This is a genomic window from Bradyrhizobium sp. SZCCHNR1043 (genome assembly GCF_032489675.1).
In the GTDB taxonomy this organism is placed as follows: Bacteria; Pseudomonadota; Alphaproteobacteria; order Rhizobiales; family Xanthobacteraceae; genus Bradyrhizobium.
The window spans coordinates 227,062-282,574 of the sequence record NZ_JAUEYN010000014.1; the positions used below are offsets into that span (position 1 = coordinate 227,062).

50 protein-coding genes and 1 pseudogene (1 of these 51 cut by a window edge) are annotated in these 55,513 nt (G+C 66.0%); 35 read left to right on the plus strand and 16 right to left on the minus strand.

What is annotated here, in order from left to right; all coding sequences use genetic code 11:
- From cysG to QX039_RS24840, 14 genes are all read left to right on the plus strand, one after another.
- A protein-coding gene (gene cysG, locus QX039_RS24775; protein WP_315772597.1) for a siroheme synthase CysG crosses the window boundary here: on the plus strand, window positions 1-982 show its 3' portion. The gene continues 449 nt to the left of window position 1, outside the view; the window shows 982 of its 1,431 coding nt (coding positions 450-1,431); the start codon falls outside the window, past its left edge; it ends in the stop codon at window positions 980-982.
- Entirely contained in the window at window positions 983-1,297 is a 315-nt protein-coding gene (locus QX039_RS24780; protein ID WP_315734528.1) for a DUF2849 domain-containing protein, read from the plus strand.
- Between the two features lie 10 nt (window positions 1,298-1,307).
- Window positions 1,308-2,963 (plus strand): nitrite/sulfite reductase, encoded by a 1,656-nt coding sequence (locus QX039_RS24785; RefSeq protein WP_315772595.1) that lies wholly within the window; start codon window positions 1,308-1,310, stop codon window positions 2,961-2,963.
- Complete coding sequence (locus tag QX039_RS24790; RefSeq protein ID WP_315772593.1) at window positions 2,950-3,468, plus strand: DUF934 domain-containing protein; 519 nt, start codon at window positions 2,950-2,952, stop codon at window positions 3,466-3,468. The genes QX039_RS24785 and QX039_RS24790 overlap by 14 nt, the downstream gene beginning before the upstream one ends.
- Window positions 3,465-4,190: a phosphoadenylyl-sulfate reductase gene (locus tag QX039_RS24795; RefSeq protein ID WP_315772592.1), complete on the plus strand. Its 726-nt coding sequence runs from the start codon at window positions 3,465-3,467 to the stop codon at window positions 4,188-4,190. Before QX039_RS24790 ends, QX039_RS24795 begins: the two co-directional genes overlap by 4 nt.
- A gap of 488 nt (window positions 4,191-4,678) precedes the next feature.
- Window positions 4,679-5,668, plus strand: coding sequence for a sulfate ABC transporter substrate-binding protein (locus QX039_RS24800; RefSeq protein ID WP_315772591.1), 990 nt, complete (start codon window positions 4,679-4,681; stop codon window positions 5,666-5,668).
- 208 nt (window positions 5,669-5,876) lie between these two features.
- Entirely contained in the window at window positions 5,877-6,713 is an 837-nt protein-coding gene (gene cysT, locus QX039_RS24805; protein ID WP_315734516.1) for a sulfate ABC transporter permease subunit CysT, read from the plus strand.
- Window positions 6,714-6,721: 8 nt separating this feature from the next.
- Window positions 6,722-7,630 (plus strand): sulfate ABC transporter permease subunit CysW, encoded by a 909-nt coding sequence (gene cysW / locus QX039_RS24810; RefSeq protein ID WP_315772589.1) that lies wholly within the window; start codon window positions 6,722-6,724, stop codon window positions 7,628-7,630.
- A complete protein-coding gene (locus QX039_RS24815) occupies window positions 7,620-8,660 on the plus strand; it encodes a sulfate ABC transporter ATP-binding protein (RefSeq protein ID WP_315753357.1) in 1,041 nt (346 codons plus the stop codon). The genes cysW and QX039_RS24815 overlap by 11 nt, the downstream gene beginning before the upstream one ends.
- Before the next feature lie 449 nt (window positions 8,661-9,109).
- A complete protein-coding gene (locus tag QX039_RS24820; RefSeq protein ID WP_315772587.1) occupies window positions 9,110-9,625 on the plus strand; it encodes a CAP domain-containing protein in 516 nt (171 codons plus the stop codon).
- A 139-nt stretch (window positions 9,626-9,764) separates the two neighbouring features.
- Window positions 9,765-10,940: a patatin-like phospholipase family protein gene (locus tag QX039_RS24825; protein ID WP_315772585.1), complete on the plus strand. Its 1,176-nt coding sequence runs from the start codon at window positions 9,765-9,767 to the stop codon at window positions 10,938-10,940.
- Window positions 10,941-10,944: 4 nt separating this feature from the next.
- Window positions 10,945-11,736 (plus strand): 3-hydroxybutyrate dehydrogenase, encoded by a 792-nt coding sequence (locus QX039_RS24830; protein WP_315772584.1) that lies wholly within the window; start codon window positions 10,945-10,947, stop codon window positions 11,734-11,736.
- Between the two features lie 113 nt (window positions 11,737-11,849).
- Complete coding sequence (locus QX039_RS24835) at window positions 11,850-12,101, plus strand: SemiSWEET transporter (RefSeq protein ID WP_315713865.1); 252 nt, start codon at window positions 11,850-11,852, stop codon at window positions 12,099-12,101.
- A 10-nt stretch (window positions 12,102-12,111) separates the two neighbouring features.
- On the plus strand, window positions 12,112-12,663 hold the full coding sequence (locus QX039_RS24840) for an RNA 2'-phosphotransferase (RefSeq protein ID WP_315772582.1): 552 nt from the start codon (window positions 12,112-12,114) through the stop codon (window positions 12,661-12,663).
- Between the two features lie 30 nt (window positions 12,664-12,693).
- Here the strand turns inward: QX039_RS24840 and QX039_RS24845 are convergent, their stop codons facing one another.
- From QX039_RS24845 to QX039_RS24855, 3 genes are all read right to left on the minus strand, one after another.
- Window positions 12,694-13,353, minus strand: coding sequence for a L,D-transpeptidase (locus QX039_RS24845; RefSeq protein WP_315734502.1), 660 nt, complete (start codon window positions 13,351-13,353; stop codon window positions 12,694-12,696).
- Between the two features lie 175 nt (window positions 13,354-13,528).
- A complete protein-coding gene (locus QX039_RS24850; protein WP_315772580.1) occupies window positions 13,529-14,905 on the minus strand; it encodes a lipopolysaccharide biosynthesis protein in 1,377 nt (458 codons plus the stop codon).
- 112 nt (window positions 14,906-15,017) lie between these two features.
- A complete protein-coding gene (locus QX039_RS24855) occupies window positions 15,018-15,857 on the minus strand; it encodes a protein-disulfide reductase DsbD domain-containing protein (protein ID WP_315772579.1) in 840 nt (279 codons plus the stop codon).
- 136 nt (window positions 15,858-15,993) lie between these two features.
- Here QX039_RS24855 and QX039_RS24860 point away from each other — a divergent pair, with 136 nt between their 5' ends.
- Entirely contained in the window at window positions 15,994-16,644 is a 651-nt protein-coding gene (locus QX039_RS24860; protein ID WP_315713870.1) for a YqgE/AlgH family protein, read from the plus strand.
- Between the two features lie 204 nt (window positions 16,645-16,848).
- Here QX039_RS24860 and QX039_RS24865 read toward each other — a convergent pair whose 3' ends face one another.
- Window positions 16,849-17,736 (minus strand): TauD/TfdA family dioxygenase, encoded by an 888-nt coding sequence (locus tag QX039_RS24865; protein ID WP_315734496.1) that lies wholly within the window; start codon window positions 17,734-17,736, stop codon window positions 16,849-16,851.
- Between the two features lie 136 nt (window positions 17,737-17,872).
- The gene (locus tag QX039_RS24870; RefSeq protein ID WP_315734495.1) at window positions 17,873-18,652 is read right to left on the minus strand and encodes an SDR family NAD(P)-dependent oxidoreductase; all 780 of its coding nucleotides are present in this window, start codon (window positions 18,650-18,652) and stop codon (window positions 17,873-17,875) included.
- Between the two features lie 136 nt (window positions 18,653-18,788).
- Between QX039_RS24870 and QX039_RS24875 the strand changes: the two genes are divergently transcribed.
- The 3 genes from QX039_RS24875 to QX039_RS24885 all read left to right on the plus strand — a co-directional run bounded on the left by QX039_RS24875 (window position 18,789) and on the right by QX039_RS24885 (window position 21,232).
- On the plus strand, window positions 18,789-19,931 hold the full coding sequence (locus tag QX039_RS24875) for a PQQ-dependent sugar dehydrogenase (protein ID WP_315734493.1): 1,143 nt from the start codon (window positions 18,789-18,791) through the stop codon (window positions 19,929-19,931).
- Between the two features lie 120 nt (window positions 19,932-20,051).
- The gene (locus QX039_RS24880; RefSeq protein WP_315734491.1) at window positions 20,052-20,786 is read left to right on the plus strand and encodes an SDR family oxidoreductase; all 735 of its coding nucleotides are present in this window, start codon (window positions 20,052-20,054) and stop codon (window positions 20,784-20,786) included.
- A gap of 74 nt (window positions 20,787-20,860) precedes the next feature.
- Window positions 20,861-21,232 carry a CsbD family protein gene (locus tag QX039_RS24885; RefSeq protein ID WP_315734489.1) on the plus strand — a complete coding sequence of 124 codons (372 nt, stop codon included), beginning with the start codon at window positions 20,861-20,863 and terminating at the stop codon, window positions 21,230-21,232.
- A gap of 138 nt (window positions 21,233-21,370) precedes the next feature.
- Here QX039_RS24885 and QX039_RS24890 read toward each other — a convergent pair whose 3' ends face one another.
- Window positions 21,371-23,119 (minus strand): DUF459 domain-containing protein, encoded by a 1,749-nt coding sequence (locus QX039_RS24890; protein ID WP_315734486.1) that lies wholly within the window; start codon window positions 23,117-23,119, stop codon window positions 21,371-21,373.
- Window positions 23,120-23,258: 139 nt separating this feature from the next.
- A complete protein-coding gene (locus QX039_RS24895) occupies window positions 23,259-24,653 on the minus strand; it encodes a lytic murein transglycosylase (protein WP_315734484.1) in 1,395 nt (464 codons plus the stop codon).
- A 219-nt stretch (window positions 24,654-24,872) separates the two neighbouring features.
- On the opposite strand from QX039_RS24895, the gene QX039_RS24900 reads away from it, so the two are divergent.
- Window positions 24,873-25,754: a UTP--glucose-1-phosphate uridylyltransferase gene (locus tag QX039_RS24900; protein ID WP_315734482.1), complete on the plus strand. Its 882-nt coding sequence runs from the start codon at window positions 24,873-24,875 to the stop codon at window positions 25,752-25,754.
- A gap of 46 nt (window positions 25,755-25,800) precedes the next feature.
- On the opposite strand, the gene QX039_RS24905 is transcribed toward QX039_RS24900, so the two are convergent.
- Window positions 25,801-27,309: a diguanylate cyclase gene (locus QX039_RS24905; protein WP_315772577.1), complete on the minus strand. Its 1,509-nt coding sequence runs from the start codon at window positions 27,307-27,309 to the stop codon at window positions 25,801-25,803.
- Window positions 27,310-27,451: 142 nt separating this feature from the next.
- On the opposite strand from QX039_RS24905, the gene QX039_RS24910 reads away from it, so the two are divergent.
- The 7 genes and pseudogenes from QX039_RS24910 to QX039_RS24940 all read left to right on the plus strand — a co-directional run bounded on the left by QX039_RS24910 (window position 27,452) and on the right by QX039_RS24940 (window position 34,134).
- The gene (locus tag QX039_RS24910; protein WP_315734477.1) at window positions 27,452-27,709 is read left to right on the plus strand and encodes a hypothetical protein; all 258 of its coding nucleotides are present in this window, start codon (window positions 27,452-27,454) and stop codon (window positions 27,707-27,709) included.
- A gap of 54 nt (window positions 27,710-27,763) precedes the next feature.
- Window positions 27,764-28,164 (plus strand): annotated as a pseudogene (locus QX039_RS24915) (peptide ABC transporter substrate-binding protein); the annotation flags it as partial.
- Window positions 28,165-28,434: 270 nt separating this feature from the next.
- The gene (locus QX039_RS24920; protein WP_315772575.1) at window positions 28,435-30,228 is read left to right on the plus strand and encodes a peptide ABC transporter substrate-binding protein; all 1,794 of its coding nucleotides are present in this window, start codon (window positions 28,435-28,437) and stop codon (window positions 30,226-30,228) included.
- 43 nt (window positions 30,229-30,271) lie between these two features.
- A complete protein-coding gene (locus QX039_RS24925; protein ID WP_315734473.1) occupies window positions 30,272-31,231 on the plus strand; it encodes an ABC transporter permease in 960 nt (319 codons plus the stop codon).
- Window positions 31,197-32,138, plus strand: coding sequence for an ABC transporter permease (locus QX039_RS24930; RefSeq protein ID WP_315734470.1), 942 nt, complete (start codon window positions 31,197-31,199; stop codon window positions 32,136-32,138). Before QX039_RS24925 ends, QX039_RS24930 begins: the two co-directional genes overlap by 35 nt.
- The gene (locus tag QX039_RS24935; RefSeq protein ID WP_315734467.1) at window positions 32,138-33,136 is read left to right on the plus strand and encodes an ABC transporter ATP-binding protein; all 999 of its coding nucleotides are present in this window, start codon (window positions 32,138-32,140) and stop codon (window positions 33,134-33,136) included. The genes QX039_RS24930 and QX039_RS24935 overlap by 1 nt, the downstream gene beginning before the upstream one ends.
- Window positions 33,136-34,134, plus strand: a complete 999-nt coding sequence (locus QX039_RS24940) for a dipeptide ABC transporter ATP-binding protein (protein WP_315734464.1) — start codon at window positions 33,136-33,138, stop codon at window positions 34,132-34,134. Before QX039_RS24935 ends, QX039_RS24940 begins: the two co-directional genes overlap by 1 nt.
- A gap of 16 nt (window positions 34,135-34,150) precedes the next feature.
- Here QX039_RS24940 and QX039_RS24945 read toward each other — a convergent pair whose 3' ends face one another.
- Together QX039_RS24945 and QX039_RS24950 are read right to left on the minus strand one after the other, a co-directional pair.
- Window positions 34,151-34,606: a PilZ domain-containing protein gene (locus QX039_RS24945; protein WP_315734462.1), complete on the minus strand. Its 456-nt coding sequence runs from the start codon at window positions 34,604-34,606 to the stop codon at window positions 34,151-34,153.
- A gap of 148 nt (window positions 34,607-34,754) precedes the next feature.
- Window positions 34,755-36,611 carry a feruloyl-CoA synthase gene (locus QX039_RS24950; protein WP_315734460.1) on the minus strand — a complete coding sequence of 619 codons (1,857 nt, stop codon included), beginning with the start codon at window positions 36,609-36,611 and terminating at the stop codon, window positions 34,755-34,757.
- 300 nt (window positions 36,612-36,911) lie between these two features.
- On the opposite strand from QX039_RS24950, the gene QX039_RS24955 reads away from it, so the two are divergent.
- Window positions 36,912-37,391 (plus strand): MarR family winged helix-turn-helix transcriptional regulator, encoded by a 480-nt coding sequence (locus tag QX039_RS24955; RefSeq protein ID WP_315734458.1) that lies wholly within the window; start codon window positions 36,912-36,914, stop codon window positions 37,389-37,391.
- A gap of 164 nt (window positions 37,392-37,555) precedes the next feature.
- On the opposite strand, the gene QX039_RS24960 is transcribed toward QX039_RS24955, so the two are convergent.
- Both QX039_RS24960 and QX039_RS24965 read right to left on the minus strand, forming a co-directional pair.
- Entirely contained in the window at window positions 37,556-40,435 is a 2,880-nt protein-coding gene (locus QX039_RS24960; protein WP_315734456.1) for an EAL domain-containing protein, read from the minus strand.
- 169 nt (window positions 40,436-40,604) lie between these two features.
- Window positions 40,605-41,603, minus strand: coding sequence for an NAD(P)H-quinone oxidoreductase (locus QX039_RS24965; protein WP_315772573.1), 999 nt, complete (start codon window positions 41,601-41,603; stop codon window positions 40,605-40,607).
- Between the two features lie 87 nt (window positions 41,604-41,690).
- Between QX039_RS24965 and QX039_RS24970 the strand changes: the two genes are divergently transcribed.
- Complete coding sequence (locus tag QX039_RS24970; RefSeq protein WP_315713892.1) at window positions 41,691-41,882, plus strand: DUF1192 domain-containing protein; 192 nt, start codon at window positions 41,691-41,693, stop codon at window positions 41,880-41,882.
- Between the two features lie 613 nt (window positions 41,883-42,495).
- On the plus strand, window positions 42,496-43,008 hold the full coding sequence (locus QX039_RS24975; RefSeq protein WP_315713893.1) for a DUF1465 family protein: 513 nt from the start codon (window positions 42,496-42,498) through the stop codon (window positions 43,006-43,008).
- Window positions 43,009-43,164: 156 nt separating this feature from the next.
- On the opposite strand, the gene rpmE is transcribed toward QX039_RS24975, so the two are convergent.
- Window positions 43,165-43,392, minus strand: coding sequence for a 50S ribosomal protein L31 (gene rpmE, locus QX039_RS24980; RefSeq protein WP_015664357.1), 228 nt, complete (start codon window positions 43,390-43,392; stop codon window positions 43,165-43,167).
- A 223-nt stretch (window positions 43,393-43,615) separates the two neighbouring features.
- On the opposite strand from rpmE, the gene QX039_RS24985 reads away from it, so the two are divergent.
- Together QX039_RS24985 and QX039_RS24990 are read left to right on the plus strand one after the other, a co-directional pair.
- Entirely contained in the window at window positions 43,616-45,472 is a 1,857-nt protein-coding gene (locus QX039_RS24985) for an ABC transporter ATP-binding protein/permease (protein WP_315734450.1), read from the plus strand.
- Between the two features lie 146 nt (window positions 45,473-45,618).
- Window positions 45,619-45,819 carry a hypothetical protein gene (locus QX039_RS24990; protein ID WP_006614616.1) on the plus strand — a complete coding sequence of 67 codons (201 nt, stop codon included), beginning with the start codon at window positions 45,619-45,621 and terminating at the stop codon, window positions 45,817-45,819.
- A gap of 203 nt (window positions 45,820-46,022) precedes the next feature.
- Here the strand turns inward: QX039_RS24990 and QX039_RS24995 are convergent, their stop codons facing one another.
- Genes QX039_RS24995 through QX039_RS25005 form a run of 3 tightly spaced genes read right to left on the minus strand, consistent with a single transcriptional unit; the run spans window position 46,023 to window position 48,529 of the window.
- On the minus strand, window positions 46,023-46,472 hold the full coding sequence (locus QX039_RS24995; RefSeq protein ID WP_315734447.1) for a GNAT family N-acetyltransferase: 450 nt from the start codon (window positions 46,470-46,472) through the stop codon (window positions 46,023-46,025).
- Window positions 46,469-47,497: a peptidoglycan -binding protein gene (locus QX039_RS25000; RefSeq protein WP_315734445.1), complete on the minus strand. Its 1,029-nt coding sequence runs from the start codon at window positions 47,495-47,497 to the stop codon at window positions 46,469-46,471. Before QX039_RS25000 ends, QX039_RS24995 begins: the two co-directional genes overlap by 4 nt.
- 42 nt (window positions 47,498-47,539) lie before the next feature.
- Window positions 47,540-48,529: a flagellar motor protein MotA gene (locus QX039_RS25005; RefSeq protein ID WP_315734443.1), complete on the minus strand. Its 990-nt coding sequence runs from the start codon at window positions 48,527-48,529 to the stop codon at window positions 47,540-47,542.
- Between the two features lie 182 nt (window positions 48,530-48,711).
- On the opposite strand from QX039_RS25005, the gene QX039_RS25010 reads away from it, so the two are divergent.
- The 4 genes from QX039_RS25010 to QX039_RS25025 all read left to right on the plus strand — a co-directional run bounded on the left by QX039_RS25010 (window position 48,712) and on the right by QX039_RS25025 (window position 55,204).
- The gene (locus QX039_RS25010; protein ID WP_315734441.1) at window positions 48,712-49,524 is read left to right on the plus strand and encodes a DUF1295 domain-containing protein; all 813 of its coding nucleotides are present in this window, start codon (window positions 48,712-48,714) and stop codon (window positions 49,522-49,524) included.
- A 12-nt stretch (window positions 49,525-49,536) separates the two neighbouring features.
- Window positions 49,537-50,565 carry a cyclopropane-fatty-acyl-phospholipid synthase family protein gene (locus tag QX039_RS25015; RefSeq protein WP_315734438.1) on the plus strand — a complete coding sequence of 343 codons (1,029 nt, stop codon included), beginning with the start codon at window positions 49,537-49,539 and terminating at the stop codon, window positions 50,563-50,565.
- A gap of 281 nt (window positions 50,566-50,846) precedes the next feature.
- Window positions 50,847-52,043: an efflux RND transporter periplasmic adaptor subunit gene (locus QX039_RS25020; RefSeq protein WP_315734436.1), complete on the plus strand. Its 1,197-nt coding sequence runs from the start codon at window positions 50,847-50,849 to the stop codon at window positions 52,041-52,043.
- A 5-nt stretch (window positions 52,044-52,048) separates the two neighbouring features.
- Entirely contained in the window at window positions 52,049-55,204 is a 3,156-nt protein-coding gene (locus QX039_RS25025) for a multidrug efflux RND transporter permease subunit (protein ID WP_315772572.1), read from the plus strand.
- Window positions 55,205-55,513: the final 309 nt, after the last annotated feature.

Below are 55,513 nucleotides of genomic sequence, written 5' to 3' on the forward strand. Positions count from 1 at the left end.
GATCGGCGAGCTCGCGAGCTTCATCGGCGACTTCCGCAGGACCATCAATCCGCTGATCACCGAGATGCCGCTGCGCCGCCGCTTCTGGGAGCGCATCGTCGACGGCCCGATCGGCGCGCTGGTACTGGCGGGGCGCAAGCACGAGGCCGCGGCGGCGCTGCATGGCATCGCCGATCCGACCGCGTTCGCGGGCGCGGATCATGCGGGCCGCAGCGAAGGCCATGTGACCCTGGTCGGTGCCGGCCCCGGTGATCCGGACCTGCTGACGATCAAGGCGCTGCGCGCGCTGCAGGATGCCGACGTCGTGTTCTATGACGAGCTGGTCACGCCCGAGATTCTCGACCGCATTCGCCGCGACGCTTCGCGCGTGCCGGTCGGCCGCCGCGTCGGCAAGCCCGGCATCGGCCAGGACGCCGTCAACAAGCTCTTGATCGAGGCGGCGCGCGACGGCAAGCGCGCGGTGCGTCTCAAGGGTGGCGATGCCTTCGTGTTCGGCCGCGGTGGCGAGGAGGTCGACGCGCTGCGCAAGGCCGGCGTGTCCTACACGATCGTGCCCGGCATTACCGCCGGCATCGGTGCTGCCGCGCAGTTCGAGGTGCCGCTGACCTTCCGCAGCAAGGCGCTGCGCATCACCTTCCTCACCGCGCACAAGGAGCGCGACGCCGAGGCGGTGGACTGGTCGGCGCTGACCGACACCAAGATGACGGTCGTGGTCTACATGGGCATGACGGCCGCGCCTGCCGTGCGCACCGGGCTCCTCGCCGCCGGCCGCTCGCCGCAGACGCCGGTCGGTGTGTTCGCTAAGGTCACGCGCCCCGACGCGCAGGCCGTGGTCGGCACCTTGGATCAACTGCCTGACCTCGTGGCCAAGATCGATGGCGGTCCGGCCATTCTCATCATCGGTGATGTCGTGGCGCATTCGGCGCCGTGGCGTCAGCAGAACCTCAGTGGCGTGATCGCAAAACTCCTGGAACCCGTCTGAATGACCTCTCCGCTGCAACAGAAGATCAAGATCACCGGTCCCTCGATCATCACCGCGAACCGGACCTGGGACGGCGCGGTGATCTACCGCACCGGCACCAAGAGCTGGTCGGATGAGCTGAGCGATGCTGCGATCGTGCGCACCGCCGACGAGGCACGTACGCTGTTGTCGGAGGCGGTGGCCGACGATCTCGGCGCGATCGGTCCCTACATCGCGCCGGTCGAGGTTGGCACCGACGGTGCGGTCAAGCCCGGCAATATGCGCGAACACATCCGGCTCACGGGCGCCACCATCGCGCTCCCGGCTCAAGCCTGAAGGCTCTCTCATGTACGCTTATGACGAAATCGATCGGACCCTGGTCAACGAGCGCGTCGCCGAATTCCGCGACCAGGTGAAGCGGCGCCTGTCGGGCGAGCTCTCCGAGGACGAGTTCAAGATGCTGCGGCTGCAGAACGGCGTCTATCTGCAGCTCCACGCCTACATGTACCGCATCGCTATTCCCTACGGCACGCTGTCGTCCGAGCAACTGCGCCGGCTGGCGCATGTGGCGCGGCGCTACGACCGCGGCTACGGCCACTTCACGACGCGGCAGAACATCCAGTTCAACTGGATCAAGCTCGCCGAGCTGCCCGATGCGATGGCCGACCTTGCGGAAGTGGGCATCCAGTCGATGCAGACCTCCGGCAACAACATGCGCAACGTCACCTCGGACCAGTGGGCCGGCGTGGCGCCGGGCGAGATCGAGGATCCGCGCATCTGGGCCGAGCTCTTGCGCCAGTTCACGACCCTGCATCCGGAATTCTCGTTCCTGCCGCGCAAGTTCAAGATCGCGATCACGGCGTCCGAGCATGACCGCGCTGCGATCAAGATCCACGACATAGGCCTGCGTCTGCTCAAGAACGCGCAGGGCGAGACCGGCTTCGAGGTGCTGGTCGGCGGCGGTCTCGGCCGCTCGCCCTTCATCGCCAAGACCGTCAAGCCGTTCGTCCACGGCCACGACATCCTCAGCTATGTCGAGGCCATCCTGCGCGTCTACAACCAGTACGGCCGCCGCGACAACATCTACAAGGCGCGCATCAAGATCCTGGTGCACGAGCTCGGTATCGAGAAGTTCGCGTCCGAGGTCGAGGAGGAGTGGCAGCAGATCCGCGACGGCGTGCTCAAGCTCGACGACGGCATCGTCGAGGACATCCGCTCGCGCTTCTTCTATCCGGCCTACGAGACTCTGCCGCACATGCCGGAGGAGCTGAAGCAGGCCGCGCACGATCAGAAGTTCGAGGCCTGGCGCAAGAACGCGGTCTTCCCGCACAAGGCGCAGGGCTATGCGATCGTGGTCGTGTCGCTGAAGCCGGTCGGCAAGCCGCCGGGCGATGCGACCGCCGACCAGATGGATGCGCTTGCCGAGATCGCCGACAAATATTCGTCCAGCGAGATCCGCGTCGGTCATGAGCAGAACCTTGCGTTGCCGCATGTGCGCAAGCGTGATCTGCCGGCGGTGTGGAAGGCGCTCGAGGCGATCGGCCTCGCCATCCCCAACGTCAATCTCGTTTCCGACATCATCGCCTGCCCGGGGCTCGACTACTGCTCGCTGGCGAACGCGCGCTCGATCCCGATCGCGCAGGAGATCACGCGCCGCTTCGCCAATCACGACACGGCCAACCTGATCGGCCGGCTGCACATCAACATCTCCGGCTGCATCAATGCCTGCGGCCACCACCATGTCGGCCACATCGGCATCCTCGGCGTCGAGAAGAACAACGAGGAATTCTATCAGATCACGATCGGCGGCCGCGCCGATGAGGGCGCCGTGCTCGGCACCCTGATCGGACCCGCAGTGCCCTATGCCGAGGTCGCCGACGTCGTCGAGGACATCGTCGAGGCCTATCTTGCGCTGCGCGCGAGCCCTGAGGAGCTGTTCGTCGATACGGTGAAGCGGCTCGGGGTCGAACCATTCAGGGAGCGGGTTTATGCCACTCGTTAAGGGCGGACACATCATCGCGGACGCGTTCGTCCGCCTCACCGACGATGCCGAGCTGCCGGCGCAGGGGGCCGTCCTGGTCTCGGAGACGCGCTTTCTCGCCGGCCCGGACGCGCTGGTCAGCCGCAGCGGCGGCAAGCTCGGCGTGATCTGGCCGAACAATCGCGATGTCGACGATCTTGTGCCCTATCTCGATCGGCTCGCGCTGATCGCGCTGGTGTTTCCGAGCTTCCGCGACGGTCGCGCCTACACCCAGGCGCGTCTCTTGCGTGAGCGCTACGGCTATCGCGGCGAGCTGCGCGCGACCGGGCAGGTGCTGCGTGACCAGTTCGTGTTCATGCTGCGCGCCGGCTTCGACGCCTTCGAGGTCAAGAAGCAGGCGGATGCCGAGGCCTTCACCGAGACCGTGAAACGCTATTCGGTGTTCTACCAGCCGACCGGCGACGGCCGTATCTCGGCGCTGCATCAGCGCCTGCAACTGCGTCATTCGGAGAGTGCCGGGCTGTGAGCACGCTGGCTGCATCGCCTTCGGTTGCGGAGATCCCGGTCGCGGCGCTCGACGCCGCGCTGCGCACGGCCGCGCCGCGCGAGGTCATTGCCGCTGCTCTCGAGGCGATCGGTCACGAGCGGCTGGCGGTGGTGTCGTCGTTTGGAACGGAGTCGGCGGCGCTGCTGAAGGTGACGGCCGACGTTGATCCGGCGATCCCGGTGATCTTCCTCGACACCGGGCACATGTTCTCGGAGACGCTGGCCTATCGCGACCAGCTCATCGAGATTCTCGGCCTGCGGGACGTACGCTCGATCAAGCCCGACGCCGCGGCGCTGGCGCGCGAGGATGCCGACAACGAGTTGTGGTTCTCTGATCCCGACGCCTGCTGCCGCATCCGCAAAGTCGAGCCGCTGGCACGCGCGCTGGCGCCGTTCGCGGCCTGGATCAATGGCCGCAAGCGTTTCCAGGGCGGACTACGTGCGGCCATCCCGGTCGTCGAGCAGGACGGCGCGCGCGTGAAGTTCAATCCGTTTGCGAACGTGACGCGAGAGGACATCGCCGAAATCTACCGCTCGGCCAACCTGCCGCAGCATCCGCTGGTCGCCTCCGGCTTCCGCTCGATCGGCTGCATGCCCTGCACCAGCCGCTCGGACTCCGGCGAGGACGACCGTGCCGGGCGATGGCGCGGCCGCGGCAAGACGGAGTGCGGCATCCACACGGTGGCGACGTCGTCGGTGTAGGCTGCATGCGGCCATGAACATCGTGTTCGTTGAGAAGGACAGCGCGGATATCGAAGGACGTCCTTGGCCTCGCGGACTGCTTCCACCCCTCATCCTGAGGAGCCCGCCCCGAGGCGGGTGTCTCGAAGGATGAGGCCCGGACCACCTCTGCCGACGGCACTCCAGCCGACCAATGCGTCTTCAACACCGCCACACGCTCCCCACTCAGGGGGTGCATTCCGTGGTGAGAACAAGCGATGAACAAAGTCAAGCGCGATCGGGTGTCATGCGAGTTGGATCACGCCCATTCGCTGTGCTTCGCGCCCTCACGACGACAATGTGTCGCGGCGAAGAACAGCCATCCCATTGCGCCCCGCTTCGTAGCACAATGCCCATGTCCGGCCGGAAACAAGAGAATCCGGTTTCGTTGACTCTGAACCGCACATCCGGCGATCTGCAGTGCGCGCCTGCAGCATTGCGGGCTTTGGTCAAGGGAATGGAGAGCTTGGATGATGCGGCGTGTTCTGGCTGTTATCGCGGGCCTGGCATGGGCGGGGTCGGCCGTTGCTGCCGACGTAAACCTGCTCAACGTGTCCTACGACCCGACCCGCGAACTCTATGTCGAGTTCAACAAGGCGTTTTCAGCCGCCTACCAGAAGGAGACCGGCAAGAGCGTCGAGGTCAAGCAGTCCCATGGCGGCTCCGGTGCGCAGGCCCGCAGCGTGATCGACGGCCTGCAGGCCGATGTCGTGACGCTGGCGCTCGCCTATGACATCGACGCGATCGCGGGCAAGGGTCTGCTCGACAAGGAGTGGCAGAAGCGGCTGCCGCAGAATGCCTCGCCCTATACGTCGACCATTGTCTTCCTGGTCCGGAAGGGCAATCCCAAGGGCATCAAGGATTGGGACGATCTGCTCAAGAAGGGCGTCGAGGTGATCACGCCCAATCCGAAGACGTCCGGCGGCGCGCGCTGGAACTATCTCGCCGCCTGGGGCTATGCGCTGAAGAAGTTCGGCTCGGTCGACAAGGCCAAGCAGTTCGTCGGCGACCTCTACCAGCACGTCCCTGTGCTCGACACCGGCGCCCGCGGCGCCACCGTGACCTTCGTGGAGCGCGGTGTCGGCGACGTCCTGCTCGCCTGGGAGAACGAGGCCTATCTGGCGCTGCGCGAGTTTGGCAAGGACAAGTTCGAGATCGTCGCCCCGCAGCTGTCGATCCTGGCCGAACCACCAGTTGCGGTGGTCGATTCGGTGGCCGATAGGAAGGGCACGCGGAGTGTGGCTGAATCCTACCTGAAATACTGGTATACAAAGGAAGGTCAGGAAATTGCCGCACGCAACTCCTACCGTCCGCGGGATCCCGAGGTCGCCAAGAAGTACGAGGCGGCCTTCGCCAAGGTCGAGCTGTTCACCATCGACGAGGTGTTCGGCGGCTGGACCAAGGCCCAGAAGGAGCATTTTGCGGAAGGCGGTATCTTCGATCAAATCTACAAGAATTGATCGAATCGGAAGGAACGAGTTGGTGGCAGCCGGTCTGATACGGCTTCGAGACAGTAAGGCAACAAGCTGGCGTTGCGGCGATCTGCGACATTGCGCATGAGACGCTGTCCCCGGTCTCGATTTGCCGAGACGAGGCTGGGGGCGGCGGGCGGACACCACAATCGATTCAAGCCCATCGACACCGATCATCAACGGACCAGGCCTTTTTTTGAACGTACTTGCACCACGTCGCAGCACCTTGCCGGGCTTTGGTCTCACCATGGGACTGACGCTGACCTGGCTGTCTCTGATCGTCCTGATTCCGCTTGCGGGGCTGTTCGTCCGCTCGACCGATCTCAGCCTCGACCAGTTCTGGGACATCGTCACCAGCCGGCGCACGTTGAGCGCACTCAAGATCTCGTTCGGCCTCGCCTTCGCCGCAGCCTGCGTGAATCTCGTGATGGGCACCATCGTCGTGTGGGCGCTGGTGCGCTACCGCTTTCCGGGGCGCCGACTGTTCGACGCGATCGTCGACGTTCCGTTCGCGCTGCCGACGGCAGTGGCCGGCGTGGCACTGACTGCGCTGTTCACCCAGAAGGGCTGGCTCGGCGCGCCGCTCGCCGCGATGGGGATCAAGGTGGCGTTCACGCCGCTCGGCATCTTCGTCGCGATGATCTTCATCGGCATCCCCTTCGTCGTCCGCACGGTGCAGCCGGTGCTGATCGATCTCGATCCGGAGATCGAGGAGGCGGCGGCGAGCCTCGGCGCCGGGCGCTGGCAGATCGTGACCCGCGTGATCCTGCCGAGCCTGACGCCGGCGCTGCTCACAGGCTTCGCACTCGCCTTTGCGCGCGCGGTCGGCGAGTACGGATCGGTGATCTTCATTGCCGGCAATCTGCCGAACGTCTCCGAGATCGCGCCGCTGCTGATCGTGATCCGGCTGTCCGAATTCCGCTACGCCGATGCCACCGCGATCGCGGTGGTCATGCTCGTCGTGGCGTTCCTGATCATCTTTGCCGTGAACCGGTTGCAGCGCTGGGCGCAGAGCCGGGCGCCCTTGAACTAGGACCCGACATGAGCGTGGAGATGACCCTGCAGGCGCCGTCCGTGGCATCGTCCGCGACCAGCCCGCGCCTGGCGCAGGCCGGCCGCCCCGATCCGCGCACCGAGCCGCGCCTGGTCCGCATCGTCATCACGACGCTGGCATTGGCGTTCCTGTCGGTGTTCGTGGTGCTGCCGCTGATCGTCGTGTTCGTGGAAGCGTTCGGCAAGGGCATCGCTGCCTATTTTATCGCGCTTGCCGACGCCGAGGCGTGGGACGCAATCCGCCTGACGCTGCTGGTGGCGCTGGTCTCGGTCGGCACCAATCTCGTGTTCGGCCTGTGCGCCGCCTGGTCGATCGCCAAGTTCGACTTTCCGGGCAAGACGTTCCTGATCACCCTGATCGATCTGCCGTTCTCGGTGAGCCCGGTGATATCGGGCCTCGTGTTCGTGCTGCTGTTCGGCGCGCAGGGGTTCTTCGGTCCGTGGATGCAGAGCCATGGCCTGCAGATCCTGTTCGCCTTTCCCGGCATCGCGCTGGCCACCGTGTTCGTGACCTTCCCGTTCGTTGCGCGCGCGCTGATACCGCTGATGCAGGAGCAGGGCACGCAAGAGGAGGAGGCGGCGATTTCGCTCGGCGCGTCCGGCCTGCAGACGTTCTTCCGCGTCACCTTGCCGAACATCAAATGGGGCGTGCTGTATGGCGTGCTGCTCTGCAACGCGCGCGCGATGGGCGAGTTCGGCGCCGTCTCGGTGGTGTCCGGCCATATCCGCGGCGAGACCAATACGATGCCGCTGCTGGTCGAGATCCTCTACAACGAATACCAGATGGTCGCCTCGTTCGCGATCGCCTCGCTATTGGCGATGCTCGCGCTGATCACGCTGGTCGTCAAAACCGTCCTCGAACGGCAACTCGATGAGGGAGGTCAGCATGACCATTGAAGTCAGGGGTGTCGTCAAGACGTTCGGCACGTTCAAGGCGCTCGACGGCGTCGATCTCAAGGTCGCCGACGGCGAATTGCTGGCGCTGCTGGGCCCGTCCGGGTCGGGCAAGACGACCTTGCTGCGGATCATCGCCGGGCTGGATTGGCCTGATGCCGGCGAGATCCTGTTCGACGGCGAGAGCGCGCTCGATCGCGGCGCGCGCGAGCGCCATGTCGGCTTTGTGTTTCAGCACTACGCGCTGTTCCGGCACATGAACGTGTTCGAGAACGTCGCCTTCGGCCTGCGCGTGCAGCCGCGCCGCGTCCGCAAGAGCGAGGCGGAGATCCGCGCGCGCGTGAAGGAGCTGCTGGATCTCGTCCAGCTCGACTGGCTCGCCGATCGCTATCCGAGCCAGCTCTCCGGCGGCCAGCGCCAGCGCATCGCGCTGGCGCGTGCGCTCGCCATCGAGCCGCGTATCCTCTTGCTCGACGAGCCGTTCGGCGCGCTCGACGCCAAGGTGCGCAAGGAGCTGCGGCAATGGCTGCGCACCTTGCATCACTCCATCAACGTCACCTCGATCTTCGTCACCCACGACCAGGAGGAGGCGCTCGAGGTCGCGCATCGCGTGGTGGTGATGGACAAGGGCCGGATCGAGCAGGTCGGCTCGCCGAGCGACGTCTACGACGCGCCGGCGACGGCGTTCGTCCACGGCTTCATCGGCGAGTCGATCATGCTGCCGGTCGAGATCACCGGCGGCGCGGTGCACCTCAAGGGACGCCCGCTCGATCTCGCGGCCGAAGGCGCGGCGGCCGGGGCCTCCACCTTGTTCGTGCGCCGCCACGACATGGTGATCGGTCCGGCCGGCAGCGGAACGCTGGACGGCGACATCACTCATGTCCGCAGCTTCGGCCCGGTGCAGCGCGCCGAAATCGCGCTGGCGGAGGGCGTCGCGACGATCGAGATCGACGCCCCGCGTGACCGCGAGCTCAGGATCGGCGAGCGGGTCGGACTGAAGCCGCGGCATTATCGGATCTTTGCGGGCGGGTAGGGGCGCGTGGCCGCGTGGGCCGCGGCCAGCTCGATCCGGCGATGTATGCCGCGAGCTCCGAGCACTTGCAGCTCTGAGCCGTAGACCTCAACCAAAAAACCAGTGTCGTCCCGGACAAGCCCGACAACGCGTAGCGTTGGCGGGCGCCGATCCGGGACCCATACGCCGTGACGTCCGTTGTTGAGCCCGCTCGACCGGCATCGCGTCTCGCCACGACCGCCGCGGCGTCTGGGTCCCGGTGCGACACTAAAGATGTGGCGCCGTCCTTGACGTGATCACTCGGAGGGTCCGCGCCGCCACGGCGCTTGACCGCGTGGACGTTATGGTTGACGAACCGTTGCCGGCAGGATTGGCCGCAATTGTACCGATGGAACTTACCTCCGATTCACCTTTCAGCCACGGTTGATGTGCAACAACCCGCCTCTCTCGTCGGCATAGGGACTGGTTCATTGAAGCATCTGGCACTCGCTCTCTCCGTTGCATTCCTGCTCGCCGGCTGCGCGGCCGAGACGCCGGTGGTGCAGGCGCCGACCATGTATGCCGACATGGCGGTCGCGGGCGCGAAGCTCGATGCTGTCGCTGCCGCGACGATGATCTCGCAATACCGCCAGAACAACGGGCTCGGCATGGTCGAGGTCGATCCCGAGCTGATGCGGCTCGCGGAATCGCAGTCGCAGGCCATGGCCGACAAGAACAAGCTGGATCATGACGTGCGCGCCCCGCTGGCGAAGCGCCTGACCGGTGCCGGCTATGACGCTGTCGTCGCGGTCGAGAACGTGTCGGCCGGCTATCACACGCTGGCGGAAGCGTTTTCCGGCTGGCGCGACTCGCCGCCGCATCGCGCCAACATGCTGAAGAATGGTGTCACAAAAATAGGCATCGCAGCGAGCCATGCTCCGAACACCAAGTACAAAGTGTTCTGGACCATGATCCTGGCCGCGCCGGACGGCAAGAAGCCTTCCTGACAGGCAGGGCTGCCGCCGCCCTGCGCAGGCCGAGCGCGCGGCGCTCGCGCGAGTCAGGGCCGACCTAGCCCTTGGGGTGGATTGACGTCACCGCGAAGTGACGCCACGTTGGCGCCTTGCTTTGCTAATGACCGCAGTAATGACGCAACATCCATTTCCCCCGCTGCCTGCAACCCCCAGCGAATCGCAACGTGTCCTCGTCCTGCAGGGCGGCGGCGCGCTCGGCTCCTATCAGGCCGGCGCCTATCAGGCGCTGTGTCATTTCGATTTCGAGCCGGAATGGGTCGCCGGTATCTCGATCGGCGCCATCAACGCCGCGATCATCGCCGGCAACGACCGGGACAAACGCATCGGCCGTCTCAAGGAATTCTGGGAGATGGTGTCGTCGCCGGTGCCGTGGAAGCCGCTGCTCAATGGCGATCATCACCGCTCGGCCTTCAATGAGGTCAGTGCCGGGCTGATCGCAGCGTTCGGCGTGCCCGGCTTCTTCACGCCGCGCTTTCCGCCGGCGCCGCTGTGGCCGTCCGGCACGCCGCAATCGGTCAGCTATTACGACACCGCGCCGCTCAAGCGGACCCTGGAGCGACTCGTCGATTTCGATCGCATCAACGATCTGAAGACACGCCTCTCCGTCGGCGCCGTCGGCGTCACCACCGGCAATTTCACCTATTTCGACAATGTCGAATTCAAGAAGCAGGGCAAGCGGATCGGACCCGAGCACATCATGGCGTCTGGCGCGCTGCCGCCCGGCTTCCCGCCGGTCGAGATCGACGGCGAGCATTATTGGGACGGCGGCATCGCCTCCAATACGCCGCTGGACTACGTGCTCGACACCGAGACCGATCGTGATCTCCTGATCTTCCAGGTCGATCTGTTCTCCGCACGCGGCGATCTGCCGAGGACGCTGCTGGAGGCCGCCGAGCGCGAGAAGGACATCCGCTATTCCAGCCGGACGCGGATGAACACCGACAAGAACCGAATGATCCACAACACGCGCAAAGCGCTGCGCGAGCTCTATGCCAGGCTGCCGGACGAGCTGCGCAACGATCCGTCGCTCGAGATCCTGTGCAAGGCAGCACAGGAGAACACCGTCACGGTGGTACACCTGATCTACCGCAGCAAGAGCTACGAGACCTCGTCGAAGGACTACGACTTCTCCCATGTTGCGATGGTCGAGCATTGGGAGGCGGGCGTTCGCGACGTCCACCAGTCGATGCATCATAAGGACTGGCTGGAGCGGCCGCAGTCCGGCGAGACCATGGTCACCTACGATCTCACGCAGGACGGCAGTCTCGCTGCCGCCAAGAAGGAGTGAAGCAATGACGACGAACCTCAAGGGCAAGACCGCGGTCGTGACCGGCTCCACCAGCGGCATCGGGCTCGCTTATGCCCGCGCCTTCGCGTCCGCCGGCGCCAACATCGTCCTCAACGGCTTCGGCGCCCCCGCCGACATCGAGAAGGAGCGCGCGGCGATCGAGAGCGACTACAAGGTCAAGGCGGTGCACTCGCCGGCCGACATGAGCAAGCCGGCCGAGATCGCCGGCATGATCGCGCTCGGTGAGACCACGTTCGGCTCGGTCGACATCCTCGTCAACAATGCCGGCATCCAGTTCGTCTCGCCGGTCGAGGACTTTCCGCCGGAGAAGTGGGAGCAGATCATCGCGATCAATCTGTCGTCCGCGTTCTACGGCATCCGTGCCGCCGTGCCCGGCATGAAGAAGCGCGGCTGGGGCCGCATCATCAACACCGCCTCGGCACACTCGCTGGTCGCATCTCCGTTCAAGTCGGCCTATGTCTCGGCCAAGCACGGCATCGCCGGCCTCACCAAGACCGTGGCGCTCGAGCTCGCGACCTTCAAGATCACCTGCAACTGCATCTCGCCGGGCTATGTCTGGACGCCGCTGGTGGAGAAGCAGATTCCGGACACCATGAAGGCGCGCAACCTCACCAAGGAGCAGGTCATCAACGATGTGCTGCTGGCGGCGCAGCCGACCAAGGAGTTCGTGACCTCCGAGCAGGTCGCGGCGCTGGCGCTGTTCCTGTGCGGCGACGATGCGGCGCAGATCACCGGCACCAACCTCTCGATCGACGGCGGTTGGACTGCGGCGTAACGATCGCAGAGAGCGCTGAACGAGGCACCAGTTTCGCGCCGAGGCGGGTTTCGCTTCGGCGCGGTCCATTCTACAAGCGTGCGTTTCCACGACCAGCGCACGGACCCCTGACCTTGCTGACCACGATCATCGGCCTTGGCGCCGCCATCTGCACCACGAGCTCGTTCCTGCCCCAGGTCATCAAGGCCTGGCGGTCGCGCTCGACCCATGACATCTCGATGGGCATGTTCGTGCTGCAGACCACCGGCAACTCGATGTGGCTGCTCTACGGCGCGCTGATCAGCGACCTGCCGCTGGTCGTCGCCAACGCGATCACGCTGGGCTTGGTGGCCGCGATCCTCGGCCTGAAGCTGCGCTACGGCTAGGATGCAGACGATGGCCTTCGATCCGGTCCGCTTGAGCAAGTTCCTCAGTCTCGTGCTGCGCCACCAGCCAGATGCAATCGGCTTGGTGCTGGATGCGCAGGGCTGGGCGATCATCGATGACCTGATCGCGCGCGCGGCGGCGGCGGGGACCGTCCTCAGCCGGGCCGATCTGGAGCAGGTGGTTGCGACCAGCGACAAGAAGCGCTTCACGGTCTCGCAGGACGGGCAGCGCATTCGGGCGGCGCAGGGACATTCGGTGGCGGTGGAGCTTGGCTTGACCCCGCGCGAGCCGCCCGCCGTGCTGTATCACGGAACGGCGACGCGCTTCGTCGAAGCGATCATGGCAGAAGGCTTGAGGCCGCAGTCACGCCAGCAGGTGCATCTGTCTTTGGATGAGGCGACGGCCGTCAATGTCGGGCGCCGGCACGGCGAGCCCATCGTGCTGCGCGTCGATGCCGCAGCGATGCATCGGGATCGCTTGAAGTTCTTCGTTGCGGACAACGGCGTCTGGCTGACCGACCACGTGCCTCCGGAGTACCTGAGCGTCGACCCCGCGCCGTAACCCGCGCGCGCGTCGCAGAACGTCGCGATATCAGCTGCGGCGCGCGAACACGCTCGCGGTGGTGGACGCGACGCTCTGTCCCGGCGGCAGCACGACCACGGTCGATCCGAGCTGGACGTGGTTGTAGAGGTCGGCGACGTCGGTGTTGGTCATGCGGATGCAGCCGGATGAGATCGCCTGGCCGATATATTCGGGCTGGTTGGTGCCGTGGATGCGGTACAGGGTGTCCTTGTTGCCCTCGTAGAGATAGATCGCGCGGGCGCCGAGCGGATTGGCCGGGCCGCCGGCGACGCGCTTCGGATACGGCCCGAGGCGCGCCTGGATGTCGGCGGTCGGAACCCAGTCCGGCCATTCCGCGAGCTTGCCGACCGTGGCGACGCCGGAGAAGGCCATCGCCTCCTCGCCGACGGCGACGCCGTAGCGGACCGCCTTGCGGTCGGGCAGCACGTAGTACAGGAACCGCGCGTCGGTATCGACGACGATCGTGCCCGGCTGTTCCTGCCGGGTGTATTCGACGATGTGGCGCTGGAACTGCTGCGGGATCTGCGCCTCGGCATAGGGGGCGTGCGCAAGCAACTGGCGGTCGCGCGGTGTCAACGCCGCATCGGTCGATGGCGACAGCGTCGCTTCCATGCAGCCGGCCAGCATCAAGGTTCCGGCCAGCGAGAGTGCGACCCCCAGTCTCGACATCTCATTCTCCCCCAGCGCGCATTCAAATCATGTGCCCGGAGGATCGCGCCAATATCAAGGCGTTGCACCCAACACTTGCGTGATCGCCGCGCGAGACGAGGTGTGGCGGCACCGCGCCCGCGGTTCCGCCAAGGCGAGGCCAAGATGACGCAACAGATGCGTCAACATGGTTCCCTCAAGATGCCTTGCCGAAGGCGAGGACGTGCAGCCCGAGCCGCTGCTTGACGATGCGGAACAGCAGCACGGTCTCGAAGGCCAGCGACAGCGAGGTCGCGGCCGCGGCGCCGTGGCCGCCGAACTGCGGAACCAGCAGGATGCAGAGCACGAGGTTCATGACGAAGGCCGCCGCATAGGCCATGGCGCAGGCGCGCTGCTGGCCCAGCATGTTCAACAGTCGCTCCACCGGACCGATCGCCGACCGCACGACGAGGCCGATCGCGGCGATGAGCATGATGTCGTAGCCGGCGGTGAACTGCGCGCCGAACAGAAACAGCAGCGGCTTGCCGAGCGCGAGCAGCACCAGGGTCGCCGCGAGCGACGGCCAGAATGTCCACTTGATCGCATGCGCGACATAGGCCGACAGCCGCGCTTTGTCGCCGAGCGCGTGGTACTCGGCGAAGCGATGCGCCGTCGTCGCCGACATCGCGTAGTGGATGAACGACACCAGCGCGAGCGTCTTCACCACGGCGAAATAGATCCCGACCTCCTCCGAGGAGCGGAATTGCTGCAGCACCAGCACGTCGGTGTAGGACAACAGCAGATAGAAGCTCTCGACCAAGAGGATCGGCAGCGAGATCGCGAGCCAGCCGCGGAGATCATATTGTCTGGGGCCCGGCTCGATGTGGCGGCCGAGCCTGTTGTTCAGCACCAGCATCTGGCCGAGCATCGCGAGCCACACTGCGGCCGCGCTCGCGGCCATCGCCGCGGTGGCGCCGAGATCGAGGCCGAGCACGAAGGCGCCCGCCGTGAAGCCGATGATCAGCGTCTGGCGGATGATGAATTGCGGCATCAGCCCGAGCGTCATCCAGTCGTGCGAGCGGGCGATGCCGTCCTGGGTGTTGGCAACGACGAAGGCGGGCAGGGTCAGGCAGCCGAGATAGAGCGGCACGCGCTCGCTGGCGTCGATCCAAGGCGACAGCAGCGCGATCAGGCCTGCAAGCAGCAGCGCCGCTGCAGTGGACGTCGCCAGCGTCAGCCAGCGTCCGCCGGAGAGGAAGCCGCGCAGCAGCGCCTGCTGGCCCGCGGTGCGGTAGTCCGGAATGATCTTCTGCGCCGAGGAGGCGATGCCGACATCCAGCATGCTGCCGAGCAGCAGCACCCAGGTCCAGACATAGACGTAGGTGCCGTAGTCCGAGCCGCCCATCCAGCGCGCGAGCAGGATCTGGCTGAGATAGGCGAGGCCCGCGCTGAGCACGCGGATCAGGAAGATGGTGCCGGCCAGGCGGCGCGTCAGCGACGCCTCGCCGCTGCCGCCGAGCGCAGCCAAGCGCGCCTTCAGCCGGCCTGCGAGGCCGGTCGATGCGGGGGCGTTGCGGGCATCCATCACGGCCACGGCGGGGTCCGTCTCCACGGCCGCGCGGATGGCGGCGATGCTGCTTCCCTATCAACGCAACGTTAAGATTGAGTTGGACCGGCCCCGCGTCGCTCGCCCGGCGCAGCCGCCGTCAGGGCAGATTGAAGTTGAACTCGTAGGCCCTGTCGGGGCCGACCAGCGTGAATTTCAGGGCCGCGCCGTCCGGCTTCACGCCGGGCGGAACGCCGTCGAGCTCGAAGGCGAAGCGCTTGATGCCCGGCATGCCGCTGTCGCGCACGGTCGGGATCGGCAGCGCCCAGTCCGGCGTCGGCCCCTCGACATAGAGCTGGACACCGCGCGGATCGGCGACGGCCACGTCGACGATGACGTCCTTCTGGCCGTCGCGCTTGACGTCGCGGATCGTCAAGGGATTGGCATCGCCGACGGTGGCCGGCTTCGGCACCGTGTCGAGGGCCGCCGAGAGCGCCGTATCCTCGGTGCTGGCGACGCTGGTGAAGGCGAGCTCGGCCTTCGCTTCGACGGGAATGCAGATCTTCTCGCAGACCGCGTAGCTGATGTCGGCGCGCAGGGTCATCGGCTTGTCGGCGTTCCTGGCGACGATGCGCAGCGGCAGCACGACCTGGTCATGATAGCCGAGCGAGTGTCCGCCGGCGCCGTCGTCGAACTTTGTCGGCGCGGGCCACAGAACCGTCACCGCTTCGACGTTCTCCGACTTGGAAAAGTCGAACCGCGGCGGCACGCCTGAATCGCCGGGCGTTCGCCAATAGGTCTTCCATCCCGGCTGCAGCGCAAGGGCGATGCCGCCCAGCATGACCGGACCGCTGCGCGAGCCCGCGAGCAGGCGCACCGCGGAGTGGCTGTCGCGCTGCCAGGGCGAGGAATCCTGCGCCTGCGCACCGAACGCAAGGCAGGATGATACGACGGTCGCGACGAGCAGTGTGGCAGAGTGGTGAGGAACCAAGGCGGACATGAGACGTCTTTAGAGTGCGGTTCGGGCGCAAACCATTGAAATGCTTGTGAGCAGATTTCCTCGCGAGGACCTGAACCTTGATTGACAGATGCGCATCCCAATATCAGGATATCAATGATCATGAGAGTCCTTGCGGATGAATCCTGAGGCAAAAAGGCTGGGCGACATTCGCCGCAAAGTGACAGGGATCGGGGATCACACCTCTCACGGTGGTTACCTCGACGGCCAGCTGCTGGTTGCCATGCCCGTGATGGGCGATTCCCGTTTCGAGCGCTCGGTGATCTATCTCTGCGCGCACTCGGCCGAGGGCGCCATGGGTATCATGGTGAACCGGCCGGCGGGCAGCATCGACTTCCCTCAGCTGTTGATGCAACTGAATATCATCGAGAAGAGCGATCAGATCAGCCTGCCCGACAGCGCCGAGACCATGAAGGTGCTGAGCGGCGGCCCGGTCGATACCGGACGCGGCTTCGTGCTGCATTCGAGCGACTACTTCATCGCCAACGCGACCTTGAAGATCAACGACGGCGTCTGCCTGACGACGACGATCGACATTCTCAAGGCGATCGCCAAGGGCGACGGTCCGAAGCACGCCATCCTCGCCCTCGGCTATGCCGGCTGGCGCGCGGGCCAGCTGGAGGAAGAGATCCAGGACAATGGCTGGCTGCATTGCGACGCCGATCCGGAGCTGATCTTCGGCGACAATGTCGACGCCAAATACGATCTTGCGCTGCGCAAGATCGGCATCGATCCGGGCATGCTGTCCAACGCCGCCGGGCACGCATAGGCCTTATCGTCCGGTTGGAGCCCCCGCGCTCGCTGGGATCAGAGAAGGCTTAATGGGGCGCTCTGCCTCTCCGTCGTCATTGCGAGCGCAGCGAAGCAATCCAGAATGTCCACCGCGGATGCAGTCTGGATTGCCTCTGCGCTTCGCTGCTCGCAATGACGACATGGAGACGGAAGAAGCCGCACATCTCTGCTGAAGGCAGAACTACTCCGCCGCCTGCTGCGCCACCGTCGGCTCGGTGCCGGCCACGGTGGCGCGGCGCATGTCGCGCGGTTGCGACTGATCGTAGCGGCGCACGCGGTGCATGGTCTGCCTGTTGTCCCACATGATCAGATCGTGCAGCGTCCATTTGTGGACGTAGACGAACTCGGGCTGTGTGGCATGCTCGGTGAGGTCGCGCAACAGCAGCCGCCCTTCCGGCATGCTCATGCCGAGCACGGCGCCGGCATGCGACGACAGATACAGCGACTTGCGGCCGTGCGCCGGATGGGTGCGGACCAGCCGCTGCCTGACCGGCTTGAACATCTCCTTCTCCTCACCGGTGTAGTCGAGGAAGCCGAGCGAGCCGCGCGAATACATCAGCGAATGTTCGCAGACGAGATCCTCGATCTCGTCCTTGGTCTCCCGGTCGAGCGCGTCATAGGCGGCGCGCATGTCGGCGAATTCGGTGTTGCCGCCCTTCGGGTTCACGATTCGCGCCGACAGGATCGAGTACTTCGCCGGGATCGGCCGGAACGAGCTGTCGGAGTGCCACAGGCAGTTGCCGAGATTGAACAGATGCGTGCGATGGTCCGGTGGCAGCGGCTTGCCATCCTTGCCGAGATTGGAGACGTCGTTGAGGCCGGTGGTGAGGCGGTAATCCTCCTTCTTGGTGACGGTGCCGCCGCGCGCCTGCTCGCGGTCGCCGAAACTGAGCGCAAAGGCGAGCTGCTGCTCGTCGGTGATGTCCTGATCGTGAAATACGAGAACGGCGTAGTGGTCGATCGCGGCCTGCAATTGCGCGACCTCGTCCCGAGCGAGAGGCTTGCGCAGATCGACACCGGACACTTCGCCGACGAAATGCGGATGCAGCTGCCGGATGGCGATCGCCATGGTGTCCTCCTCGCGTCCTCATGACGGCGGACTCCTGTCCGCTTCTACTGAAGCAAGAGGCTACGCCGGCGATGTGCGAAGTCAACGCAAGGCGCGGAGCGCCGCGCGCACGGCTGTCATGCCGGCGCGTCAGACGTCATGCGTTGCGGGCCATCAGCCCGCCGTCCACGGGGATCACCGCTCCGGTGAGGAACGAGGCGGCCGGCAGGCACAGGCTCAAGGTTATGTGCGCGACTTCTTCGGGATCGCCATAGCGGCCAAGCGCGGTGCGGCGCCGCGCATAGACCGCCTTCTGCTCGTCGGGAATGCGCGCGGTCATCGCCGTGGTGATCGGGCCCGGACAGATGCAGTTGACGGTGATGCGATCGCGGCCGAGCTCAACCGCGAGCGAGCGCGTCAATCCGGTCACCCCGGCCTTTGCAGCCGAATAGGCGCTGTGCAGCGCCGTTGCGCCGAGCGCCTCGGTCGAGGCGATGTTGACGATGCGCGGGCTGGATGAGCGGCGCAGATGCGGCAGCGCGGCGCGGATGACGCGCTGCTGCGCCGTCAGCATGATCGCAAGCCCTCTCGCCCAGGCCTCGTCGTAAGCCTCGTCGTCGATCGCGACACGGACCGAGATGCCGGCATTGTTGACGAGGATGTCGAGCCCGCCGAAATGCGCCGCGGCCTCGCCGACGACGGCGCTGATGGCGTCGCGGTCGGCGAGGTCGAGCCGCCATGCACGCGCTGTTCCGCCGCAGGCCAGGATATCCGCCGCCACGGCGCCGGCCCCGTCCTCATCGATATCGGTGACTGCGACGCTGGCGCCTTCATCGGCGAACACGCGCGCGGTCGCGCGCCCCATCCCCGACGCCGCGCCGGTGATCAGGACGGTCAATCCCTTGACCGAGCGGTTGAGTTGCCTGTGCTGGTGCATATTTGCGGCTCACGGAAAAATGCGCATCGCATGCGCGCCGTCGGGATTAACACTGATCGGACGCATTCGGTAGGCACTCATCCGGCGTGGCCGAATTTGCGTTGCCTACGACAGGGATCAACAAACCGGAGTGATCATGGCGCTCTCCAAGATCTTCATGCGCTTGGCGTTGGTGGTGGGACTGATAGCAACCACGGCAGCGCATGCCGACGGCATCAATTCCGGCGGCCGCAAGGCCAGCGCGTTGCGGCCGTTCGACGCGCGGAGCGTTGCCGAGTTCGATACGCCCTGGGCCATCGCCTTCTTGCCCGATGGGCGGATGCTGGTCACGGAGAAGCCGGGTCGGATCTTTCTGGTCACGCAAGGTGGGAAGAAGATCCAGATCGGCAACGTGCCCGCGGTCGCTGCGCGCGGACAGAACGGTCTCCTCGATATCGCGGTGTCGCCGAGCTTCGCGACGACGTCGCAGATCTATCTCACCTACACCGAGCCGAGCGGCGAGGGCAGCCGACTCGTACTGACCCGCGCCGAGTTGTCGGTTTCGAATGACAACGCCACGCTGACCGACCCCACCGTCATCTGGCGCCAGACGCCCGCCGGCGGCGGCGGGCAGCCCGGCGGCATCATCGCGTTCGATCCGTCGGGAACGCATCTGTTCCTGACGGTCGGCGACCGCATGCAGCCGAACAGCGCCCAGGATCCGCGGCAGGCGCGCGGCAAGGTGCTCAGGCTCAATCTCGACGGCGCGACTCCGTCGGACAATCCCATGGCCGAGGACAAGGGCGTGCCGGCCCAGACGTGGACCACCGGCCACCGCAATCCCTACGGGCTCGCCTTCGCATCAGATGGCAAGCTCTGGCTGCACGAGATGGGACCGCGCGGCGGCGACGAGCTGAACCTGATCGAGCCGGGCAAGAACTACGGCTGGCCGCTGGTGTCGAACGGCGACAATTACAACGGCACGCCGATCCCGCGGCATGCGACGCGGCCCGACCTCGCGCCGCCGCCGCTCTATTGGGATCCTGTGATCGCGCCGGCCGGCTTGGTCTTCTATGATGGTCCGATGTTTCCGCAATGGAAGGGATCGGCGCTGATCGGGGGCTTGCGGGTTCAAGCGCTGGTCCGCGTCGCCTTCCGGCCCGATGGTCAGCCTGACGAGGCCGAGCGCTGGGACATGGGCGAGCGCATCCGCGATGTCGCCGTGGCGCCGGACGGCGCCGTCTGGGTGATCGAGGACGACTCGCCCGGCCGCCTGCTGCGGCTGACACCGATGAAGTAGCTGCGCAGCAGCATTGATGCGAAGGCGCCGATGCCGGTGTCGCCACAGCCGCGATGCCGTTGACAGGGCCTGCGCTGATCTCCACACCATCCGACAAATAACAATAGAAGGAGTGGGGAGATGAACGCGCTCGATTTCACGGGACGCTCGGTGCTGGTGATCGGCGGCTCGAGCGGCATCGGCAACGGCATTGCGCAGGCGTTTCGCGCGCAGGGCGCGCGCGTCGATATCAGCGGCACGCGACCGAGTGCTGCCGATTATGCCGCAGACGAGGGCTCCGATCTCGTGGGGTTGAACTACCATCAGCTCGATGTGAGCGATCCCGGCGCGATCGAGAGCTTCGCACCGCAACTCGATCGTCTCGACGTGCTCGTGCTGGCGCAAGGCGCGGTGCTCTACCGGCGCGGCGAGTTCGCCATGGACGGCTTCCGCAAGGTGGTCGAGGTCAACCTCATCAGCCTGATGGCCTGTGCGACGAAATTTCACGGCCGGCTGCGCGATGCCAAGGGCGCGCTCATCATCGTCTCGTCGACCGCGGCCTATCATTCCACCATGGGCAACCCGGCCTACAACGCCTCGAAGACCGGTGCGATGGGATTGACGCGAACCCTGGCGGAGGCGTGGGCGGAGGACGGCATCCGCGTCAACGGGATCGCGCCCGGTCTCGTCGACACCAAGATGACCAAGGTGACGACCGCCAATCCGAAGCGTCTCGAGAGCGCGCTGCAGCGCATCCCGCTGCGGCGGTTGGGCACGCCGCAGGACATGGCCGGTGCGGCGCTGTTCCTGGCCTCGCCGCTGTCGTCCTACATCATCGGCCAGACCCTCGTCGTCGACGGCGGCCTGATTTTGTAGTGGTCCGGAACCTGCGCCGTGCTGGCCGGTTAGCAGGCCAGCAATCCCGCACAATGCAGAGAAGGAGAGCGGCAATGGATCAGGATCGGCTGACCGGTACGGCCAAGGATGTCGCAGGCAAGATCGAAGGCGGCGTCGGCGAGATGTTGGGCGACAAGAGCACGCAGGCGTCGGGCCGTGCACGCGAGGCTTCGGGCGTCGTGCAGAACATGTATGGCCAGGCCAAGGACGCGGCGCGCGAGGCCGGCGATGCGGCGATGGATTTCGCCAAGGATACGTTCGGCAACGGCTCCGAAACGCTCCGTGACGGCACGCAGGCCCTGACCAAGCGGGTTCAGAACAATCCGATAGGTGCACTCCTGGTCGCCGGCGGCATCGGCTTCCTGCTGGCGATGCTGATGCGCTCGCCGAGCCGGCCGCAGCCGCCGCAGCGCTGGCGCTACTGAGGCTGCAACAGCCCCGCTGACGGACGATCAGATGAAAATCGGCCCGCATTCGTTCTCGAATGCGGGCCGATTTGTCATGGTCATCTTGTTCCGGAATGATCCGCGTCGATCGCCCCCAGCGCCGAAATGCGGTCACGATCAGCGGCCCTGGGTCTCCAGCGCTGCTGCCGAGCGGCCGACCAATCCTGGCGGCCGCGGCGGCGCGTTCGGATTGCGCGCGGCGGGCGGCCGCGCCGGCTGCTGTTGCTGCTGAGGCGCGCCGAAGCCAAAGAAGTCGCGGACGCCCTGATTCGGCTGCTGCGTTTGGGCTGGCGGCTGCTGAGCGGGCGCCGCCGGCGTGGTCAGCCGCTTCTGCCTCGGCTGCGGCGGCACCGGTCCCTGCGCGGCCGGAGTTGCTTCCGCCGGCGAGGTCGCGGCCATTGGCGCCTCCGGCCGGGTGAACTCCTTCGGCGGCTCCTTGGCCTGCTCGCGCCCAACCTCGCGGCGGGGCCAGGCGAAATCGTCGGCGCGGCCGGCGGGCGGGCTCAACGCCTCGCCCTTGACCAGGGTCCGGGCCGCCAGCGCATCGACCGCCGCAGGTCGGGAGCCGGGGCCGCCCAGCAACTGGTCGGTGCCGACGGATGACGCCACCAGTGGCAGGATCGGGCCGGCGACCGGCCGCGGCGCCGGCTGGCCGGGCACGGCATTGGCGTCCGGCGTCGCCGGCTCGTTCGGCAATTCGAGCGGCGCGGAACGGGCCGCGAGCAGCCGGTTGATCTCACGCTCGGCATAGTGGGCGAGCTTGCGTGCGCCCGGCTTGGTGAAATAGACGCCGTCATAGGAGCGCAGCTGCCGGATCTGGCCTTCGAAGTCCGGCCCCTTCTGCAGGAAGCGGCCGGACTCGTCGACAAAGCCATCCCAGACGTCGACATAGGTGATGCCGGCCTTGCCGGCCGCATCGCGATACAGCGAGTCGAGGAACAGCGTGTCCGCCGTGCCCTTGGGACCGCGAACCGCGGGCAGGCCGACCCAGAGCACGGGCACGCCCTTGCTCTTGGCGATCGCGATCATCTCCTCGATCTTCTTCGTATACAGCTCGACCCAGCGCTCGTCCCGGAACTCATAGAGGCCGCCTGGCGAGCGGGCGGCCTTCTCCGGTGCCGCGACCACAGGCGTGTCGTTGTCGGCCTCGTCCTGCGGCAGATCGGTATCGGCAGCCTTGTCGTCGGGCTTGGCCGCCGTGTCGGCCTTGCCATCCGGCTTGGCTTCGCCCGGCTTGGCCTCACCGGGCTTTGTCTCACCCGGCTTGGCCTTGGCATCCTTCTTGGCCTTGTCGCCCTTCTTGTCGTCGGGCTTCTCGGTCTTCTCCATCGCGGGCTCGCGCAGCGAGATGCGGTCGTTGAGGCCGAGCATGATGACGATGGCGTCGGCGCGCTCGGTCGCCAGGATGCCCTTGGCGGCGGCGGCCCAGTCGGCCGGCTCGCCCTTGGGCTGGTACTTGATGAGGCCCGAAGTGGTCCTGATCTTGCGGGTCACGCCCATGTCGGGCTGCTCGGAATAGGCCTCTTCCAGGCCATAGGCGAGCCAGTCGGCCATGGCGTCGCCGAGCACCAGCACATAGCGGTCCGGCGCGCCGTCACGCTTCTCCGGCGGCGGCGCCTTGGAATAGTCCTGGATCACCCTCTTCGGCTGTTGCTGCGGGAACGGAGTAAAGAAGTCGCCGCCGAACCAACCTCCGCCACCTCCACCGCCGCGCGGCGCCGGGCGGGGCGAGGCGAACGGGTTGAAGTTGAAGAACTGGGCCGAGGCGGGGCCGGCGATGCCGACGAGCATGGCGATGACGACCGCCAGCACGACCAGCGGGCCGGGCTCGTTCAACAGCTTGAGGATGGACTTCAGCTTTGACATGCGCACCCGTCGCGCGGCGAGATCGTGACAATCCATATAATAGGACGCGAATCAGGCCGCAAACGGGCATTCACCGGATGGTGTTGATGGCATCGGCAATCGCCCCACACGGTTACCGGCAGGGCAGATTGGGCTGTGATCAGCGCGCCCGCAGCCGTTCGAGCACGTCCGAGGTGGCAAATCCGTCCGCCGGCGCCCCGATCGAGGCCTGGAAGTTCCGCAGCGCCTCGCGCGTCTGGCCACCGAACTGGCCGTCCGGCGTTCCGCGGTAAAATCCGCGCTCGGCGAGCAATTGCTGCAGCTCCAGCCGCTCGCCGCGCGACAGCGTTCGTTCCTCGCGCGGCCAGGACTGAACGAACGGCGGTCCGCCCCGCAGACGGTCGGCGAAGTGGCCAATCGCCAGCGCATAGGCTTCCGCCGGGTTGTATTTCATGATGACGCGGAAGTTCTGCAGCATCAGGAAGCCGGGGCCCTGGGCGCCGGCCGGTGCCAGCAGATAGGCCTTTTCGGCGCTGGCCGGGAACGGCTGACCGTTGGCTCGCCGCAGGCCGAGCTGTTCCCACTGGCCGAAGCTCATGCTCTTGGCGCGGTCAGCGAGCATGTAGTTGAAGCCCTGGGGCACCACGACCTCGTAGCCCCAGCTCTGGCCGCTCTGCCAGCCGTCCTTCTTCAGATTGTTGGCGGTCGAGGCGATCAGGTCGGCCGGATTGTCGACGACGTCGCGGCGGCCATCGCCGTCGGCATCGACGGCGAAGCGCTTGAACGCGGTCGGCATGAACTGGGTCGGGCCGAAGGCGCCTGCCCACGAGCCGCGCATCTGCTCGGGGCGCAAATCGCCGCGATTGAGGATCTCCAGGGCGGAGAGGAACTCGTCCTTGAAATAGGCCTGGCGGCGGCCGATGCAGGCGAGCGTCGCGGTCGACTGAAGCACGCTGCGGTCGCCGATCTGGGTCGAGTAGTTGGACTCGATGCCCCAGATCGAAGCGATAATGTAACGGTCGACGCCATAGGCGCGCTCGGCCGCATCGAACTGCGGCTTGTACGTCGCCAGCACCTCGCGGCCTTTCGCCAGCCGGTTGTCGTTCACCAGGATGTCGAGATAGTCCCAGATCGACTTGGTGAATTCGGGCTGCGCGTCGAGCAGGTCCATGATGCGCAGGTCCGGCGACAGGCCGGCGGTGAAGCGCTGGAAATTGTCCTGCGTGATGTTGCGCCGTGCGGCATCTGGCCACATGCCGGCGACGCAATTGTCGAAATTGCCGGCGGCTTCGCGGATCGCGGCCGCCGTCATCAGCGGATGGCCGGAGGCGCCGTCCTCGCCGCTCCACGGCTGCGGCCCGCCGGCGGCGGGAGGCTGGTTGGGGGCGGGGTTGCCCTTGGTCGGGGTGCCCGTGAACAGGCCGTCGAGAAAGTTCAGCGGCCCGCCGCCGGATTGCGCGACAGCGGAACCAGACACCACCGTCAACGCCGTGACCAGAACCGCCGCGCCAGCACCGGCCTTCAGAGCTGTCAGCATCACGTTCCGTCGCATCATGTCTCGATCCAGATCGCATGGAAGATCGGGCTCCACGAGGCCCGGTCCTGCTTAACGGGAGATTAACAAGGTTAACGATTTCCGCAGCGAAATTTAGCCGTTCGGTTCGTGTCGAGCGGAACACTGGACCCAACATCCGCCTTTGTTCTCGGCTGCAAACGAGCTACCTAAAATGCGATCGATTTCGCATTCATATCGCCACAAGGTCTAGTCATCCCCATGAAGATCCGCAAAGCCGTTTTTCCGGTCGCCGGTCTCGGCACCCGCGTCCTTCCCGCCACCAAGGCGATGCCGAAGGAAATGCTGACGATCGTCGACAGGCCTCTCATTCAATACGTCTTCGACGAAGCCAAGGAGGCGGGCATCGAGCATTTCGTGTTCGTGACCGGGCGCAACAAGACCGCGATCGAGGATCATTTCGACCGCATGTACGAGCTCGACGCGACGCTCGCGGCGCGCGGCAAGAAGACCGAGATCGAGATCCTGGCGCGCGACCAGCCGGAGGCCGGCGCGGTCAGCTTCACCCGTCAGCAGGCGCCGCTCGGCCTCGGCCATGCCGTGTGGTGCGCGCGCGACATCGTCGGTGACGAGCCGTTCGCGGTGGTGCTGCCGGACGAGCTGGTGCTGAACTCGCCGGGGTGCCTGGCGCAGATGATCGCGGCGGCGAGCAAGCTTCCGGAGAAGAGCAACGTGCTGGCGGTGCAGGAAGTGCCCGCCGACCAGACCCATCAATACGGCATCTGCGGCGTCGGCAAGCGCGACGGCAAGATCTTCGAGGTCGACGGCATGGTCGAGAAGCCGGCCAAGGGCACCGCGCCGTCGAACTTCTCGATCACCGGGCGCTACATCCTGCAGCCTGAGATCTTCCAGATCCTGGCGACGCAGGAGCGCGGCGCCGGCGGCGAGATCCAGCTCACCGACGCGATGATCGGATTGTCGAAGACACAGAAATTCTATGGCGTGGATTTCGACGGCGAGCGGCACGATTGCGGCTCGAAGTCCGGCTTCCTGCGCGCCAACATCGCCTTCGGCATGGCGCGGGCCGACCTGCGCGATGGCCTGCGCGAGGACATGAAGCGCTATCTCGAAGGCAAGGGCTGAGGCCAAGCCGGCGAGAAATGCCGCGCCTTCGAGGCGGTTGGCGGCATCACGCCGCCAGCGAGGCCGCGGGTGACGGGTGACGCACCACTGCGCTGGCGCAGCGGTTACGGCCCGCGGCCTTGGCCATGTAGAGGGCGCGGTCGGCGGCGTTCAGCAGGCCGCTCCAATCGGTGTCGCGCGACGGCGTGACGCTGGCGGCGCCGATGCTGATCGAGGTGGTGCACGCTTCTCCCGCCCACAGCTTGACCTTGCTGCGGATCGTCTCCGCGACGCGCAGCGCATCCGCTTCCGAGGTCCCCGGCAGCAGCACCGCGAACTCCTCGCCGCCATAGCGCGCGGCGCAGTCGCCGGCGCGCCGCACCGAATCGGAGATGCACACGGCAATGCCGACCAGCACCTGATCGCCGGCCTGGTGCCCATGGGTGTCGTTGTAGCTCTTGAAGTGATCGGCATCGATCATCAGCAGCCCCAGCGGCGCGCCGGTGCGCTGCGCCCGCCACCATTCGAGCTCGATCGTCTCGTCGAACTTGCGCCGATTCTTCAGGCCCGTCAGCGGATCCGTGGTCGCGAGCTGCTCCAGCCTGGATTCGATCTTCGCCCGGAGCTGGATCTCGCGCGCGGCGACCTGCGTCGCGGCCAGGACGAACACGATCAGCGCCAGCATCATCGCCCCGATCTCTGCAGCCTCATTGCGCCAGTACGCGTAGACGCTGTCCCACGACTTGCTGGCGATCACGACCAGCGTCTCATTGCCGTTGCGCCAGACCAGCAGCCGCGGCAGATCGTCCAGTGCGCCATAGCTGCTCGACCAGCCGGACGGCTCGGTGAGCGCGCGGGTCACGGCCGGCGCCCGCGCCAGATTGCGGCCGATCGCGGCGGAATCGAACGGCGCGCCGACGACGACGGTGCCGTCGCGCCGGAGCACCGTGATGTTGTCGCCCGACCCGAGCGTGAGCCGTGCGAACAGGTCGCGGAAATAGCCGAGGCGGATCGAGCCGGCGACGACGCCGGCGAAGCGCCCGTCCGGCGTCGAGATGCGGCGGCTGAGAACGATGGAATATTGGCCATGATGCTGGGCGGGCCGCCCGACATAGAGTCCGGTGTCGGGCCGGTCGCGATGCACCTGGAAGAAATCGGCGTCGCTGCGGTCCTCCGGCACCGGGTCGAGCGTCGACGACTCGAGCGACAGCCGTCCGCGGGCATCGAACACCTGGATGGTGCCGAAATTCTTCGCGGTGGACGAACGGTCGAACAGGATCAGTTGGCGGACCGGCTTGCTGACCTCGTTGATTTCGGGCAGCAACATGTTGCTGGCCACCGCCCGCAGCGAGAGATCGTAGAGCTCGACGTTGCGGCTGATGTCGGCGCCGATGCTGGCGGCCATGTTCTCCAGCGCCTGCCGGGCGCGGACCTCCTCGCTCCGGCGCAGGTCGATCATGACGCTGGCGCAGATGGCGGAGAAACCGATGATGGTCGAGATGGAGCAGGTGATCAGCGTGCGCGCCGAGACCCGCCAAGGCTGCGTCGCCCGGCCCGTTCGGCGTTTCCAGCGCATCGGATCGTCCCGTCCCCGTGGAGTCCCGTCCGTAGACTGACGGATAAAGCCGAAGTAACGCATGTTAGATTAACGAGTCGTTGCGTTTGCCGCGCCTGTCGTCAAGGCGGCCGCACACGCGCTGGTACGATGGAGTCGAGACTTGCCGGACTATGATGCGCTTCGAGACTATCTCAAGCGGCAGACCCGCCCCGAGCTGGTGCTCAGCCTCGACGAGATCGAGGAGTTGATCGGCGACAGCCTGCCGCGCGCCGCGCAGCGCGCCTCGTGGTGGGACAGCCTGCGGAGCCCGCAGGAGAAAATGCCGCAGCGCGAGGCCTGCCTGGCGGCAGGCTATGTCGCGACCCGGCTGCCGGATGGCAAGGGCGTCCGCTTCCGCAAGCTGAAGCCGGAGCGCTGAGCTGCATCCGTGCCCGTGGCAATTGGCTTGCATCCTGCTTTCTGGGCGGTGACTCGCTTCGAGTTCAACGTCGACGAGGCGATCGAGATTTTGGAGAACGCCGGCTGGAAGGAGGGCGCGAGCGGCATTCGCGAAAAGGGCGGCAAGCCGCTCAAGCTCGTAGTCCAGACCTCCACCAACGTCCCGCGGCCGAAGAATCATGTCATCGTCACGCAGGCCTGCCAGAAGGCGGCCATCGAGCTCGAGCCGAAGTCGGTGGTGGATCGGCGTTCTTCTCCAGCGACGTCGCCAATTCCGACACCTACACGCACGTCTACTGCGACATGGAGATGCTGATGATCACGATGGTGTCGCCGGGTACGCGCGTCAGCGGCATCCGCAAAGGTTTGTAGAGCCGTTCCTCGGAATGGGACAACGACCTCTGGCAGTTGCCGAACTGGTGTCGCGAGAGCTGAGCGCACATCGAGAGCGTTCATGCCGAAGCAGAACATTCCGGTGTGTGGCGACCGTCGCTAGCGACGTAGTTCCATTTTCCGGGATGTGACTCGCAGTCAATCTTTCCGCATCTGCGAAGTGCGACAATCGATCCGTTCTTTATTGCGGAATTGGCCCGGATTCTGCTTTGACAGTCGCTTCGAAGGCTGATCCAATTTTATGCAGTTCCCGATCGATGCAAAGACGGGGACGCGTTTTTTGGCATTCAGCACCACCTTTGGAGTCGATTGATGAACGAGCGTGACCTCCGTAGCCAGATCGCTGATGTCAAAGCAGGACGCCTGTCACGGCGCGAATTTGTGCAGCGGATGATTGCCGTGGGGCTGACCGCGCCGATGGCCGGCGCGATGCTCGCCCATTCCGGCGTCGCCGTGGCCGCCCAAGCCATCGCCTACAAGCCGACCAAGGCCGGTGGCGGCGGTCCGCTCAAGCTGCTGCTCTGGCAGGCGCCGACGCTGCTCAATCCGCATTTCGCCATCGGCACCAAGGACCAGGAGGCCAGCCGCCTGTTCTACGAACCGCTGGCCGGATGGGACAAGGACGGCAATCTGGTGCCGATTCTCGCCGCGGAGATTCCGAGCAAGGAGAATGGCGGTCTTGCGGCCGACGGTTTGTCGGTGACCTGGAAGCTGAAAAAGGGCGTCAAATGGCACGACGGCAAGCCGTTCACCGCCGACGACGTCATCTTCAATTGGGAATACGCCAACAACCCCGAGACCTCGGCGGTCTCGATCGGCAGCTACAAGAACGTCAAGTCGATCGAGAAGATCGACGATCTGACCGTGAAGCTGATCTTTCCGCAGCCGACGCCGTTCTGGGCCGATGCCTTCGTCGCCTCGTTCGGCTGCATCATCCCCAAGCATCACTTTGCGGATTATATCGGCGCGAAGTCGCGCGAGGCGCCGGCGAACCTGAAGCCGGTCGGTACCGGTCCCTACATGTTCGTGGACTTCAAGCCGGGCGACACCGTCGCCGGCAAGCGCTTCCCGGACTATCACGTGCCGACGCAGCCCTATTTCGACACGGTCGAGATCAAGGGCGGCGGCGATGCCGTCTCCGCTGCGCGCGCGGTGCTGCAGACCGGTGAATACGACTACGCCTACAATCTGCAGGTCGAGGACGAGATCCTGACCAAGCTCGAGGCGGGCGGCCAGGGCAAGACCGAGCTGACGCTGACCGGCAACATCGAATATATCGGCCTCAACGTCACCGATCCCAATGTCGAGGTCGACGGCGAGCGCGCCAGCCTGAAGACCAAGCACCCGCTGTTCTCCGATCCCGAGGTGCGCAAGGCGATCAATCTGCTGATCGACCGTGCGTCGGTGCAGAAGTTCATCTATGGACGCGCCGGCGTCGCGACGCCGAACTTCCTCAACAATCCCGAACGCTTCCGTTCGAAGAACAACAGCTTCGAGTTCTCGATCGAAAAGGCCAGCCAGATCCTCGATGCGGCCGGCTGGAAGAAGGGCGCCTCCGGCATCCGCGAGAAGGACGGCAAGCCGCTCAAATTCGTATTCCAGACCTCGATCAACGGCCCGCGCCAGAAGAACCAGGCGATCATCAAGCAGGCGTTCCAGAAGGCCGGCATCGAGGTCGAGCTGAAGTCGGTGGTCGCGTCGGTGTTCTTCTCCTCGGACGTCGCGAACCCCGACACCTACTCGCATTTCTACTGCGACATGCAGATGTATCAGACCACGATGCCGCAGGCGGATCCGCAGTTCTTCATGAACCAGTTCGTGTCCACCGAGGCCGCGACCAAGGAGAACAAGTGGCAGGGCCGCAACATCTGCCGCTGGCAGAACAAGGAGTATGACGAGACCTACAAGCTGGCCCAGAGCGAGCTCGATCCGGTCAAGCGCGCCGCGCTGTTCATTAAGCTCAACGATCTCGTCGTGCGCGACAACTACGTCCTGCCGGAGATCAACCGGCTCAATGCGATCGGCGTGAAGAACGGCATGGTGCTGTACAAGAGCGGCTGGGACAACGATCTGGCGTTCATCGCCACCTGGTATCGGGCGAGCTGACGCGCGGCCAGCATGACCAGCCAGACATCGTAGGGGTGAAGCGATGGGAAACTATCTTCTCAGGCGCCTCATCGTCGCTGTGCCGAGCCTGCTCGGCATCAGTCTCATTCTGTTCGTGCTGCTCGCGCTGGCACCGGGCGATCCATTCGGCGAGCTCGCGAGCAACCCGAACGTGCCGCCCGAGGTGCGCGAGGCGCTGCGCATCAAGTTCGGGATGAACGATCCCGTGCTGTTGCGCTATGTCCACTGGCTGGTCGCCATGTTCCAGGGCGACTGGGGCTTCTCCTTCGCCAGTCGCGTCAACGTCGACACGCTGATCCTGCAGCGGATACCGACCACGCTCTACGTGGTCGGCACCGCGCAGATCCTGGCGCTGGCGGTGGCGCTGCCGGTGGGCGTGCTCGCGGCGCGGCGGCCCTATTCGATCTTCGACCAGATCGCCAACACCTTCGCCTTCATCGGCTTCTCGCTGCCGACCTTCTTCACCGGCCTGTTGCTGATCCTGATCTTCAGCGTCAATCTCGGCTGGCTGCCGTTCGTCTATCGCGCCGACCTCAGCGCTACCGGATGGCAATGGTGGTGGGAGAGCATCAAGCAGGCGATCATGCCGGTCACGGTGCTCGGCCTCTACCAGGCGGCATCCTATACGCGCTATGTCCGCTCCGCCGTGCTCGACGTCATCAAGCTCGACTACGTCACGACCGCGCGTTCCAAGGGTCTCGACGAGCGCAAGGTGATCGTCAAGCACGTCGTGCGCAATGCGCTGATCCCGGTGGTGACGTTGGTGGCGCTGCAGATGCCGACGGTGTTCGGCGGCGCCATCGTCACCGAGCAGATCTTCCGCATTCCCGGCATCGGCTCGCTCCTGATCAGCGCGATCCTCGCCAACGATACGCCGGTCATCATGGCGGTGACCTTCGTGTTCGCCTGCCTCGTCGTCCTCTTCAACCTCATCGCAGACATTCTGTATGGCTGGCTTGACCCACGCATCTCCTTCCGTTGAGACGGCGCCGGTCGCCGCATCGCCCAAACGGCGTTTCTCGCCGGGCCGCGACGCGCTCCGCCGCTTCCTCCGTCACCGCCTCGCGGCCGCCAGCATCGTCGTGCTGCTGCTGCTCGCGCTCTCGATCCTGCTCGGCCCGTGGCTGTGGCGGATTCCGATCAACGAGATCGACTTCACGGCACGCCTCGCGCCGCCGTCCTGGGAGCATCCGTTCGGCACGGACGATCTCGGCCAGGATCTGCTGGCGCGCATGATCTATGGCGGCCGCATCTCGCTTGCGGTCGGCTTTGCCGCGATGGGCGTGGCGCTGTTCGTCGGCATTCTCGTCGGTGCGATCGCCGGCTCGGCCAAGGGACCGGTGGATGCCGCGCTGATGTGGCTGACCGATCTGTTCCTGTCGCTGCCGCAGCTGCCGCTGCTGCTCCTGATCATCTATTTGTTCCGCGATTTCCTGAAGGGCTGGCTCGGCCCGGAAGGCGGCGTCTTCGTGCTCATCGTGCTCGTGATCGGCGGCTTTCGCTGGATGCATGTGGCGCGTCTGGTCCGCGCGCAGTTCCTGTCGCTGCGCGAGAAGGAGTTTGTCGAGGCGGCGCGCGCGCTCGGCGCCTCCAACGCCCGTCTCGTCGTCCGCCACATCCTGCCGAACGCGCTGGGGCCGGTGATCGTCGCCGGCACCATCGACGTCGCGGCGGCGATCATCGCGGAGTCGACGCTGTCGTTCCTCGGTCTCGGCTTCCCGCCGGACATTCCGACCTGGGGCCGGCTGCTGTTCGACGCCAAGGACTATCTCGACATCGCGCCGCATTGGGCGCTGTTCGCCGGCGGCGCGATCTTCCTTACCGTGATCGCGATCAACTTCATCGGCGACGGCCTGCGTGATGCGCTCGATCCGCGGAAGGTGATGTGATGGATGCCCGCGTAGCTCCGCTCCTCGAGATCAAGGGGCTGAAGACCTATTTCAACAGCGACGAGGGCGAGGTCCAGGCCGTCGACGGCGTCGACATCTCGATCGGCAGCGGCGAGACCCTGTGCGTGGTCGGCGAGTCCGGCTCCGGCAAGACCGTGACGGCCATGTCGGTGCTGAAGCTGATCGCGATGCCGCCCGGTCGCATCGCCGGCGGCCAGATCCTGTGGCGGGGCCGTGACCTGATACCGCTCGGCTCGTCCGAGATGAACAAGATCCGCGCCAGCGAGATCGCGATCGTGTTCCAGGAGCCGATGACCTCGCTCAACCCGGTCTACACCGTCGGCGACCAGATCGCCGAGGTGATCCGGCTGCATCAGGGCTTGTCGAAGAAGGCGGCGATGGATCGGGCGGCCGAGATGCTGGCGCTGGTGCAGATCCCCAATCCGAAAGCCCGCGTGAACGACTATCCGCATCATTTCTCTGGCGGCATGCGCCAGCGCGTGATGATTGCGATGGCGCTGTCGTGCAATCCCAAGCTCCTGATCGCCGACGAGCCGACGACCGCCCTCGACGTCACGATCCAGGCGCAGATCCTCGATCTGCTGCTCGATATGAAGGAGCGGCTCGGCATGTCGATCATGCTGATCACCCACGCGATGGGCGTGGTGGCCGAGGTCGCCCAGCGGGTCGTGGTGATGTATGCCGGCCGGGTAGCGGAGGAGGCGCCGGTCGATCGCCTGTTCGCCAATCCGCGCCATCCCTATACCCAGGGCCTGATCCGCTCGATCCCGCGTATCGATCTCGCGGCGGTCAGGAAGAGCCGGCTGGAGAGCATCCCCGGCAGCGTGCCGAAGCTGGTCAATCCGCCGGAGGGCTGCCGCTTCGCTTCCCGCTGCCGCTTCGCCATTCCCGATTGCAAGCGCGCGCAGCCGGAGCTGCGCGAGATCGAGCCCGGCCACAAGGTGGCGTGCATCCGCGCCGAAGAGACATTGCTGTGATGACCGAAGCTGCGATTGCCACGCCCGCCGCCCCCGCGCCGCTGCTCAGCGTGCGCAACCTGACCAAGGCGTTTCCGATCCGCGGTGGACTATTGAAGCGCCAGATCGGCAGCGTGCGCGCGGTCGACGGCGTCAACTTCCACATCGAGCCGAGCGAGACCTTCGGCCTCGTCGGCGAGTCCGGCTGCGGCAAGTCGACCACCGGGCGCTGCGTGCTCAGGCTGATCGAGCCGAGCTCGGGCGAGCTGAGCTTCGAGGGCAGGGACGTCATCGCGCTGTCCGGCGACAGGCTGCGCGCGTTGCGCCGCGACATCCAGATCATCTTCCAGGATCCCTACGCCTCGCTCAATCCGCGCATGACCATCGGCGCCATCATCGGCGAGGCGCTGACGATCCATGGGCTGGCGACCTCACGCCAGCAATATGAGGCGCGCATCGTTCATCTCCTGGAGACCGTCGGCCTGCAGGCCGACCACATGACGCGCTATCCGCATGAGTTCTCCGGCGGCCAGCGCCAGCGCATCGGCATTGCGCGGGCCATCGCGGTCGAGCCCAAGCTGATCATCTGCGACGAGCCGGTATCGGCGCTCGACGTGTCGATCCAGGCCCAGGTCATCAACCTGCTCGAGGATCTGCAGCAGAAGTTCGGCATCGCCTATCTGTTCGTCGCCCACGACCTCTCGGTCGTCGAGCACATCAGTCGCCGCGTCGCGGTGATGTATCTTGGCCGCATTGTCGAGACCGCGCCGTCACGCCAGCTCTATTCGACGCCGAAGCATCCCTACACCGAGGCGCTGCTGTCGGCGGTGCCGATCCCGGATCCGAGCGTCAAGCGCAAGCGCGTGCGGCTCAAGGGCGAGGTGCCGAGCCCGATCAATCCACCATCGGGCTGTCACTTTCACACCCGCTGCCCGATCGCCAAGGACGTCTGCAGCAAGGAAGTGCCGCCATTGAAGGCAAGCGCCGAGGGGCATCTCGTCGCCTGCCATTTCCGTTGAGGCAGGGGGCGGCGCGTTACGCCGCCTGACGGTTCGAGACCAGCGCCGTCAGCCGCACCGATTGCTCTGGGTTCAGTGCGAACTGGACCAACACGGTGCGGTCGCCGACGCGGGTCAGGGTCCCCGGCAGATCGGACACCATGCCGGTGATGGCAAGCGTCACCGACGTGTTGATCGTCAGACGAACCGGAACGGCTTCGAGCAGGGCGCCGCCGAGCGAGAGGTTGCGCACGGTGACAGGGATCGCTTCGCCATTCACCTGCAGCGTGCCCTGGCGGTTGATGTTGAGCCGCGTCGACAGCCGGCGATCGACGTCGGCAGTCGAGGTCCGGATCACCCGCACCAGTTCGGTGCGCAGTCGCTGCACCTTGTCGGCGACAACAGTCGAGCCGTCGCGGATGTCGGTCGAGCGCCGGCCGGCCTCGCTGGCCTCGCGAGAGACCTCAACTGAGCCATGGGGCGGTCCGGACATGTGAGGAATCTAGATGCGAGCCATTTTAAGGATTCGCAGTTGATGCCCGGTTAAGTGCGGATGGCAACTAGTTGCCGTACGCGCGGGGGCGTTTCCGTAGTTGTACGGACGCCATTTTGTGAGTGTTGAGTAGTTGCGTAGTTCTGGGTCAGGACATGTCAGGCCTGATCAGCTCGGTCGCGGTTTCATCCTTCAGTCGTGCGACCAGATCAGCGCGGCGGGTGAGCACCGCGCGCTGGTTGACATAGCCCTTGTCAGTGATCTCGCCGGCATCGAGCAAGGGCGGCTCCGCCATCAATAGCGCACGGGTCGCATAGCGCGACGAGCCGACCGCCTCAGTGCGAAGCTTGGCCAATCCTCGCGCGATGGCAGTGCGCACCGATGGATGCGCCAGAACGTCGCTGGCCGGGGCCGTCTCGGTCAGCCCAGCGGCGCCGCGGCACGCTGCGATGTTGGGCACGATGAGAAAGTGCACCTCGTCGGTGCCGTGGCCTGCGATCACGATATCCTGCGCCAACGGCGCCAACGCCGCGATGCCGGCAATGCGCAGCGCGCCGACGTTCACCCATGTCCCGGAGCTGAGCTTGAAATCCTCGGTGATGCGGCCGTCGAAGAACAGGCCGCGCTCCGGATGCTCGGGATCTGCGAGCTTCACGGCGTCGCCGATCTTGTAGAAGCCCTCCTCGTCGAAAGCCGCGGCCGTGAGCTCGGGCGCCTTCCAATAGCCCGGCATCACGTTCGGCCCGCGCACGCGGACCTCGAGCTTCTCGCCGGTCGGCACCAGCTTGAGTTCGGTGCCGGGGATCGGCACGCCGATGTTGCCGGCGCGCTCGGCGAAGAAGTGGCAGTCGGTCGCGAGCGGCGATGTCTCGGTGGCGCCCCACGCCGACACCAGCGGTGCAGGACGGCCGATCGTGGCCCGGCTCATCTCGTTGAGCGCATCCCACAGATTTTGCGGCAGGGCCGCGGCCGCATAGAGGATGCACCTGACGCCAGAGAAAAATCTGCGGCGCAGATCGTCATCGGCCCTGAGTGCCGCGACCAGCATGTCGAAGCCGCGCGGCACGTTGAAATAGATCGTCGGCACCAGGCTGCGTAGATTGGCGAGCGAGGTCTCGAACAGGCCGGGCGCCGGCTTGCCGCCGTCGATGTAGATCGACCCGCCGTGGCTCAGCACCAGGTTGAAATTGTGGTTGGCGCCGAAGGTGTGACTCCATGGCAGCCAGTCGACGATGACGGGGCCGCCCTCGACCTCGCGCAGGAAGGTCCACAACTGCGCCTTGGCCTGCTGGCTCATGGTCAGCATCCGGTGCGTGTTGATCACCGCTTTCGGCTGCCCGGTCGAGCCGGAGGTGAACAGCAGCTTGGCCACCGTGTCCGGCGTGACCGCGGCGAAGGCGCGGTCGACCTCGGCGCCGGGCTTCGTCGCGAGCAGGGTCTGCAGCGGCACCGCGCTCGTTCCATCGCCGTCGCCGGCAATGATCGTTGCCCGATGCAGGCCGTCGACGGCCGCGAGCGCGCGCGCGAACGGCTCGCGCTGCGCGACGAAGATGGCGCCCGGATCGAGCAGACGGATCATCGCGCGCAGCTTCTCGTGATCCGTCGACATCAGCGAATAGGCCGGCGAGATCGCGCAGACGGGGATGCCGACATGCTGCGCTGCGAGCGCCAGCACGGCATGGGCGATGCTGTTGTCGGACAGGATCGCGAGCGGACGCTCCGGACCAAGGCCCTGCGCGAGCATCCAGGCCGCGGCGGCGCGGACCTGCATCAATGTTTCGCCGTAGGTCAGCCAGGTCCAGTTGTCGCCACGGCGTTCGGCCAGGAACGTGCGATCCGGGAAATGGTGGCCCCAATGCTCCAGCCATTCGCCGGTGCATCGCGCGGCCGGCTGCAACGGCATGCGCGAGCGCAGGATGATCGCGCCGTCGTCACGCCTGACGGCCTCGATCGACGGCTCGGCGAACATCGCAGGCCCGGATGGGCGGCGTTCTGCATCAACCATGGCGCGTCTCCGCGCTGCGGGCCGTGATTGCGGACGATGCAATGCGGGAGGGAGTGGGGAAGGAGAATGCTGCGCAACAGGCGCTGCGATCGGGTGCAATGTGCCGCCGCATTGCGGTCGCAATGCAGGCAGCCGTCGCCATGAATGACGGCATGCGTCTCCCTCCCATGTTGTAGTCGTTGATCGCGAGACTAACAGAATGGTTGTATTTTGCAATTATTGTGGATGTGACCAATTGCGGCGGCTTGCCCTTGCGACGGCATCGGTCTAGGCAGGGATGCTTCATGTCAGCGAGCCAGCATGCCCAAGAGCGCGAGCGCCGGAGCGCAGCGAGACTCAGCCAGCCGGGTTTCCGGGATCGGTCTCGGTGAGCTCGAGAGCCATCTCGGCTATTTCGTCCGCCGCCTGCAGCACTGGATCTTCCGCGACGTCAACGCCGCGCTCGCGGCCGTCGACCTCGACGTCATCCTCTATTCGATCCTGGAGACGATCGCGGCCAATCCCGGCGCCACGCAGATCGCGATCGCGGGCGCGCTGGGCATCGAGCGCGCGCGCATGGTCGCGCTGCTCGACGACCTGCAGCAGGCCGGGCTGATCGTGCGCGAACGCTCCGAGCACGACCGCAGGGCCCATGCGCTCGGCCTGACGCCGCGTGGCCGCATGATTCTCAAGAAGGCCAATGCACTGGTCGCCGCGCACGAGAAGCGGGTGGCACGCCGGCTCGGGGGCGACAATTATCGCCGCGCGCTCACGGCGCTGTCGCAGTTCGAGACGGACTAGGCTCGTCGCGAACGGGCCATGTCGCGAGCCTTCTGCCCCGCAAGCACGCATTGGTCATCACTCACACGGCACCCTTTACGCGGTACCGCGGTAACTCTACCTCAAACGAAGCAAAATGAAAGATGCATCCTGAGGCTGCTGCCATGCTGGATGCATTGCAGCTCTCAGCTCGCCGCTTCCAGCCGCTCTTCCGTGAGAAGCCGCATCGCGGCGTCGGCGTCCATCGGCTCGCCGAAGGCGTAGCCCTGGGCGTATTCGCAGCCGAGCTGATAGAGCTCGACGGCATCGGAGTCGGTCTCCGCGCCTTCCGCCACCACGTCCATGCCGAGATCGTGCGCCAGCGCGATGATCGATTTGAGGATCACCGGCCGCGTGCCGCGCGCGGTGGTGCGCACGAACGACTGGTCGATCTTCAAGGTGTCGAACGGGAAGCGCTGCAGATAGGCGAGCGAGGAATGGCCGGTGCCGAAATCGTCGATCGACAGGCCGACGCCGAGCTCGCGGATGCGCGTCAGCATCTGCGCGGCGTGCTCCGGGTTCTCCATCACCAGCGATTCCGTCAGCTCGATCTTGAGCGAGCCGCGCGCGACCGAGGAGCGGGCCAGCACCGAGCGGATGTCGTGGATCAGGTCGTGGCGCAGGAGCTGGCGCGAGGAGACGTTGACGCTGGCGAAGATCGGCTCGCGCAGCCGCGTCGCGCGCTGCCACACCGAGAGCTGGCGCGCGGTCTGGTCGAGTACGAAGGTGCCGAGATCGACGATCAGGCCGATCTCCTCGGCGATGGTGATGAACTCGATCGGTGACATCCGCCCGAGCTTCGGATGATCCCAGCGCGCCAAGGCCTCGAAGCCGGCGATCGAGCGATCCTCCAGCCGCACGATCGGCTGGTACAGGATCGTGATCTCCTGGCGCTCGATCGAGCGGCGCAGCTCGCTCTCCAAGGTCAGGCGGTCGTTCTTGCGCGCCCGCATCGCCGGCTTGTAGACGTCGATGCGGTCGCCGCCGATGCGCTTGGAGTGATACATCGCAAGCTCCGCATCCTTGATGATGTCCTCCGACAGCTGCGTCTGCGGGTCGGACAGAGCAAGGCCGATCGAGGCGGTCAGGAAGATCTCGCGCTCGTTGAAGGCGATCGGCGCGCGGATGGTCTTGCGGATGGTCTCGGCGAAGGCGGTGATGCGGGCGGGGTCCTGCTCGGACAGCAGGATCAGGCCGAACTGATCGCCTGCGAGCCGGGCCAACGTATCCTGGGGCTTGAGGATGCGCGACAGCCGCCGCGCCAGGGTCAGCAGGATGGAATCGCCGACCGCGATGCCGACAGAGTCGTTGACCTGCTTGAAGCGGTCGAGATCGATCACCATCAGGGTCGGCCGCATCGCCGGCATCGACTTGGCGAAATTGGCGACGGCGGCGAGACGGTCGATGAACAGCTTGCGGTTGGGCAGGCCGGTCAGATTGTCGTGCACGGAATCGTGGAGCAGGCGCTCCTCGGCATTCTTGAACTCGGTCACGTCGGTGAGCGTGCCGACCACGCGCGAGACCTCGCCGTCCGAGCCGACCACGGGGCGCGCCTTCAGCGCGAACCACATGAAATGGCCGTCGGGCGTGCGCAGCCGGAAGTCCTGCACCAGGCGGCCGCGGCGTTGGTCGAGGACACTGTCGAGCGCGGCGCGGAAGCGGTCCTGATCGAGCGGATGCAGCACCTCGAGCCATTTCGCGGCCGGGCCTTCCAGCGTGCCGCGCTTCAGGCCGAGCAGGCTCTCGGTCTCCGGGCTGGTGAACACCTTGTCGGCGGAGACGTCCCAGTCCCAGATCAGGTCGCCGGAGCCGGCCAGGGCCAGCGCGCGGCGCTCGACGTCGGAGACGATGCCGGTGGTGGCGCCGCCGCCGGCGAAGGCGTGCTGCATCACGGTGAAGCCGATCAGCATCACGATCAGCACGAGGCCGCCGAGCAGGGCCGGGCCGACGATGTCGTTGGTGACCTGACCTGCGACCGTCATGCCGGCGGCGGCGACCCACACCGTGAGCAGGAACCAGGTCGGGATCAGCAGCACCGCGCGGTCGAAGCCGTGGCTGGAGAGATAGACGATCAGCGCGAAGCCGAGCACGGCGATCAAGAGCAGCGACATCCGCGCAATGCCCGAGGCCACCGCCGGGTCGAACAGCGCTACGGCGACCAGCGAGCCCAGGAAAAATAGCCAGCCCAGCGTGATGTGCGAATAGCGGACGTGCCAGCGCGACAGATTGAGATAGGCGAACAGGAACACCAGCAGGGTCGCCGCCAGGATCGCCTCGCCAGCGGCGCGCCAGACGCGCTCGGCATTGTTCGACATGTCCAGGACCTTGCCCCAGAAGCCGAAGTCGACGCCGATATAGACCAGCACCGCCCAGGCCAGCGCCGCGGCCGCCGGGAACATGATGCTGCCCTTGACCACGAACAGGATCGTGAGCACGAGCGCGAGAAGCCCGGAGATGCCGATCACGATGCCCTGGTACAGCGTGAACGAGTTGACCTTGTCCTTGTAGGCCTCGGGCTCCCACAGATAGAGCTGCGGCAGCTTGTCCGTGCGCAGCTCGGCCACGAAGGTGACGACCGAGCCGGGATCGAGGGTGACGCGGAAGACGTCGGCGGTCGGGCTCTCCTGCCGCTCCGGCAGGTCGCCGACCGAGGGCGTGATGGTGGCGATGCGCGACAGGCCGAGATCGGGCCACAGCACGCCGGAGCCGACCACGCGGTAGTGCGGTGCCACGATCAGGCGATCGAGCTGGTCGTCGGTGTTGTTGGCCAGTGCGAACACGATCCAGTTCTGGCCGCCCTCGCGCGCCCGCACCTCGATGCGGCGGACGATGCCGTCGGTGCCGGGCGCGGTCGAGACCTGGATGCGGTCGTTCTCGCTGCGCTGATGATCGAGGATGCCCGTGAGGTCGATCGCAGGCGCGTCGCTGCGAACGCTGACGGCGTCAACGGCCTGAGCGGGGGCAGCGGCACCACACATCACGAGGCCCAGCGCCGCCAACGACGCGAGGCACCTGATCAGACGCAATGTCAAATCTCCGCGTTCGACACCAATTCAAAGCGAAACAAGCCAAATCGAAAGAGGTCGTCGCCGGGCTAATTGGAGCCGTTCCAGGCACGGTTCAGATGTGCGCGATCATTGGCACGAAAGCGAGGAAAATCAAAGAGTTTCCAAACACGCTCTGTTTAGACTGCACCTAGATTTCCAACACAATTTTGCCAATATGTTGGCTCGTCTCCATGCGTGCGTGCGCTTTCGCTGCGTCGACGAGGGGAAAGGTCGAGTCCATCAGCGGCTTGATGCGGCCCTCGCGCAGGAACGGCATCACCTTGGCCTCGATCGCCGCCACCATCGCCGCCTTGTCGGCGTTGCTGCGCGGGCGCAGCGTGGATCCGGTATGGGTCAGGCGCTTGACCATCAGCTTGACGAAATTGACGGTCGCCTTCGGGCTACCCAGGAAGGCGATCTGGACGATGCGGCCATCGGTCGCCGCGGCGTCGTAGTTGCGCTCGATATAGTCGCCGCCGACCATGTCGAGGATGACGTTGGCGCCCTTGCCGCCGGTCGCCTCCTTGACCACGGCGACGAAATCCTCGGTCTTGTAGTTGACGGCTCTGATGGCGCCGAGCTTGACGCAGGCGTCGGCCTTGTCCTGCGAGCCGACGGTGACCAGCACCTTGGCGCCGAACGCCTTGCCGAGCTGAATCGCCATGGTGCCGATGCCGGAAGAGCCGCCATGGACCAGCAGGGTCTCGCCCTGCTTGAGGCCGCCGCGCTCGAACACGTTGTGCCAGACCGTCATCAGGGTCTCGGGCAGAGCGCCGGCTTCCAGAATTGAGAGCGCGGAGGGGACCGCCATCGCCTGCGCATCTTGTGCGATGCAATATTGCGCGTAGCCGCCGCCGGCGACCAGGGACATCACGGTGTCGCCGAGCTTGTGCCGGACGGCGCCCTCGCCGAGGGCCACGACCTCCCCGGCCACTTCCAGCCCCGGCAGGTCGCTGGCGCCGGGCGGCGGCGGATAGCCCCCGGAGCGCTGGGCGACGTCGGGACGGTTAACGCCGGCGGCCTTCACCTTGATCAGGATCTCGCCGGGGCCGGGCTTGGGCACGGGCCGGGTTTCCGGCTTGAGCACCTCGGGTCCGCCCGGCTGGCTGATGGCGACCACGGTCATTTGCGCGGGCAGCTGTTCCATGAGAAATCCTTCGGCGAGGGCTGAAAGCGGGTGCTGCCGCGTGCTTAAGCCAGCCGGGGCATGGCTGGCAACCGGGAGGAGGGTGAGATGGCGAACGAGGACGACGATCGGCCGCGCAAGGCCGTTTCGCACGAGATCGGGCAGGATCTGTCGATGCTGTCGGTCGAGGAGCTGACCAGCCGGGTGGCGCTGCTCCGCGCCGAGATCGAGCGCATCGAGCAGGCGGTGGCGAAAAAGCGCGCCTCGCGTGATGCCGCCGCCAGCATCTTCAAGTCGTGAACCTCGCGGCCGTAGAAACACGGTCGGCCAGTGGCCGACATGGCTAACGAAGATTGAAAAATTTTCGCCATTTACGGTTGATTAAGCTTTCGCGTTTACAACCGAAACCGTCCTCGTTTGGACACCGAGTGGCTCCTGTCCACTCTGTTTGACGCCTCCCTGTTATCAACTTCAAAGCCGCCGGAAACGGCGGCTCTTTTTTTGCGCCCGCGCCGAGCCGGGCGAACCGGGCGGTCGTCCTTGGCGCGCTCCCCCATGCGCAGGCGGCGATCGTGGAACGAACGTCGTGTCTGCTCATTGCGCCCGTGCCGGTCTTCGGTCGCCAGCAGGTCGCGCGCGAAAATCCTGTGCGCCGCGGCAGGCGTGACGACCCTCGTTCGACGACTGCAAACTATTGCCGTGATCATGGTTGCTAGTTGAGCTGATCGTGCGACTCGGCCGCGATCGGCCGTGTTGCAGTCGCAAATGGTACGAGGGCACGGCATGGCCCACGCCGTGGAAACCATAAAAGGCGTTGCTGCTGGACTCTCGAAACCGGCCGCGCAATGATTTGTTCATCATACCGGCGTCGTTGCCGGGTTGCGTAAACAGTCGCGTTTAAGAGGCGTTAACCATGTCGGACCGTTTGCTGGGCGATGGCGCTCTGGTTCAGTTCAACGAGCGGCTCACCAATTCTGCTGCATTCGGCGCGCTGTTCCGGGAAGGCATGGATCTGGTCGAGGAGACCGCCGCCTATCTCGATGGCGACGGCCGCAACGAGGCCAAGGCGCTCGACCGCGCCGTCAGCCTGACCTACGCGACCGAGAGCATGCGTCTCACCACCCGCCTGATGCAACTGGCGTCCTGGCTGCTCCTGCACCGCGCGGTGAAGGAGGGCGAGATGACCCTGAGCCAGGCCAACCGCGAGAAGACCAAGGTCAAGCTGACCGCTGCAGATCCCGGGCCGGATGATCTGCTGGAGAAGCTGCCGCAGCAGCTGCAGAGCCTGATCTCGCGCTCGATGAGCCTGCAGGTGCGGGTCCGCCGGCTCGACTCGACCATTCATTCCCCGCCGCCGGACCAGAGCGCGATCGGCAATCCGCTGGTGCCGCATCTCAACCGGCTGAAGGCCGCGTTCGAGCAGTAGGCCCCGGCATCGGGCGGCCCCGCCGGGCCGCTCCCCCAGCCGAAGGTCTCGTTGCGACCAGCCCAGAAACAAAAACGCCCCCGTCTCCGGGGGCGTTTTGCTGTGAGCAGTCCATCAGGCGCAGGCCAGGAAGGCCGGTACCGGGGCAAGAAGGCATCAATCCTTCTTGAGGAAGCCCTGGAACTTCTTCTGGAAGCGGGAGACGCGGCCGCCGCGATCCATCAGCTGCTGGGTGCCGCCGGTCCACGCCGGGTGCGACTTGGGGTCGATGTCGAGGTTGAGCTTGTCGCCCTCTTTGCCCCAGGTCGAGCGGGTCTGGTACTCGGTGCCATCGGTCATCACGACCGTAATCGTATGATAATTCGGGTGAATGTCGGCTTTCATGGCTGATCCTACGGCACGATGCGAAGACATGATGCGGCGCGGCCGCGCCTGATCCTGTCGTCACTGAAGGGGGACAATTGCCGGGCTCTATAGCCCAAGGTTCTGCCCAAAACAAGCCAAGGTCGCGGATGAACACCTTGGTACGTTTCCGGATTTGCCAAGCCCGGCCCGGCAGGCCTATCAGGACGGCAGATCGGTATTTGGAAGAATTCTCAGGTGGCCCATGAGCGTAGTGGAACGGCTTGACGAGCGGCAGGGCGCTGCCCCAGGGCAGGATCCGGTCGGAGATGCCGTTGCGGCCGTCGAGGCATTGGCCGAGCCGGCAAGCCCTGTGCGGCGCTCGAAGCTGCGCCCGCTGCTGGCGCTGTCTCCCTATGTCCTGCGCTATCGCGGCCGCGCCCTCCTGGCGCTGATCGCGCTCACGGTCGCGGCGCTGACCACGCTGCTGGTGCCGATCGCGGTCCGCCGCATGATCGATTTCGGCTTCACGCCGAAAGGCATCGAACTGATCAACAGCTATTTCAGCGTCATGATCGCCGTCGTGGCGGTGCTCGCGCTGGCAAGCGCGGCCCGCTACTACCTCGTCATGACGATCGGCGAGCGCATCGTCGCCGATCTCCGGCGCGACGTGTTCGCGCATCTGATGTCGCTGTCGCCGTCGTTCTTCGATTCCGCGCGCTCCGGCGAGTTGGTGTCGCGGCTCACCGCCGACACCACCCAGATCAAATCGGCGGCGGGCGCCTCCGTGTCCATCGCGCTGCGCAATCTGCTGCTGTTCATCGGCGCCACCGCAATGATGGTGATCACGAGCCCTAAGCTGTCCGGCTTCGTGCTGCTGGCGATCCCGCTGATCGTGCTGCCGCTGGTGGCGTTCGGGCGCTGGGTCCGGCGGCTGTCACGCAACGCCCAGGACACGCTCGCCGACGCCTCGGCCTATGCGTCCGAGCTGATCGGTTCGATCAGGACGGTGCAGGCCTATACCAGCGAGAGGCTCGCGGCGGCGCGTTTCGGCGGCGAGGTCGAGCAGGCCTATGAGGCGGCGCGGGTCTCGACCCAGGCGCGCGGCGTGCTCACCGCGATCATCATCTTCATCGTGTTCTCCAGCGTCGTCGCGATCCTCTGGGTCGGCTCGCACGACGTGCTGACCGGTGCCATCAGCGCCGGCCGGCTCGGTCAGTTCGTGCTCTACGCGGCCTTCGCGGCCGCCGGGCTCGGCCAGCTCTCGGAGGTCTGGGGCGAAGTGTCGGCGGCGTCCGGCGCGGCCGAGCGGCTGTTCGAGCTGTTGCACGTGCAGCCGGAAATCACGGCGCCCGCGCAGCCGCGCCCGATGCCGGAGCCGGCGCGTGGCGACCTCGGCTTCGAGCGGGTCAGCTTCGCCTATCCGGGTCGCCCAGACGTCCGCGTTCTCGAGGACGTGTCGTTCTCCATTCGCGCCGGTGAGAAGGTCGCAATCGTCGGCCCCTCCGGCGCCGGCAAGAGCACGCTGTTCCATCTGCTTCTGCGCTTCTACGATCCCGCGTCCGGCTCGATCTCATTCGACGGTGTGCCGGTGCGCGCGGCCGACCCGCGCAAGATGCGCGAGCGCATCGCGCTGGTGCCGCAGGAATCCGTGGTGTTCGCCGCCAGTGCGCGTGAGAACATCCGCTTCGGCCGGCCCGAGGCGACCGACGCCGAGGTCGAGCGCGCCGCCGATCTCGCTCATGCCAGCGAATTCATCCGCCGCTTGCCGAACGGCTTCGACACCTCGCTCGGCGAGCGCGGCGTCACGCTCTCGGGCGGCCAGCGCCAGCGCATCGCCATCGCGCGCGCCATCCTGCGCGATGCGCCGCTGCTGCTGCTCGACGAGGCGACCTCGGCGCTCGACGCCGAGAGCGAGACGCTGGTACAGACTGCGCTCGAGGGGCTGATGAAGGACCGCACCACCCTGGTGATCGCGCATCGCCTCGCCACGGTGCTGTCCTGCGACCGCATCCTGGTCATGGACCGCGGCCGCATCGTCGAGCAGGGCACCCACACGTCGCTGGTTGCGGCCAACGGTCTCTATGCGCGGCTGGCCCGGCTGCAGTTCGAGGGCGTGTAGTTCCTGCAACACCGTGGACGGCCGGGAACACCCTCGAATTCTCGTTCCCGACCCTGCAACCTTTCTCCCGCCTTGTACGTTCCCTGCCGGAACAGATGGCGCGCCGCTCGTAGCAGGCGTGCCTGGTCCTAACAGGAGCAACGGACATGCCTTATCGTCGTGGCAGTTTTGCCCTCACGCCGCCCTCCTTTGTGATCTTCGCAATCGCGCTGGTGCTCGCCCTCGTCGCGATGCTCGCGCACTACATGCACGCTTCGGTGCCGCTGCTGTCGGCCGCGCACGCCTTCGATGCGCTGGCGATTGCGTTCGTGGTGTTGACGATCGGCGTGCTGTTTCGCGGCGTGTAGTTGCTGATCGCTGCACCCTCGGTGTCGCCCCTGCGAACGCAGGGGCCCATAACCACAGACCGATGTTTGGCGCCCGAATGCCAGGGACACCCACTCGTCGCAAAACCTCTGCCGCGGCGTATGGATCCCGGATCTGCCCTCGCTGCGCTCGGTTGTCCGGGACGACAGCGGTGGATATGGCCCGCGATCCGGGGTGGCAGTGCCTAAGGCGTCCACGCCATCCGCAGCACCGGACGCCCTGAGGTCGGATTGACGTCCTCGCCGGCCTCCAGGAAGCCGTTGCGCTTGTAGAAGCTGATCGCGCGGGCGTTGTCCTTGTTCACCAGCAGCGTGATGCCGCCCGGAGAGCGCCGCTTGGCGGCGTCGACCAGCTGCGTGGCGAGCGGCGAGCCCCAGTGCCGGGGCGAGAGCACGAGCTGATCGAGATAGCCTGACGCATCGATCGTGACAAAGCCGGCAAGCGCCCCCTCCGTCTCGGCGACGATCACGTCCGCCTTCGGCACCAGCTCATTTCGCCAGCGCTCACGCCACCATGGAACGCGCGCGGCAAAATCGATGGCGGGATAGGCGAGCTGCCACGTCTCCTCCCACAACGCGATCGCCGCGTCCTCGTCCTCGGCGCGATAGGGGCGCAGGGTGGAGGTCGACGTCACCGCTCCGTCAGCTTCAGCTCGATGCGCCGGTTGCGGCGGAAGGCATCCTCGGTATTCGCGGGGTCGAGCGGCTGGAATTCGGCGAAGCCGGCCGCGACCAGGCGCTGGGCAGGCACGCCGAGCGAGATCAGATACTGTACCACCGAGATGGCGCGCGCCGAGGACAATTCCCAGTTCGACTTGAACACCGGGCTGTTGATCGGACGAACGTCGGTGTGGCCATCGACCCGCAGCACCCAGGAGATCTCGGCGGGGATCTGCTTGTCGAGATCGACCAGCGCCGTTGCCACCGAGTTCAGCTCCTGCTGGCCCTCGGGCAGCAGGGTGGCTTGCCCCGTGTCGAAGAACACCTCGGACTGGAACACGAAGCGGTCGCCGACGACGCGAATGTCGGGACGGTTGCCGAGGATGGCGCGCAGCCGGCCGAAGAACTCCGAGCGGTAGCGGGTCAGCTCTTGCACCCGCTGTGCCAGCGCGACGTTGAGGCGCGAGCCGAGATCGGCGATGCGGCTCTGCGATTCCTTGTCGCGCTTCTCCGAGGCATCGAGCGCATCCTCGAGCGCGGCGAGCTGGCGGCGCAGTGCGCTGATCTGCTGGTTGAGCACCTCGATCTGGGCCAGCGCCCGCGCCGTGACCTGCTTCTCGGAGTCGAGTGCCCGGTTGAGCTCGTTGGCGCGGCCGGCGGCATTGCTGCCGGCATTGGCGAGCCCGTCATAGAGGCCCTTGACGCGGTCGCGCTCGGCTTCGGCGCTTGCGAGCCCGGCGCGCAGTTGCGCAACTTGGTCGTCCAGCGAGAGCTTGCCGAGCTTCTCCAGGGACAGCATCTCGTTGAGCTGCGCGATCTTGGCGTTGAGCTGCTCCAGCGCCTTGTCCTTGCCGGTGACCTCCTGCGACAGGAAGAACTGCACCACCAGGAACACGGTCAGCAGGAACACGATCGACAGCACCAGCGTCGACAGCGCGTCGACGAAGCCCGGCCAGTAGTTGAGGCCGGAATCTCCACGGCGGGTACGGGCAAGCGCCATTCAGCGTCTCCTAGTTCGTCTTCGGCAGGCCGGTGGAGCAGCTCAACTCTTCTCGGTCTGCCGCGCGAGCCGCTCCAGCAGCCGCTTGATCTCGCGGTTCTGCTCGCCCTGGCCGTCGGCCCATTCGCGGATCATCTGCTGCTCGGTGCGCATGTGCCCGACCAGCCCCTGGATCGCCTCGGCGAGGTTGGCCATCGCCGCGGTGGCGCCGCGGTTCGAGCCGTCCTCCATGGCGGTGCGCAGCCGCTCGATGGCGACCGAGAGATCGGCCCCGGTATCGCCCGTCCCGCCATATTCGCGCACGGTGCCCGCGAGCCAGTCTTCCAGGTCGGTATAGAAGCGGTTCTGCGCCTGGCTCGACTGCAGGTCGAGGAAGCCGAGGATCAGCGAGCCGGCGAGGCCGAACAGCGAGGACGAGAACGAGATGCCCATGCCGCCCAGCGGCGCGGCAAGGCCGCCCTTCAGCGTATCGAACAGCGCGCCGGCGTCGCCGCCGACCTTGAGGCCCTCGATCACCTTGCCGACCGAGCCGACCGTCTCGATCAGGCCCCAGAACGTGCCGAGCAGGCCGAGGAACACCAGCAGGCCGGTCATGTAGCGGGAGATGTCGCGGGCCTCGTCCAGGCGCGTAGCGATCGAGTCGAGCAGATGGCGCATGGTCTGCTGTGAGATCGACATCCGCCCCGAGCGCTCGCGGCCGAGGATGGCGGCCATCGGCGCCAGCAGGACCGGGTGACGAGGCACCGCCAGGCCGGGATCGGCGATGCGGAAATTGTTGACCCAGGACACTTCCGGATAGAGCCGGACCACCTGTCGGAACGACAGGATGACGCCGATCAGCAGCACCGCCCCGATCAGGGCGTTGAGGCCGGGATTGGCGAAGAACGCCATGATGATCTGCTTGTAGAGCACGACGCCGACCAGCGCGCACAGCACCAGGAAGACCAGCATCCGCACCAGGAAGATCCGGGGCGAGGACAATTTGGTCATTTCGACGTCCATCGCGGAGCGGGAAGGGGAGCCTTGAGGCATTGTCGATGACATCCGTTGCGGGGACCGGTCCCTGAAATCCACTATGGCACAGCAGCAGCGGGAAAAAAGCCGCGATCGGCGCAATCCCCGTCCCCTGCGCGGAACTATGGCTGAAACCGGCGGGCATCCGCGGCGTAGTTAGTCCCGTGGCTCATATCTAGCGGGAACGCCCTGGCTTTGTCATGACCGTCGTTGAATATCTGCAAGCGCTCCTGGCGATGGCCGCGGCGATGTCGGTGCTGATGGGGCTCGCCTGGGTCGTGCAGCAGCGCAGCGGCAACTCCGGCTGGGTCGACACGATCTGGACATTTTCCGTCGGGCTGGTCGGCGCCGCCGGCGCGATCTGGCCCGCCGGCGGCGCGGCCCCCAACGCACGGCAGTGGCTGGTCGCGGTGCTGGTGGCGGTCTGGTCGCTGCGGCTCGGCGGCCATGTCGCGGCACGCAGCCGCGGCATGTCCGACGACCCGCGCTATGCGGAGTTTGCCCGGCAATGGGGCGCGGCCGCACCGCGGCGCATGTTCCTGTTCCTGCAGCAGCAGGCCTGGGGCTCGATCCCGCTGGTGTTCGCGATGTTCGTCGCGGCCCATGCGCCGGCCGCCGAGCTGCGTCTGCAGGACTATCTCGGCATCTTCGTGCTGTTCGCAGGCATCGCCGGCGAGGGCGTCGCCGACGCTCAGCTCAAGGCGTTCCGCGCCGATCCCGCCAACAAGGGCAAGGTGTGCGACGTCGGCCTGTGGCGCTGGTCGCGCCATCCCAACTATTTCTTCGAATGGGTGTGCTGGCTGTCCTACCCGGTCATCGCGCTGTCATTCGATCATCCGTGGGGCTTCGCCAGCCTGCTCGCGCCGCTGTTCATGTACTGGATCCTGGTCCACGTCACCGGCATCCCGCCGCTGGAACAGCAGATGCTGCGCTCGCGCGGCGATCGCTACCGGGCCTACCAGGCGCGCACCAGCGCGTTCTTTCCCCTGCCGCCAAATCCTTTTACGAAGTAACGGAGCCACTGCATGAGCTTCATCTCGACCATCATCGGCGCCGCCGAGCGTGTGCCGCTGCCTGACGCCGTCGTCCGCTCAGCGATCTCCGAATTGTGCGCACGCACCGCGGCGCGGCTGGGCGGGGCCGATGCAATGGGTGATGCAGAGTTCGCCCGCGTGCTGACGATGCGCCCGATCGCCGAGCATACCGACGCGGCGAACAGCCAGCACTACGAGGTGCCGGCGGCGTTCTTCGCCCGCGTGCTCGGGCCGAACCGCAAATATTCCTGCTGCTTCTACAAGGAGCCGGTCTCCACCCTGCAGGAGGCGGAGGAGGAGGCGCTGCGCCAGACCGTCGCCAATGCCGATCTGCAGGACGGCCAGAGCATTCTCGAGCTCGGCTGCGGCTGGGGCTCGCTGTCGCTGTTCATGGCCCGGCAGTTCCCGCATGCGAAGATCACGGCGGTGTCGAACTCCCATTCGCAGCGCCGCGCGATCGAGGAGATGGCGGCCGCGCGCGGCCTGCTCAATTTGCGGGTCATCACCGCCGACATGAACGGGTTCGCTCCCGACGCGCAGTTCGATCGCATCGTCTCGGTGGAGATGTTCGAGCACATGATGAACTGGCGCGAGCTGCTGTCGCGGGTCAGATCGTGGCTCGCGCCGGACGGCCGCCTGTTCATGCACATCTTCACCCACCGCACCGGATCCTACCTGTTCGACCGCAACGATCGCGAGGACTGGATCGCGCGGCACTTCTTCACCGGCGGCATCATGCCGAGCCACACCTTGATCCGGCAGTACGCGGATCTGTTCGCGGTCGAGAAGGAATGGTGCTGGAGCGGCACGCATTATCAGCGCACGGCACGGGACTGGCTCGCCAATTTCGATGCCGACTACAACCGCATCCTGCAGGTGCTGCAGCCCGTCTATGGCGACGACACGGCGCTGTGGATGCGCCGCTGGCGCTGGTTCTTCCTCGCCACCGCGGGTCTGTTCGGGCACGACGAAGGCCGTGAATGGGGCGTCAGTCACTACCGCCTGCGGCCGGCGAACTAATTTGTTCGCTGCGGCGGGATGCCGCAGCTCCGAAGGAGATTCGCGTTTCACTGTGCGGATTCTGCGGGGAACCTGCTGCCACAAAGCACTCACAATTAGGTGAGTCCAAAAAAATCTTGATCTATCAGTCACGTAGTTCGTGTGACATCAAGCCGCCCGGGTTCCGCGTTGCGTCGCAGCAGCTCTTTTCTATGTTGCAGGCAAGGCGAGCGCCAGAATGGCGCCATGACTGGGCCATCCGGTCGACCGGTTTTCATCATCATCGAGGGGCTCCTCCACCCATGTCTCGTTTTCGCGCGTCGCTGGTCAGCAGTGCATTGATGCTCGCGGCCGCCGCGCCGCTGCTGGCCGGCTGTAACGACCCCATCCAGGCTCAGGCCTCCGCCAATGAGCAGATCGTCATCCCCGACGTCGGCATCGTGACCGTCGAGCAGAAGGCGCGAGCGATCGTGCGCGAGCTGCCCGGCCGCATCGCGCCGACCCGCGTCTCCGACGTCCGTCCGCGCGTCTCGGGCATCATCGTCGAGCGGCTGTTCCGCCAGGGCAGCGAGGTCAAGGCGGGCGATCCGCTCTATCGCATCGATCCGAAACCGTTCGAGGTGGAGATCCTGTCGAGCCGGGCGGCGCTGGCCAAGGCCGAGGCGGTGCATGAGCGCGCGGTGCAGCAGGCGCGCCGCATCGCCCTGCTGTTCAAGGAGCGCGCTGCGCCCGAGGTCGAGCAGGAGAAGGCGGTCGCGAGCGAGCGCGAAGCCGCGGCCGACATCGAGGCCCGCAAGGCCGATCTCGCGCGCGCCCAGCTCAATCTCGACTATGCGACCGTGCGCGCGCCGATCGACGGCATCGTCGGCGCGGCCCAGGTCAGCGAGGGCGCCATCGCGGTCCAGAACGAGACCTCGTTGGTCACGATCCAGCAGCTCGATCCGATCTATGCCGACTTCACCCAGTCGGTGAGCGAGCTCAACCGCCTGCGCCGGGCGTTCGAGTCCGGCGACCTCGACCAGATCTCGCCCGACGCGATCAAGGTCCGTCTCGTGCTCGACGACGGCACGCCGTACTCGATCCCGGGCAAGCTCTTGTTCTCCGACGCCAAGGTCGATGCCGCCACCGGTCAGGTCACGCTGCGCGGCGAGTTCGCCAATCCGAAGCGCGAGCTCCTGCCGGGCATGTATGTCCGCGTCCGCATCGAGCAGGGCATCGACAGCGACTCCGTCGGCGTGCCGCAGCAGGCGGTGCAGCGCAACGCGGCCGGCGGGTCCGAGGTCTACGTCATCCGCGACGACAACCGCGCGATCGCCAGGCCGGTCCGCACCGGTCCGACCCAGGATGGCCTGGTGCTGATCACCGACGGTCTGCGCGCCGGCGACAAGGTCGTCGTCGACGGCTTCCAGAAGTTCGCCGCCGGCGACAGGGTCGCGCCGCAGGTCTGGACCGAGGTCAGCGCCGCGACGCAGCTCGAATCGAAGTCGGCGACGCGGTAAGTCGCATGCCGAGCTTCTTCATCGACCGGCCTATCTTCGCCTGGGTCGTCGCGCTGTTCATCTGCCTGATCGGCGCGATCGCGATTCCGCTGCTGGCGGTGGCGCAATATCCGATCATTGCGCCGCCCTCGATCTCGATCTCGACGAGCTATCCCGGCGCATCGCCGGAGAACCTCTACAACAGCGTGACGCGGCTCATCGAGGAGGAGCTCAACGGCGCCTCCGGCATTCTCAATTTCGAATCCACCAGCGATTCGCTAGGCCAGGTCGAGATCACCGCGAACTTCGTGCCGGGCACGTCGACCAACGACGCCTCGGTCGAGGTACAGAACCGCCTCAAGCGTGTCGAGGCGCGGCTGCCGCGCGCCGTCATCCAGCAGGGCATCCTGGTCGAGGAAGCCTCCGCCGCGGTGCTGCAGATCATCACCCTGCAGTCCACCGACGGCAGCCTCGACGAGGTCGGCCTCGGCGACTTCATGATCCGCAACGTGCTCGGCGAAATCCGGCGCATTCCCGGCGTCGGCCGCGCCACGCTGTATTCGACCGAGCGCTCGCTGCGCGTCTGGCTCGATCCGGCCAAGCTGGTCGGCTACGGCCTCACCGCCGACGACGTCACCAAGGCGATCGGCGCGCAGAACGCGCAGGTCGCCTCGGGCAGCATCGGCGCCGAGCCCGCGACGACCTCGCAGCGCACCTCGGCGCTGGTGCTGGTCAAGGGCCAGCTCGATTCGCCCGACGAGTTCGGATCGATCATCCTGCGCGCCAATGCCGACGGCTCGACGGTCCGGCTGCGCGACGTCGCCCGCATCGAGATCGGGGGCCTGAGCTATCAGTTCAACACCCGCCTCAACGGCAAGCCGACGGCCGGCCTGTCGGTGCTGCTGTCGCCAACCGGCAATGCGCTGGCAACCGCGAGTGCGGTCGAAGCCAAGATGAAGGAGCTGTCGCGCTTCTTCCCTGCCAACATCTCTTACGAGATTCCCTACGACATCACGCCGGTGGTGAAGGCCTCGATCAAGCGCGTGCTGATGACCCTGGTCGAAGCCGTCGTGCTGGTGTTCGTGGTGATGTTCCTGTTCCTGCAGAACATCCGCTACACGATCATCCCGACCATCGTCGTTCCCGTAGCGCTGCTCGGCACCTGCGCGACCCTGATGCTGGTCGGCTACTCCATCAACATGCTGACGATGTTCGGCATGGTGCTCGCGGTCGGCATCCTCGTCGACGACGCCATCGTCGTGGTCGAGAACGTCGAGCGCATCATGACCGAGGAGGGGCTGTCGCCGAAGGAGGCGACGCGCAAGGCGATGGGCCAGATCACCGGCGCCATCATCGGCATCACCCTGGTGCTGATGGCGGTGTTCGTGCCGATGGCGTTCTTCCCCGGCTCGGTCGGCATCATCTACCGGCAGTTCTCGGTCACCATGGTCGCCGCGATCGGCTTCTCGGCGCTGCTGGCGCTGTCGCTGACTCCAGCGCTGTGCGCCACCCTGCTGAAGCCCGTCGCGGCTGGCCACGGCCATGCGAAGAAGGGCGTGTTCGGCTGGTTCAACCGCTTCATGGACAACAGCCGCAACCGCTACACCGGCGTGGTCGGCGGTGCGCTGAAGCGCACCGGACGGTTGATGCTGATCTATGCGATCTTCCTGGTCGGGTTGACCTTCGCCTTCATCCGGCTGCCGGGCGGCTTCCTGCCGGTCGATGACCAGGGCTTCATCACCACCGACGTGCAGACACCGGCGGACTCCTCTTATGCGCGGACGCAGGCGGCCGTCGAGGCGGTCGAGAAGTATCTCGCCAAGCGCGAAGGGATCGAGAACGTCACCTTCCTGACCGGCTTCAGCTATGCCGGCCAGGGCGTCAACACCGCCCAGGCCTTCATCTCGCTGAAGGACTGGTCGGAGCGCAGCAAGCGTGACGGCGCCGCGGCGCTGGTCGCCGACATCAACCGCGATCTCGCCGGCTTGCGCGACGCCAAGATCACGGCGCTGCAGCCGCCGCCGATCGACAATCTCGGCAACTCCTCGGGCTTCAGCTTCCGCCTGCAGGACCGCGGCCAGAAGGGCTACGCCGCGCTGACCGCGGCCGCAGACCAGCTGATCGCGGAGGCCAATGCCAGCCCCGTGCTGCAGAAGGTCTATGTCGAAGGCCTGCCGCCGGGACCCCAGGTCAATCTGATGATCGACCGCGAGAAGGCCGGCGCCTTCGGCGTCACCTTCGAGGACATCAACAACACGATCTCGACCAATCTCGGCTCGACTTACGTGAACGACTTCCCCAACCGCGGCCGCATGCAGCGCGTCGTGGTGCAGGCCGATCGCATCAGCCGCATGAACGCGGACGATATCCTCAACTACAGCGTCAAGAACGCCAAGGGGCAGCTGGTGCCGTTCTCCTCTTTCGCGACCATCCAATGGGCCAAGGGGCCGAGCCAGATCGCCGGCTTCAACTACTATCCGGCGATCCGCATCTCCGGCGAGGCCAAGCCGGGCTACACCTCGGGCGATGCCCTCAAGGAGATGGAGCGGCTCGCCGGCAAGCTGCCGCGCGGCTTCGGCTATGAATGGACCGGACAGTCGCTGCAGGAGAAGCTGTCGGGCTCGCAGGCGCCGCTGCTGCTGGGCCTGTCGGCACTGGTGGTGTTCCTGTGCCTGGCCGCGCTCTACGAAAGCTGGACGATCCCGCTCGCGGTGCTCTTGACCGTGCCGCTCGGCATCCTCGGCGCCGTCGTCGCCGCCAATCTGCGCGGCCTGTCCAACGACGTGTACTTCACGGTGGCGCTGATCACCATCATCGGACTCGCCGCCAAGGACGCGATCCTGATCATCGAGTTCGCCAAGGACCTGCGCGCCCACGGCAAGCCGCTGGTCGCGGCGACGATCGAGGCCTGCTCCTTGCGCTTCCGCCCGATCATCATGACCGGCCTCGCCTTCGTCTGCGGCGTGCTGCCGATGTCGATGGCGACGGGCGCCGGCGGCGCCAGCCAGCAGGCGCTCGGCACCAACGTGATGGGCGGCATGATCGCGGTGGTGATCCTGGCGCTGCTGATGGTGCCGGTGTTCTTCGTCTCGGTGCAGCGCGTGCTCGCAGGCGATCGGGAGAAGACGGAGCCGGTGGCGGAGCGCGAGGCGTACGGGCCTCCGGCGCCGGTGAAGTCGTGAGTGAGGTTGAATAGGCCTTTTCGGAGGATTGTGCCGACATCCTGCCGCGCGGCCGGTCTGCTCCCCTCCCCCTCGCGGGGAGGGGTTGGGGGTGGGGGGCGCCGAACGCCGAACGTCGTGGCATGCTCCGTTCAAGAGTCAGTCAGCGGACATCGGTGCGAAGCGCACGATCTGTAGCGGACCGACTGCGCACACATGAATTGGGCGGTGGGTCATTACATCTCGCGGGACTCTGACCGACCGGGTTGATCCCTGACATTTTGGACCGGGCTGATCCCTGACACTATTCGATCACTGCTGTGTTGTCTC

Bases quoted from the DNA above. Each gene is read 5' to 3' on its own strand.
- QX039_RS24825 (WP_315772585.1), top strand. From the start codon at position 9,765: ATGACGCAACATCCATTTCCCCCGCTGCCTGCAACCCCCAGCGAATCG.
- QX039_RS25020 (WP_315734436.1), top strand. From the start codon at position 50,847: ATGTCTCGTTTTCGCGCGTCGCTGGTCAGCAGTGCATTGATGCTCGCG.
- QX039_RS24900 (WP_315734482.1), top strand. From the start codon at position 24,873: ATGAAGATCCGCAAAGCCGTTTTTCCGGTCGCCGGTCTCGGCACCCGC.
- QX039_RS24935 (WP_315734467.1), top strand. From the start codon at position 32,138: ATGGATGCCCGCGTAGCTCCGCTCCTCGAGATCAAGGGGCTGAAGACC.
- QX039_RS24800 (WP_315772591.1), top strand. From the start codon at position 4,679: ATGATGCGGCGTGTTCTGGCTGTTATCGCGGGCCTGGCATGGGCGGGG.
- QX039_RS24845 (WP_315734502.1), bottom strand. From the start codon at position 13,353: ATGTCGAGACTGGGGGTCGCACTCTCGCTGGCCGGAACCTTGATGCTG.
- cysW (WP_315772589.1), top strand. From the start codon at position 6,722: ATGAGCGTGGAGATGACCCTGCAGGCGCCGTCCGTGGCATCGTCCGCG.
- rpmE (WP_015664357.1), bottom strand. From the start codon at position 43,392: ATGAAAGCCGACATTCACCCGAATTATCATACGATTACGGTCGTGATG.
- QX039_RS24950 (WP_315734460.1), bottom strand. From the start codon at position 36,611: ATGGTTGATGCAGAACGCCGCCCATCCGGGCCTGCGATGTTCGCCGAG.
- QX039_RS24870 (WP_315734495.1), bottom strand. From the start codon at position 18,652: ATGCACCAGCACAGGCAACTCAACCGCTCGGTCAAGGGATTGACCGTC.
- QX039_RS24965 (WP_315772573.1), bottom strand. From the start codon at position 41,603: ATGGAACAGCTGCCCGCGCAAATGACCGTGGTCGCCATCAGCCAGCCG.
- QX039_RS25005 (WP_315734443.1), bottom strand. From the start codon at position 48,529: ATGCCTCAAGGCTCCCCTTCCCGCTCCGCGATGGACGTCGAAATGACC.
- QX039_RS25010 (WP_315734441.1), top strand. From the start codon at position 48,712: ATGACCGTCGTTGAATATCTGCAAGCGCTCCTGGCGATGGCCGCGGCG.
- QX039_RS24880 (WP_315734491.1), top strand. From the start codon at position 20,052: ATGAACGCGCTCGATTTCACGGGACGCTCGGTGCTGGTGATCGGCGGC.
- QX039_RS25025 (WP_315772572.1), top strand. From the start codon at position 52,049: ATGCCGAGCTTCTTCATCGACCGGCCTATCTTCGCCTGGGTCGTCGCG.
- QX039_RS24970 (WP_315713892.1), top strand. From the start codon at position 41,691: ATGGCGAACGAGGACGACGATCGGCCGCGCAAGGCCGTTTCGCACGAG.
- QX039_RS24840 (WP_315772582.1), top strand. From the start codon at position 12,112: ATGGCCTTCGATCCGGTCCGCTTGAGCAAGTTCCTCAGTCTCGTGCTG.
- QX039_RS25000 (WP_315734445.1), bottom strand. From the start codon at position 47,497: ATGGCGCTTGCCCGTACCCGCCGTGGAGATTCCGGCCTCAACTACTGG.
- QX039_RS24945 (WP_315734462.1), bottom strand. From the start codon at position 34,606: ATGTCCGGACCGCCCCATGGCTCAGTTGAGGTCTCTCGCGAGGCCAGC.
- QX039_RS24955 (WP_315734458.1), top strand. From the start codon at position 36,912: ATGCCCAAGAGCGCGAGCGCCGGAGCGCAGCGAGACTCAGCCAGCCGG.
- QX039_RS24865 (WP_315734496.1), bottom strand. From the start codon at position 17,736: ATGGCGATCGCCATCCGGCAGCTGCATCCGCATTTCGTCGGCGAAGTG.
- QX039_RS24990 (WP_006614616.1), top strand. From the start codon at position 45,619: ATGCCTTATCGTCGTGGCAGTTTTGCCCTCACGCCGCCCTCCTTTGTG.
- QX039_RS25015 (WP_315734438.1), top strand. From the start codon at position 49,537: ATGAGCTTCATCTCGACCATCATCGGCGCCGCCGAGCGTGTGCCGCTG.
- QX039_RS24975 (WP_315713893.1), top strand. From the start codon at position 42,496: ATGTCGGACCGTTTGCTGGGCGATGGCGCTCTGGTTCAGTTCAACGAG.
- QX039_RS24985 (WP_315734450.1), top strand. From the start codon at position 43,616: ATGAGCGTAGTGGAACGGCTTGACGAGCGGCAGGGCGCTGCCCCAGGG.
- QX039_RS24905 (WP_315772577.1), bottom strand. From the start codon at position 27,309: ATGCGCTGGAAACGCCGAACGGGCCGGGCGACGCAGCCTTGGCGGGTC.
- QX039_RS24930 (WP_315734470.1), top strand. From the start codon at position 31,197: ATGGCTGGCTTGACCCACGCATCTCCTTCCGTTGAGACGGCGCCGGTC.
- QX039_RS24830 (WP_315772584.1), top strand. From the start codon at position 10,945: ATGACGACGAACCTCAAGGGCAAGACCGCGGTCGTGACCGGCTCCACC.
- QX039_RS24790 (WP_315772593.1), top strand. From the start codon at position 2,950: ATGCCACTCGTTAAGGGCGGACACATCATCGCGGACGCGTTCGTCCGC.
- QX039_RS24780 (WP_315734528.1), top strand. From the start codon at position 983: ATGACCTCTCCGCTGCAACAGAAGATCAAGATCACCGGTCCCTCGATC.
- QX039_RS24895 (WP_315734484.1), bottom strand. From the start codon at position 24,653: ATGATGCGACGGAACGTGATGCTGACAGCTCTGAAGGCCGGTGCTGGC.
- QX039_RS24855 (WP_315772579.1), bottom strand. From the start codon at position 15,857: ATGTCCGCCTTGGTTCCTCACCACTCTGCCACACTGCTCGTCGCGACC.
- QX039_RS24940 (WP_315734464.1), top strand. From the start codon at position 33,136: ATGACCGAAGCTGCGATTGCCACGCCCGCCGCCCCCGCGCCGCTGCTC.
- QX039_RS24920 (WP_315772575.1), top strand. From the start codon at position 28,435: ATGAACGAGCGTGACCTCCGTAGCCAGATCGCTGATGTCAAAGCAGGA.
- QX039_RS24815 (WP_315753357.1), top strand. From the start codon at position 7,620: ATGACCATTGAAGTCAGGGGTGTCGTCAAGACGTTCGGCACGTTCAAG.
- QX039_RS24925 (WP_315734473.1), top strand. From the start codon at position 30,272: ATGGGAAACTATCTTCTCAGGCGCCTCATCGTCGCTGTGCCGAGCCTG.
- QX039_RS24875 (WP_315734493.1), top strand. From the start codon at position 18,789: ATGGCGCTCTCCAAGATCTTCATGCGCTTGGCGTTGGTGGTGGGACTG.
- QX039_RS24785 (WP_315772595.1), top strand. From the start codon at position 1,308: ATGTACGCTTATGACGAAATCGATCGGACCCTGGTCAACGAGCGCGTC.
- QX039_RS24860 (WP_315713870.1), top strand. From the start codon at position 15,994: ATGAATCCTGAGGCAAAAAGGCTGGGCGACATTCGCCGCAAAGTGACA.
- QX039_RS24890 (WP_315734486.1), bottom strand. From the start codon at position 23,119: ATGTCAAAGCTGAAGTCCATCCTCAAGCTGTTGAACGAGCCCGGCCCG.
- QX039_RS24885 (WP_315734489.1), top strand. From the start codon at position 20,861: ATGGATCAGGATCGGCTGACCGGTACGGCCAAGGATGTCGCAGGCAAG.